Source organism: Gemmatimonadota bacterium (assembly GCA_009838845.1).
In the GTDB taxonomy this organism is placed as follows: domain Bacteria; phylum Latescibacterota; class UBA2968; order UBA2968; family UBA2968; genus VXRD01.
In genome coordinates this window covers 1-50,580 of the sequence record VXRD01000147.1, presented here as the reverse complement: position 1 = coordinate 50,580, position 50,580 = coordinate 1, and the positions used below count along the sequence as shown (strand labels likewise).

Here is a 50,580-nt window from a genome sequence, read left to right as displayed (position 1 = left end):
AATTAAAATTTTAATAAATAGTTAAATTTTTTACAGTTTTTACACTAAAAAGGACCGGGTTTTTCTACAAGCTATAAAATACGTCTCCATCTGGCCTGGGGCGATGAAGTGGGCACTCGGTAGGGCACGATCTGTCGCAGGGATACTGATCTTCCAATGCCTCCCAAACATGAGCTAATACGCGATCGAGAGTGGTGTAAAATCGATCTCTACCGATTTCTTCGAGTACTCCCGCACGGTTGAGCGCGTCCATGATCTGTTTCTTTGTGCGTGTGAAGAGTACCTCAATACCAGCCTCGTGGAGCCGCTGCACCACGCCGACCAGCATTTCTTTTCCAGTTGCATCAATCTCATTTACGCCTTCGGCATCGACAATCACATAGCGCAATTTGGGATCGCGAATCCGTTCCAATACAGTGTCTTCAAAAGCACCCGCGCTACCAAAATACAACGAGCCATCAAATCGGATGGTGGCTATTGCATCGCACAATTCCAGATCGTGTTCTACTGCGTCTCGAAACGCGCCGTCGGGATGGCGGGCGAGGAAGGCCACGCGCGGTTTCATCGTGCGATAGAGATAGAGGGCGATTGATAAGGACGCACCGATCAAGATGCCCTGGTCGAGGTGTGGCGCGAAGATGAGGGTGAGTGCAAATGACGATATGGCGACAATGCCGTCGTGTTTGTGTACTTTCCACGCGCTTACAATGGGTTTGACGTTAATCAGTGCGGTGACAGAGACGATGACGATTGCCGCCAGGGTGGATAGGGGCATGTGGTATAAGAGTTGGGTAAAGAAAAGGAGTAGCAGGATGACCACCAGCCCGGCAATGACAGATGCAAAGCCGGTTTGTCCGCCAGCGCGCAATGTGACGGTTGAACGGACAAAAGAGCCGGAGACGGGAAAGCTCTGAAAGAAACTGCCAGCGATATTGCTCAAGCCCTGTGCGAGTAATTCCTGGTTGGCGTCAATGCGTTGACGGGTTTGCGTGGCAATGGCTTTGGCGATTGAAATGGTTTCCAGATATCCGATGAGTGCGATGGTGATGGTGGCGCTGAGAATATGTGGTACGATGCCCCAGTCAATTATTGGCAGTGCAAATGCGGGGATGCCTTCGGGGATGTTGCCCACGACCTGTCCGCCGTAATTTTGCTCAAATCCGATGAGCCACGAAACACCTGTTGTTGTGATGGCGACAATTAGCACACCCGGAATTTGCGGGTTGATGCGGCGCAAAATAAATAATAATGCGATGGCAGAGAGGCCCATGATCAGGGTGGGGGTGTGAAAGCCCGCTGATATCACGTCCCACATGCGTATCATGCGTTCGTAATGAGCGCCGCCGCGTTCTACGGTGACGCCGAATAATTTGTCGATTTGCGATGTGCCGATAATGATGGCCGCGGCATTGGTAAAGCCGAGTACTACCGGATGTGAGAGAAAGTTCACCAATACGCCCAGGCGCAATACGCCCAGCCCGAATTGCAACAGGCCGACCATGAGAGCCAGCAGGATCGCATAGGCGATATACGCCTGTTCGTCAACTGCCAGTTGTCCCAATTCAGAAGCGACCATCAAGGCGACGAGTGCGACCGGTCCTGTGGAAAGTTGGCGAGAAGACCCGAAGAGGGCGCTGACGATGATGGGTACAAATGACGCATAGAAGCCGTAGTAGGGCGGCATCTCGGCCAGTTGGGCATTGGCCATGGCCTGTGGGATCAATACCAGCGACAGGGTGATGCCCGCAATAAGATCGGCGCGCAGGATGTGCCGATCTTTGAGTTCTCCAATCCAGTTGAGAAAAGGCAGATAGCGATGAAGTAGTGAATTTGACATGCGTATTCCATATCGTATGGTTGTTTTATCCGGATATTTAATCTGCTCAACGCGAGGGGAAAGTGCAAGGAGAAAGTCACGGAGGGTATAAAAGTGCTATACATCCCTCTAATTTGTTTGTATTATGTTTTTCGTTGGTCTCATGCCGTTTTCCATTGGAGAGTATAAATCAGATACAAAGGAGGGTCTATGTCTTTTAGACTTGGTCTATTCGCTTTAATTATGGGGCCGTTTGTGTCCAGTGCTGCGTTTGCACAGGATACATCTTACGGAGAGTCGCCCGGGGTGATTCAGATGTTTATCGGAATATTGAATGATTATGTGGGCGGTGCAGCTAATTTCCTGTTTTCAATTTTTTTCTTTGATTTTGGCCTGGACTTGCCATTGATCATTATTGTGTTGGTTGGGGGGGGAGTCTATTACTCTTTTTATTTTGGCTGGATTACTTTCCGCGGGTTCAAGCATTCGCTCAATGTGATTCGCGGTCGGTATGACCACCCCGATCATCCGGGGGAAATTTCGCATTTTAAGGCATTGACCAGTGCGCTGTCTGCAACAGTGGGGTTGGGGAATATTGCAGGTGTAGCCATTGCTGTGAGTGCCGGGGGACCCGGCGCTGTTTTATGGATGATTGTCTCGGCGTTTTTTGGTATGGCTTCAAAGCTGGCGTCCTGTACGCTGGCGGTTATGCACAGAGAAATTCATCCCGATGGTCGCGTGTCGGGTGGCCCGATGTATTATATGGAACACGGTCTTGGAGAAAAAGGTCTCAGGCTATTGGGGCGTCCATTTGCCATCCTTTTTGCCCTGTTGACGATTGGCGGTTCTCTGGGTGGCGGCAATATGTTTCAGGCAAATCAGACAGTTGAAATTCTCGGAACTGTGGCCGAGGGATTTAAGACATATAACTGGGTTATCGGGCTTTTTATGGCATTGATGGTCGCTGTTGTCATTATTGGTGGTATTAAGCGCATTGGCAATGTGACATCGCGCGTTGTGCCCTTTATGTGTGGACTATATGTTCTGACCTCGATTTTGATTATTCTGACGAATATCACAGAAGTTCCATCTCTTATTGCGAATATTATTTCACAGGCGTTTACGCCAGAAGCTATGTATGGTGGCTTCCTGGGGGTTCTGGTCCAGGGGGTGCGCAGGGCGGCTTTTTCCAATGAGGCGGGTCTGGGTTCTGCGGCATTTGCCCACGCTGCAGCGCAGACCGATGAACCCGCGCGTGAAGGTATGGTTGCGATGATCGGACCTTTTATCGATACCGTTATTATCTGTTCGATGACAGCATTGGTTTGTATGATTACGGGTGCGTATCAGTTGGAGTTTCAGCAGGGGGAATCTCTCGTGGGTGCTAAAATGACGGCTGCGGCATTTGATTCGTTTATTCCCGGGGCGCGTTATGTGCTCGCATTTGCGGTGATGCTTTTTGCCTATTCGACTATGATCTCGTGGTCTTATTACGGCGAGCGTGCCTGGGAATATCTTTTTGGTGTGAAATCCATTCTGGTTTATCGCATTATTTTTGTGTGTTTTGTATTTATCGGGTCTGTTACAGCATTACAGAGTGTGCTCGATTTTTCCGATGCGATGATTCTGGGTATGGCATTCCCGAATATTATTTGCGGTGTTATCTTAAGCCCGCAGATCAAGGCTGTGCTCAAAGAATACTGGGCTCGTTACAAGGCGGGTGAGTTGACGGTGTATAAATAATTGAGCTGTGCTGCAAGATAAAACGGGTTCGCCTTTGGGGGGAACCCGTTTTCTTTATAAGGGTGAAAGGGAAATGAACAATTTTTCAAATATCGCTGTGATTGGCGCGGGTATCGTAGGGGCATCAATCGCATTTCACCTGGCGAGACGCGGTGCAAAGGTCACGCTGATTGACGCGGGCGAACCCGGGAAAAGATCAGCAGTTCAACCGGCAACTGCTGTATCTTTTGCATGGATGAATGCACGTGACAAAAACCCCAGATATTATCATCTTTTCAACCGGCGTTCGCTGGATATGTGGGCGCGATTTGTCGAGCGACTGGGCATACCGCAAAGCGCGACATGGGGCGGTGAATTGCGGTGGGCATCTACGGATGATGGGGCGCGGGAAATTGTGAAGCGTGCGGGCGTTTTGCAGTCTTGGGGATATCCCATCCGTCTGTTGAATGGGGGGGAGGTTGCATCATTAGAGCCGCGTTTGACGCCGGGCGTTGTGACGGCAGCTTCTTATACGGATATAGAAGGACACGCAGATACAGGGGCTGTTGTTGGGGCATGTGTCGAACGGTTGGAGGAATGGGGCGCGGATATTTTTTTGGGGACACACGTCACAGGGCTGGCGCGTTCGGGGGCAGATATAGAGGCTGTGGTGACGGACAGGGGAGAGATTGCGTGTGATGCAGTTGTGCTTGCAGGGGGAGCAGATACGGCAAGTCTCGCGGCAATGGCAGATGTTGATGTGCCTGTGTATTACACGTTTGGATGTACGATTTTGACAGAGCCTGTGCCACCTGTTTTTGAAAACGCATCGGTGGTGCATTCGCCCCGAGATTGTCCTCCGCAGACCAATTTCAGGCAGTTGCCCAACGGTTCGGTGATGCTTCACGGCGGGGCGCACGGTCGCGTGTACGATGGTGGTTCGCTCGGGCAGGATGATCGAGAAGTGCAGCAGGTGGTCGATGCCGTGGCGCGTTTTTTGCCTGCAATTGAAGGCGTGCCCGTGCGCGAGGTCCGGCGCGGGCGACGGCCAATTCCAAAGGACGGACACCCGATTCTCGGATTTGCTCAACGGGTTCCAAATCTCTATTTGTCTGTGACACACAGCGGGGTTACGCTCGCACCTTTAATTGGCGAATGCGCGGCGATTGAGATTTTGGATGGTGCTCGAATAGATTTTTTGAGGCGATATCGCCTCGAGCGGTCGCCGTGATAACGCCATTGCGACATCGTATATGATGTCATATATTGAAGTATGCGTTACGTACTGGACACTGACGTTATCGTCGCCGGGCTGCGTAGCCCAACTGGTGCCTCAGCAGCACTGATTGATCGGGCCTTGTGCCGGGCGTTCACGTTGCTTCTTTCTGTGGCACTGACACTCGAATATGAGGCGGTGTGCTGTGATCAGACGCAACGAATCGCTTCGGGTCTTAGCGAAGCAGACGTGGGAACGGTCATCTCCGCGCTTTGCCAGGTTGCGGAGCCTGTTGTAATGTGGTTTCTGTGGCGTCCTCAGTTGCGCGATCCGGCCGATGAGATGGTACTCGAGGCCGCCATCAACGGCAACGCCGACGGATTGGTTACTTTCAACCGGCGGCATTTCGGCGATGCCCCCGAACGCTTTGGAATCGCGGTGTTGTCACCCCAAGAGGCATTGAGGAGGATATCTGAATGAGAAAACCGAGCACCTATCCATTGCGGCTGCCCGCTTCTCTAAAGGAGGCTGTCGCCGAACTCAGCAAGAAAGATGGCACGAGCATCAATCAGTTCGTGGTGACAGCAGTAGCGGAAAAGGTATCCGCTATGAGAACCGCTGAATTCTTCGCTGCACGCGCCGCCGAGGCCGATATTGAGACGGCACGGTGCATTATTCGGCGGGTCGGAGGCCAACCGCCGGAACCCAATGACCGCTTGCCGTGACCAGAGCATTGAAGAGACGAAGGGAACATCGGGGAATAATGGCTCGATCTCGATGAATTATTTGCCGACTATCGCGTTTTACAATGGCAAATTTTCGGGTTTATTGATTGGGGGTTCGGTGACTGTCTCACCTTTCGCGTTTCTATGACAAGCGATCTTTACATTGAACCCGTACCCGTTGAAGCGCGTGAGCAATTCCGCGCTATGGCCGAGGCTTATTGGCGAGATTTAATGCCCGATGCACAAGTGTGTAAGTCGCGGGAATCGCGCGATTCTTTTTTTGAAGAGACGTTTACCTGGGCTGGCGGCAATCGACATCCTCACTGGGCACTTATTGGGAGACAGCCGATTGGGTTTGTCTCTTTTGAAATTGAAAGTACGACCGCTTATGTACACGACTTTTATATCGCTGTGGAATACCGGCGCAAGGGGTATGGATCAAAAATGGTGGGCTGGATGTTTGAATACTTCGATAAGAAGGGCATTCGGCAATTGGATCTCAATGTGCGCCGAGATAATCCGATGGCCCTGTCTTTTTGGGAAGCTCAAGGATTTGGTATCGCGGGATATCGCCTGCGAATGTACCGCGATCCAGAAATTGGTACGCCTTATGAAGGTGTATTATCTTCCGATTTTGTGGAGGGGTGAATGAATGTCATCTAGACATGTGCATTCTATCCCCATTCATTACGCCTCAGGTCCCGAAATTCAATGACCGCGTCACCACTGGCTCGAAGCATTTCTTTGACATCTCGGAATTTAGTCTCTTGTTCCTTGGCCATCTGCCTTATCTCGATCAGTTCCGGACAGGCCTGTTGCTCGAATTCATCACGGGTGAAGGTCTCGAAAAATTCTTCCAGCCCTTGATCTATAGATTCTTTGAGTTCGGCGACTGCAGAGGCCAACTTGCGCTCTCGGATCATGTCGAACGCAGTAGGCAGTCCCTCCAAAAGAGGGGCCAGCCAGACGATTGCCTTAAGATTTTTGGCAAGTTTCATGGCTCCCCAAGGCTTGAATTTGATGGGAATATTCAGTATGTTCCGTATGCGCAGGATGCCGTCGGCGATCTGACGGGCGTTTCCGCCAAAGACCTTCTGGAGTACCTTGCCCAGTGCCGGTCCGCCACGCTTTAAGAGATCGCCAAGGAGGCTATCGTTCTCCTCCATGCTCGCGGTGACTCGTTCGAAGATAGGCTTGGCCTGGCCCCTCAGTGTCTGCCCCCAGCGCTCCACGATGATGTTTACCCTCCTCTTCAGATGTTTGCCGTCCTCTCCGATGTCGCGGTCAATCAAGTTCTTGAGGGCACGTTGATCTACGCAGGCGTCCAAGCCGTCCAGTAGATCACGGCGCATAGATTCGACGTCTTCTCGAATGCCCAGATGGGCTTGGCTCACCAGTTGCTCAAGTCTGTCGCGCTCCTGTGCGAGTTCCGTTGCTCGTTGCGCCAGCATGTCATGGGCATTCTGAAGGTCCTTATTGAGATCTTCGAGCCTTTCGAGGATCATATCAATGCCATCCCGCACGGATGCCATGCCTGCGTTGGCCTGGATCTGTTCTGCGGCCCTACTAAGGTGCTCCTCAATGGCACCGATTAGGCTTTGGAGCCTCGATAGATGCTCATACTCTTCAGGATTATCTAGCCATTCCTCAATTCCCATCTCGTAGGGATCGGCTGAGATAGTGACCACGGTGGGACTGAACGACTTACCACATATATCATTCAGTGTCTTTAACAGGGTCCGTTGCTTCACTTTCCCGTGGTGTTCAAAGTCGGTTTTGTCCTCCAGGTCGGCAACCTCGTCCATGCGGTTAATAGCGAAGATGACATGCGGTTCCTTACCAAGATCCATTAAGAGCCACCGCACCAGATCCTCCTGACTCTTTGGGAGGGGGTTAACGGCGTTCACTACGAATACCACCAAGTCCGCCTCGGAGATGTATGACTGGGTGACGTCGTCGTGCAGTAGCTTGTTCGAAAAGGTGCCAGGCGTGTCCACAAATATCCAGTCGCCGTAGCTATAGCGTTCTACCTTATCTGTTGTGGGTTCCACGGCTATGGGGATATCAAGAGATTTAGTCAACGCAGCGATTATGGTGGACTTTCCGTCGCTAAATGCTCCAAAAAACGCGACCTCGAATACCTCCTGTTCGAGCCGGATTCGCACACGAGCCATCTTCTCCTGCACGTCTCGGGTTTCGACGGGAAGAAACTCTGCATACTGCTGGCAAGTTTGTTGTAGTAGAGCCAAGCGTTCCCTCGCCTGATCTTTCGCGTTTGTGAAATCGTTTATTTTCACACTATCCATGGATTTTCCTCTTCCGTTCTGAGTTCCACATCCTTTTGACCACCATATAGACATGGTCTCGCTGACCTCGCTTCAAGTCCTGTGCTTGTCGAACGGCGTAGGCGTCGGGATAGCTGCGGAATTTGGGGAGCGATGAAAGTCGTGGCAACTTCCACGGTCCCTTGCCTACATGCACGAGCATATCAATGTGACCACCTCCGGACTTCTGAACCGGAATCAGCAAGTCGTGTTTCGGGGTGCTGTTATCGGCTTTTAGGAAACGGGTGGTGAGTTGCGTGGCGGTGGTGTCGAGAGTGATGGCCTTTTCTTTTAGACTGGTGGAGGCATCTTGGAAGGCTGAGACCAGTCGAGCCGCGGCATTGAGGCGTAGCGAGACTTGGGCCCCCAATTTGTCCCAACCTTCGTCGAGAGTGTCTTCCAACACTTTCCGAATTTTGGTCATCTCGCTGTCGATTTGGCGCCGGGCCTTAGTTCTCGCCGCACGCTTCCGCTTTCGCTTGCCGCCACCGAACCATTCCCAAAGTTTTCGCAGCACTGCCATGACCCCTGCGACAATCGCGGCAATGATGTTGGCCAAAGCTAGGAGTACTATGCCCAAAACGCTTAGAAGCACATCGATCACTTCCCGTCCGACGGACAGGGAGGCGTCACGGAGAATTTCATCCATGTCGGGGAGGTCGAAGTCGGTGACAAAGAGCCGTAAGTTCATTCGCTCGTGAAGCCGGTTCATCTCCACCTTCAGTTCCTCACGGAGCACGTTGAGTTCCTTGTCAACGATGTCCTGCAGGTCGGGTTTGACGTCATCAATGGCACAGCGGAACTCCTGCTTCAACTTACTTGATGAGAAACCTTTATCTAGTCCGTCTTTGAAGGTACCCTTCAACTCGTTGGACAGCCGGGACAGCCGAGACGAGATCATCTGTCCTACTCTGATTCGTGAGCGCTTGATGGTCGAGCTCGATTCAGCTTTAGCATCTCGAATAGCCTTGTTCCAGAGTTTGGCCGCTTTGTTCATTGATGAGGAGGCTTTTAAGAGGGTTGAACTCACATCTCCCAGTGCCGTGATGGCCTTGAAGCCGTTACTCCAGAGGATGCGAGGTCTCGCTTCGCGCACTAATTCATCGAGCTTAGCAACTATATTGACCAATACCCGAGAGAGTAGCCGCCTGGTCAAGAGAGCCGAAGATTTCATCAGTAAGTTTTCGATCTCTTCGGTGCTGCTTGTCCGGGAATCTGGACATTCCACCGGGAGAGGTGACAAAAGCAAGGTAGGCGTTGAGACTCAAGTGTTCAGTGTACCGATCTGCAAAAACTTGTAATAAGGCTTGCCGTATGCGTTCTTCAAGCTCAGAGGTACTCCGTGTGTGCAAGCGACGCCGGTATCTGTATGCACTGGGGCGCCCCCGCAAATTGAGGATAGACAAGACTTCCCCAGCACGCTGTGCGTCCTCACCAAGCTTGCTCAGCGCGCCCGCTTCGGGTTCTTTGCCCGTACCTGTGATGACAAGGACAACATGCGCTTTGCGAATGGCAGTTTGTGTGCGAAGACGCAATACTCCCTCGTTCCCCTCAATTCCCGGAGTGTCCACCAGCAGAAGTGGCCCGAATTCGATCTCTTGAGAGGTTTGTGTGTAGTCTTTTTCTCCTGTCCCGATGGTCTGTCCATCACCATAGGAGAGTGCTTCTATAATCGTACTCTTACCCGAGTTGGTGGGGCCATACATCACCACGCAGAGCTTATTCCACTCCAGTCCGTCCCGGTAGTGATCAAGCTCTTGTCTTAGTAGGGAAGTCTTATTTTGAACTGCGCTCGCCGCAGCGTTGAGAGCCATTTGCACCTCAGGAATTTCTCCCTTTAAAGCAGATATCTTTCCTCCGCTCGTCTGTGTGTCCTTGATGACCTGGGTAGCTTGCGCCATGTGCTCTAAAGCATGCTCAATGACCGATGCGACAAAAGCGTGGTCGCCATCACTCTGATCGGCGGGACCAGCGATCAAGTGATTTCTCGACATTTTCTTACCCTCCTGATCGGCCCCGGAGTACTCTGACATTTCTGTCTCCATATATATAAGTCTGTTGCAAACTATTCAGGCTTTGTCAGCCAATTCTAAAACTCTTCGTCGCCCGATCCTCGGAGGCGTGCAACTTTACTTCGACCAATTTCTCCAGTTCAGTCTGCTCGTCAATGGCCGTTTTGCCCAGAGCGTATGTTTTCCCAGCTATAGCGTGGTATGAAAGATCACCACGATCAGTTGGTATAGGCAAAATCGATATTTTTGTCATGATAACCTCTCAGGCTGGCAAAGAAGTAAAGCAGTGAGATGTATCTATTGCGATGAGTTGACGCGATCGGATATGGATCAATACTTTATCTCAAAATTCATTCGATGACAGTTTGATCCTCACATCAAATTGTTTATCTCCCCGACATCGAAGCCAAGAAAACTCCGTTTCGGCTAATACTTCCCATTTGCGAGAATTATCCCTGTAATCATCATTTTCATTGTCAGGATCATAAAGGTATGCTACAGAATCTTCCCATTCGCCTTCTTCATTTTTACAGCCCAAAGTACACTTATGTAGTTTTGCTCCACAATAAATATTTGATGATTTCCAGAGGAATTTATGAATTACAGCTTCCCATTCAAAAATTAAATCCTGTTCTAAACAAATGTTGATTGTTCCTCGTTGGACTGAAAAATTCTCATACAAATTCATCTCTTTGACTTTTTGCGCCAACTCAGTAGTTATGTCAAAACGATCACTTGCTCTGCCACGAGATAGCGTTTTGCCGTATATCCAATCCATGGTTCTTCGTTTCATCACATATCCGATATCTGAACCACTTCGCCCGTTTCTATTGATCGGTTTACGGCCATGACGACTTCCTGTGTTTTAACGGCATCGGCATACGTGGTTTTGAGTGCGGAGTCGTCGCCTTTTCGCACGGCATCTATAAAGTCATTGTCCATGTCTTGCCAGTAATCGTTTTGCACTTCGACCAGTTCCGAATTGCCATTTTGAATGATGGTGATGGATCTGCGCTCGCGATATTCGATGTTCATGTCTTTGGTGAAGATTTCAATGCCGCCTCTGCCTCGCCCTCCCGATAGAAAACACGCGGAGAAGATGGTGGCGGCCAGACCGTTTTCAAAAACGAGCGTGGCTGCGCTGCTGTCTTCGATGTTGTAGTCGGGCACGTCGGTCATTAAACCCGTGCGCCCGGCCGCATAGACGGATTTTACTTCGCCAAAGAGATACCGCGCCATATCGGTGACGTGAATGGTTTGCTCAACGGCCTGTCCGCCCGACATTTCTTTGCGCCGCCACCAGGGCACTTGCGGCATTCCTCCCATCCAGTATCCCATTGCCAGGCCAACGGGGCGATCTTTGAGCAGGTCTTTTGTCTGTGCGATAATGTCTAAATAGCGTCCTTGAAATCCAACGCATGATACGACGTTGTTTTTGCGAATGGCCGCATCGACTTCGCGGGCTTTTTCCATTGTGACAGACACGGGTTTTTCCACGAAGAGAGCTATGCCTTTTTCAGCGGCCATGATTTCCTGCTCTTGGTGTGCAAAGGGCGGGATGCACACGTATAGCGCGTCCATTTCTTCGTTTTCAAGCATTGTTTTGTAATCTGTATAGACAGTTGCATTCCATTCTTCGGCGGCTTCTGCGACGCGGTCTTCTTCCAGATCGCACATTGCGACCACTTCTACGTCATCCATATTTTTGAGATGTTTCCGGTGGGGGCGTGAAATGCCGCCAGTTCCGATAAATCCGACTTTTACAGCCATTTTTTTCCTTTCTGTAGAGTCCTAAAAAACACGGATAGACAGAATTATTCCGCCTATCCATGTTTGAATCGGGAAAAATGGACTGGAGAGGTTATTGCTCCAGTGTCTTTTTTAATTCGAGAATCGATTGTTCCAACTGCTTCATCGCTTCACCCGCGGTTGTCCAATCCCACTTTTGAAGCGATTCCCGCACGCGCTGGAATTGCATATCTGCTTCTGAGGCCAACGCTGCTGCGGTGCGTTCAGCGGGTTGTTCTGATGTTGTTGTGGATGTTTCTTCGGAACCTGGGGATTCCAGGGTTTTCCCCGCACCAGAGCCAAACAGTTCGTTGAGGGCATCTTCAAATGTATCGCGCATGATGACCTGTCCACCAAATGCGACGATCACTTGCTTGAGTTCTGGGATGGCCGTGCTCTGCTGGAGTTGACGCGGTGGTTGTCCCTGCTGCGGCTGTCCACCGCCTTCGCCCTCAAAGCCCTGTTGTTGGAATTGCTCGGATTCCTGGCGGGCTTGCAGGTAGATGGGTTCAACGTACAGGAAAGATGATTCGATGGGTACGGCCAAAAGGTTGCCGCGAATGACTTCGGAGCCGCCCTGTCCCCACAGGGTGAGTTGGCTCGATATATCTGGCTGCTGATCGATGCGGGCTTCGAGTTGCATGGGACCAAAGATGAGTTTTTCTTTTGGCAGGAGATAGACCAGCAAGTCGCCGTAGTTTTCTCCGTCGCATCGCGCGGCAAGCCAGCCGATCATGTTGTCCTTTTTGGCAGGTGTGAAGGGCACGAGCAGCAGAAATTCCTCGCGTTCTTCACCGGGAAATTTGACGATGATATAATACGGTTCCATCGGTTGTGTGCGATCGTTTTGGCCGTAGATCTCATTTGGAATTTCCCACAGGTCTTCTTGGTTGTAAAATACCTGCACTTCCTGCATGTGATATTCGCGATACATCGTCGCTTGAATGCGGAAGAGGTCAACGGGATAGCGCACATGGGTGCGCAAGTCAGCAGGCATGGTGTCAATTGATTTGAACAGGGTGGGGAATATCGCGGCATAAGCGGCAATCACGGGTTCATCCTCAGCCTGATAAAAGGTGACAGAACCGTGATAGGCATCCATGACGACCTTGACCGAATTGCGGATGTAGTTGATCTGCGACCGACCCATGCGTTTGGAATAGGGATACATGTTGGTGGTTGTGTAAGCATCCAGAATCCAGTACAGACGGCCTTCTGAGATAACGAGATAGGGGTCGGAGTCGAAGAAGAGGAAGGGCGCGATCTCCCGTGCGCGTTGGGCGATCTGCCGGTGGTACATGATTTTGCTCTCAGATAGGATGTAGGTACTCAAGAGCAAATTGGGATCCATCATGCGAATGGTAAATGCCAGGCGGTTGATGAAACTCCCCATGGGTACCCCGCCATTGCCTTCGTAGGTGGTAAACGCATTGCCATCGCGCTGGGGATAGTCAAATTCTTCGGCACTGGTTTTGACGACCACGTTGCCGTAGGTACGTTCGCCATAGTAGATTTCCGGACGGGAAATTTGTAGCTCTGCCCAGTCGGATACCGGAGGGATATCTTTGATCATAAACGCTGGCAAACCCTCGGGGGTGACGTGGGTAACCGGGCTCATGGCAACCCCATATCCGTGTGTATATTGCAGGGTTTCATTGACCCAGTTGCGCGCCTGAGCCGGTAGGCGATTGGTGTCGAGTTCGCGACCCGAGAGCATGACCTGTCGATATACGCCGTCAACAGTGTAGCGATCAACATCAACACTGGGAAAGACATAATAGGGACGAATTTCCTGAACCTGCTGATAGGTTTGCACCATTGGGCGCTCATCCCAGATGCGGATGTTGCGGATGGTCAAAGGATTGGCGGCAATATCCGCTGCGGTGAGATTCTCGGATGCTTCAAAAGGTTGTTCCACAATCCTGTCGAGGGCGTATGCTTTTCGCGTAAAGTCGATGTTATTCTTGATATAGGGGGTTTCGCGCTGGAGTTCGGTGGGATCTACGATGAGTTTTTGCACAATTGCACCCGGGATGCTGCCCAGTCCTATGGTTCCAACGAGAAAGACGCCAACACCGATGAGAAGTGGGCGCGCTTCACGTGCTTTGATATTTCGCAAGAGCATGATGCCGGTTGCGACAAAGGCAATGATGAGGAGCCAATATATCCAGCGCTGAACGTTGACATCGACAAACCCAGCACCGAAAAAGACGTCGCCCGGAGAATAGAGCAGGCCGTAGATTTTGAGGTAATAATTGATAGCCGAAAACAGCAAGAATAGCCCGGCAAGGGCAGACAGGTGTGCGACGGGGCGCGGCATGACCTGAATGCTTTCCTGCAAGCGAATACCGCCTGTGGCCATGTAAATAACCCCTGATGCCAGGGCTGATACGATTACTGTGCCGATGAGAAAACCGACTGTAAATTGGTAAAAGGGCAAATCAAAGACATAAAACCCAACGTCGCGTCCAAAGATGGGATCGGAAGTGCCAAATGATCCCCCATACCAGTAACGCAACAGGGTGGGCCACTGGGAGGATCCGACATTGCCCATAATGAGGACGAGGACAGCGGCGATTAACATATAGCCAGTATTTGAGCGCAACAGGCTTGCGCCAGGCATTTCACCTTCGTAAAGTGAGGCGTCTGCTTCCAGAGCGGAGCGGGTGAACCGTCCGACATAATGGAGGTTGATACCAATGACTACAGCGGCAATAAGACCGTAAAATATGCCGGACAGGAAACGCGCTTTCAGGGTGGTCCAGAAGACAGCTTGAAAATCGAGGCTCGAGAACCACAGCCAGTCGGTATAATAGGATGATAACCACGCGAACCCGATGACAATAACAAATATGGTTGGGATTAAAAACTTGCGTTGCATAAATATGCCCTCTGTAAAAATAGTTCGAAGAACTATTCAGTCAAATGCGACAACGGATAATTTGGGGGTGTTAAAGTAAAGTAAAAAAGAATCATTTGTCACTTAAAAACAAAAGTGATTAGCCGTCAGTGGTCCCTGTGTCTCCCCCGGTCCCAGTCTCTCGCTTCACAGACATTCAATATCTTCAGCGTCATCGGGCACCGAGACGCTATCGGGCAAGATGGGTTGAATGGTCTGTCCCCAGCGGGTAATCAGGCGTATATCGCGGTCGATATTCGCGCATTCTTTGAGTACATACTCGGGATCCCAGTGTTCAAAAATGCGGGATATGAGGCGGTCGCGGATGTGTTCATAATTGGGATCGGTACCCAGGTCGCACATTTCATTGGGATCGTCTTCAAGATTGTACAGAACAGGCGCGGTATCGTCGTGGTATGTGTAACATTTCCAGGGTCCCGTTCGAATCATACACGAGGGTGTGCGTTCTATCCCCAGGTGTTCACTGAATGTTTCGTTGGGGTGATCGCCTGAATCTCGCCCTGTAAGCAACGGCCAGAGCGAGTGCCCGTGAATGTCCGGCAAGGGATTTCCATCCGCCATGTCGAGCAGGGTGGGACCAATGTCCATCAGATTACATATCTGGTTGCTTTCTGTATTTGGGGCGATTACGCCTGGAAGGCTTGTGATGAGGGGAACGCCGACAGAGCCTTCGTAGTAACTGCTTTTCCACCAGCAGCCGTGTTCTCCGGCCATTTCGCCATGGTCCGAGCAATAAATGACCAGAGTGTTGCGGTCAAGGCCCGTCTCCCGCAGGGTCTGAAGGATGTGCCCGATTTGCAGGTCGAGGTATTCGCACATGCCAAAATAAGCGGCGCGGGCAACGCGGATGCGTTCTTCGTCAAGGGGGGGGTAGAGGCCGCGAAGTTGTTTGAATTTGCGAATGGCTGCGGGTTCATTTGGCGTGTGTTGGGGGATATCGACGCGGTTGTAATAATAATCAAAAAGCTCTTTGTGTGCGATGAAGGGACAGTGAGGCAACAGAAATCCCGCCACGGCAGCAAAGGGGCGGTCGCCGGGATTTTTCGCCTTGTCGCGCAAATACGCGCTGGTTTTTTCCGCGACCATTTCGTCAAAAACGTGATATGAGCCATATCCCCGTCCGGCAATTTCGACGGCCGTGCGATTTTGTCCGGTGGTCGCCGTTGAAATGCTTTTGAAGAGGGGCGCGCCCTGCCTGTTTGCACCCGGATGTGTGGCACCGTATTCGCCGAAGGGACGATTTTCAAAGCCGTGTCGCTGGTCGTGTCCGTTGAAGTGCATCCGCCCAATAAGCGATGTTTCATACCCGGCCAATCCCATGGCATGTGCCCAGGTGGGAATGCCCGAATGCAGCAGGTGATTGTTGTTCCACACGCGATTGGCCGAAGGCATGCGGCACGTCATAAATGACATGCGGCTGGGCACGCAAACGGGTGAGGCGCAATACGCACTGGTAAAGCGCATACCGTTTTCCGTCAGTTGGTCGAGATGGGGCGTGCGCACGAGGGGGTCTCCGTAAGCACCAATGTGATATTTGCTGTGCTGATCGGAGATCATCAGGAGAATATTGTATTTCATGTGGATCCTCGAATGTTAAGGTGTTTAACTATTTGCGCGTTGTGAGAAGCGTGATGATCCCGATTGCGCCAAAGATCGCATTTGCCCCCCAGGCTCCCCAGGCAGGAGATAGCACATCGTTCCAACCCATAGCGCGCCCGAGTTGAATGCACCCGTAAAATGCAAAGCAGATTAGCAGGCACATGCCAATTTGGATGGGGCGTCCCGTCCGCTGCATGCGAGAGGCCAGAGGCAGGCCAAAAAGGGCGATAACGAAGTTCGCAAATGGAAATGCCAAACGCATGTGAAGTGCCACAGATTCTCGAAGCGTCTGGCTGCCGTTGCGCGATTTGCGATGGATAAAATCCGTCAGTTCAGAATACGTCATCTGATCTTCGGGCACGACATCGCGTACGAGGTCTTCAGGCGTTAGTGTTATATCTTTTGCCGCCCACACGCGAAATGTGCGATAAAATTCTTTTTTATCTGAAAATACGCGCCGATCTCCATTTATAAAATGCCATTCTTCGGCGGTCCAAACCGCTTCTTCGGCGCGAACGCGCTCTGCGAGTGACCCGCCTTTATATTTGTCGAGCAACACCTGCCGTCCTTTCATGGCCTGGGCGTCGTATTCTCTCATTGACAAAACGCGCCTGCCCGTATCTCGCAACGCGATTTGCACGCGGATGGACTGAGGCCCGACTGCTGATCGGCGCGGTTGCTCGATTTTCGATCGTGCCCGATTTGCTCGCGGCACGACTTGATCTGCCATTATAGCGGCCAAAATACTGATTCCAAGGGCCAGTATTTGCAAGGGAATCACGACTTGATAAAGACTTATGCCGGCACTTTTCATTGCCAGCAATTCCCCGCGCTGTATCAGCCCGCCCATACAGAACAACCCCGCGAGCAAGACCGCCATTGGAAGCACGAGGACAACAATATAGGGCAAATAGCAGAAATAATAAGATAGAATTGTTCCCAAGCCAACTTCGCGGTCTATAAACGCGCTGAGGCGATCTACCAGATCAATTACGACAAAAACAGTGGTAAAAGCTAGCAAACTGAGGCCAAAAGGCATTGCAAATTGGACGACGACATAGCGGCTCATAATACGCACGGCTATCTCCTTTTTACGCCCCACTCGCAGATAATACGAGCAGATAGAACAACGCCTACGAGGGCGGTCAATACATTGGGTATCCACATCGCAAACCAGGGCATGAGCACCCCGCGGTCAGCCAGTTTTTCACCTCCGATGAGAAAAATCCACCACGCCAAAAAAAAGCCAATGCTGATCGCCGCGCCAATTGCCACACTGTTGCTGCGCGCCCACACGCCGATTGGCGCGCCCACCAGCACGAATGCCACACAGGCTGCGGGAATTGAAAATTTTTTGTGTACCTCCACGCGCAACCGGTCTGCTGCTCTCAACTTATGGCGTGCAATTCGCGTATCGGCTGCCACGCGCCCCAATACAGCGCGCAGCGACTGCACGGGTTTTGTATCTGTAGAATCTATTAACACTTCGCGCACAAACGCATTCAGGAGATTTGCTCTTTTGACTTTCGCCTGGTGTAATTCGCTTTCGTACTGTGCAATTTTGTGCTGCATGGTGGCGATATCCATTTCTCGATCATTGCGATATGCCGATGACGACCGCGACAACTGTTGGCCCGCATCTCCGAGCCGCAATCTGGCTTTGGCAAATGTTGTGAGCGCATAGACTGTGGGATCGTCTGGATCAATGCGGTGCATTTCCCCATTAAAGAGATAGAGCAGGGCCTCGTCTCGCGCTTCGTCAAATTCGACAACGCCCGAATCGGCAACCGCTGTTTCGGGAAACCCATCGCTATTAAAGCTATATACCAGTACGTCATGGAGTATATTTCCGCCTGCATCAGCGCGATCAAATAAAATCTGGTAATTTTTGAAATCGCCAATCATTACACCGGCTTTGTCTGCGAGTGCAACCGCGGGGCGTTTGCGGTGAATATCTGTCATCAAAACGCGGGCGCGGTGATTAAATTCGGGCAAAATGCGATCATTAAAAATCACCAGCCCAATTCCCAGCAGCGCGGCGACAAGCAGAACCGGCACAACAACCTGATGAATCCCAATGCCCAATGCGCGCATGGCCACAATTTCACCCGCGGCACTCAAGCGACCAAATGCCAGCAGGGTACTGACCAGCACAGCCATCGGAACGGCGAGGGCAATCATCCAGGCCGTGTTTAAAAAAAACAACTCAAAAACCACACCTATGGGTACGCCTTTTCCCAGAATGCGGTCGAGCATTTGCAAAATGAGATCGATGACGAGAAGGAAGATGATCACGGAAAAACCAAATAAAAACGGCATTATCAGTTCGGATATCACATACCGGCGCAAGCGCATGAGGAACCTTTTTTAAAAAAATGAGTTTAACGATCAACGGAATATACGGCTTTTTACCTCTGAAAAAAAGACGCGCTTACCGATGTTTATCTCCCGCCAATTTCTGCGGATTTTACCTTGACTTTCATGTGGCTTGTGCTATTATGTACTTTGTCTAACGACCTATTACCCGCACTCTCATACAACTTTCCGCCTGTTTCCCAAAGTCCTTATGAAGTTTATTCACATTTACCTGTGGTCGCGCGGCCTCAGTGTTCTGTTTTCTCTCGCGTTGCTCTGCCCGAGTATTGCCCTTGCCACGCCGGGTTTGCGCCCGCAAATAGGTGTGGCAACGCTTGAAGCCTTTTTGCGCGATACACCCGGATCCACTCCTTATTTTCCCAGAAGACGCCCATATGCGACTCCTGCGGCGCAACTGATAGAAACAGAAGCCGAATATACACTGATGGTGTTCCGCGATCTGGGCGGTACACCTTACGGCCTTCCGGTGATTATCAGTCTGGGCGACTTTATGCGCTACAAGTTCTACCATGATACCCATCGCCTTGCACTGGAGCGATTGGGAGGTCGCCTGGATGAGGATGGAGAAGGTGAGGGTATAATCGATGTCAAAATTCCGATTCGCGTCCCCCAGCGTTTGAGTGCTATTACCGGGGAAGGGGCTGCCAATCTCACCATACGGGGGTACCGCCGCATCGAATTGTCGGGCCTCTCGCAATACACTTTGGGACAGGCGCAAGCAGCTCTCACGCGCACATCGCGTTTTCCCACCATCAATTTTGAGCAAGAAGCTCGACTCACTGTTGAAGGCTCCATTGGCGATCGGATCCTGGTTTCGCTGGAGCAAGATAGCGAACGACAAAGCTTTGATCTGACCGAGGGCCTGCGCCTGCAATACAAAGGCGATGAAGACGGCATTATTGAAACCATAGAAGCGGGCAATACGACACTGGCTTTGCCCGGCACGCGACTGATTGGATTTAGCGGCGGCAGTAGAGGCGGGCTGTTTGGCATTAAAACGCGGGGGCGGGTTGGTGCCATCAATTTTACGGTTGTTACATCTCAGGACAAATCGTCGAGTGGTCGCCAAACCTTTACGGGGCAAGAGCAGACGGGGCAAGGGCAAGGAAGGGCTGATGCAATTCCCGATTACAGCTACATCGAAAACACCTACTTTTTTCTCGACAATATCTATCGAGAAAATTTCCGCAACGGCTTGTTACCCGCGCCGGGCGATCGCGTCACTGAGCAAAGCGTGCGCGTATTCATAAACGACTACAACGCGCAAAACGACCTCGAAGACTCGGCCATTCCCGGTATCGCATACCTCGTGTGGAACAATGGATCGCCCGATGAAGGTGCGTCGCGTCGTTCTGACAAGGGCGTTGAAGAAGGCACGTTTCACGAGCTTGACCCCTCCGAATTTACGCCTCTACCCGAAGGCTTTCTTATCCATGAACGCGGTCGGATTTCGCGGGGCTACACGCTTGCGGTGGCTTATCAAACCGCGTCTGGTGAAAATTTTGGCGACATACAATTTATTCCCGATCCGGGAAATCCAGATAAAAAAATCCAGCTCAAGCTCATCAAAGCCAGGCAACAACGCCCCACAGACCCGACATGGGGGCTTGCGTGGCGCAATGTTTATCGCCTGGGCGGGCGCAACGTCAGTCCCGAGGGCCTGTTCGTCGGCATTTTTCGCAATGTGCCCGGTGAAAGTCCGCAGGACAATCAGGAGGGCAGATCATACCTGGAAATTTTTGGCCTCGACCGGCATACCAACGGGTCTTCTGAATCTTCTCCACCAGATCGACTCATCGATATTGGTACGGGCAATGAGATCCCCGGGCTGAGTCTCGCCAGAGGGCATCTCGTCTTTCCCTTTCTCGAGCCTTTTGGCGAGGAGGGGTTGGGAGCACCCGACCTCGAGGTGCGCGTGCCGGGCATTTACAACGAGACCAACACGTCCAACCGCCAGGAAGCGGGGCGGTATGAGTTGCGGGTGAGTTCGACGAGCAAATCGACCGAATACAACCTCGGATTTGGCGGACTGCTTCAAGACAGCGAAGTCGTTCGTCTGAACAACCGAACCTTAACACGCGATACAGACTACACGATAAATTATGTGACAGGCCGTTTGAGATTTATTGGCGATGCCGAAAACGAGGTTTCGGATCCTTCCTCTGATCTGGACATATCGTATCAGACCAAAGACCAATTTGGTTTTGGTCAGTCCAAAAGCCTTTTGGGCGTGCGTCTCGAGCGGCCCTTTGACGATCAGTATTCGCTTATTGGCATGACCTTGCTCTACGGCAGTCAAAGTACTGCTTCGCCGCGCGTGCGGGTTGGGCAGGAACCCACGCGCACTATTTTGTGGGATGCCAATGCGCGCTTCCGGATGCAACCCAAACTGTTGAGCGATCTCGTCAATTCCATTCCACTCGTGAACACGCAGGCACCGTCGTCTATCGATATGGACTTTGAAATCGCGCAGAGTTTGCCAAATCCCAATACCAAAAATGTGGCCTATATCGATGATTTTGAAGGCGCTCTGAACAGCACGGCGTTTGCGATTGGCAAAATAGGGTGGAATCGCGCAAGTGTTCCCCTTCGCAACAGCAGAATGCTCACATTGCCACAGGGGCGATTGACGTGGTATAATCCCATTGACCGCGACAGGGCATCTCTTTCTCGAATTCAGCCCACCCGCGATGACATAAGCGCGGAACAAGACATTGTCGATATTCTCAAACTGAGATTTGATCCAGCGCGCAGTAATGGATTTCCCATCCGTTCTCAGAACAACGAAAATGGCATTCCCCAACAATCATGGGCGGGGATTATGCGCTATGTCAATGGTCTCGATTTGTCGCGGTCTAAATTTCTCGAACTCTGGATTCGGGGAGACGATGGGCATCTGCACATCGATTTGGGCGATGTTTCTGAGCGCGTCCGCCTGCCCCTTGATCACCCCATGTACAACGATCCCAGTGACCGAGAGCGATTTCCAAGTGGTTTTCGCACAGAAGACAAACCCATCGGCGGCTTGCCCACAGGAGACGATATCGTCATTGACGAAGAAGACATTGGTCTGGATGGATTGACCGACGCCGAAGAAGTCGAGATCTTTCGAAAAATATTTCCAGGTGTAACTGTGCCCAACGATCCTTCGGGAGATAATTTTGAAGATGTGGATCAAAACACGACGGATATCTTGCGTCGCTATCCCTCTGGTCTCAATGGGACAGAGGGCAACAGGGCAGAGCGCCAATCACGACCCGATACCGAAGACCTCAACGGCAATGGTTTTCTCGACCAGCGCGACAGTTTTATCCGATACAGCGTCGATTTGTCCAGCAATAGGGGCCTGTCTCCCGCATCGGGCGCCTTTACTGGCCCATCTATGCTTGTGCCCGGCACGGAATCCGATCTCTTTCCCGAATTGGGCGGCATTACAGATCCCCCGTGGCGTTTATTGCGCATTCCCCTCAAAGGGCAAGACGCGCCCCGTACCTTTGAGGGTAGTCCCGACACCACATTTGCCAGCGAGATTGACTTTGTGCGCGTCTGGTTCGAACACAACGACACCACCTCTGTCGAAATCTATACATTTAGTGCGACCGGCAGTGAATGGCAGGAAGACCCGGTCGCTTTCGGGCAGTTATCGGGCGATTTTCAGGTTTCGACTATCGGCACAAACAACTCCTTTTACGAATCTCCTCCGGGTCTCGAGCGAGAAATTGACCCCACCACGGGTATTCGTTTGTCTGAAAATTCTCTGGTGCTCGAATTTGTCGATCTCTACCCGGGCGAATCCATCTCTGCATCCCGCAGTTTTGCCAATGGCGAGGACTATACCGAATACGGTGTTATGACGCTGTTTTTGCATGGCGGCAACCCGGCCGATCCGACGTATAGCACCAATTTTTCAGACGCCGCAGATTCCTTGAGTACGGGCCCCAGTCCCATCGAATTTTTTATGCGTTTTGCCCCTATCAATGACGATTCTCTCAACTATTACGAATACCGCTCGCGGGTTTATCGCGGTTGGGCAGAAGAGACCAATACCGTCCGTTTAGACCTCGAGGTCATGTCGCAACTCAAAGGCCAATTGCTGGGTCTTCAAGCCACCGAGCAAGTGTCTGATACCGTTAGTGTGTCGCTTCGCCGTGGCGATTTTCTCGCTCGCTACGACAAAGAGGGCAATCGCATAGAGATCGATGTGGATGGTCGCACCTATATCGTGCGCGGCAATCCCGCGTTGGCTTCGATCAGAGCCTTTACCGTGGGGATTCGCAACCGCGGCGATGAGATTTTCATTGGCGAAAACGAAGTTTGGATGGATGAATTGCGCGTTGATGATATCCGCAAAAAATCCGCCTTATCTGCCCTGGCCGATACGCGCATAACCCTGGCCGATTTGGGCAATTTGACGGTCAATTTGGAACGCCGAAGCGGTGATTTCCAAGATCTGCAAGGCAGGGCTTCGGGCAACACCACCACGCGCTTCAACTTTGACAGCCAGTTCAATATCGACAAATTCTTTCCCAAAGAGTGGAATACCTCCCTGCCCGTCCGATTCAGCTATAATCGCTATACATCAAGCCCCCGCATACGCCCGGGATCGGATATTGTGCTCACTCCCGAACAAAAAATCAACGAAAGCGATGTGCGCTCTCAGACGCGCTTTACCCTTTCGCTGAGAAAGCGGCCAGCACGCGAAGACCCGAGCCTGCTGTCTCGCATTTTGTTTGACAAAGCCTCCACGTCACTCAACTATAGTTCTGACGCATCGACAACGGGTGCGATTACACAGCGCAGGCGAAGCCTGAACGAGAACCTAAACGGCAATATGACCTATAATCAGGTGTGGTCTCAGCGCGAAGCTCTCGCCATTTTCAAGTGGGTGCCCTTTTACAAACCGCTCAAAGAGGCGCAGTTTTTTTACCTGCCCTCCAGCATCAATTACAATCTGCGCTTTAATCGCGGAGTATCGGATCAGACCTCATTTCGCGCCATCGCAGGCGACACTTCAAATGTGATTGATACAGTGCGAGAGACTTTCAACCTGACCGAAAGTTATGCCATTAAACTCTCGCCATTTCGCAGTCTGAATGCCGATTATTCGCTCACTCTCAACCGCGATTTGCGAAATGGATACGCCCTGACCCAACTCCAATTTGGACGCGAAATATCGCGCAATCAATCGCTCAATTTCAGATTTACGCCGCGTATTTCCAACTGGATCACCGTGAATCCGTCGTATTCGGCTACGTACACGGATCGCTTCGAAATCGGTGGGGAGCGCGTGCAGTACGGTAGCGTTAGGCGCGGACTCACGGTCAATAACCAGCAAACGGCGAATGCGCGCATCAATCTCAACTTGCCCAGCTTGTTTCAACGCTGGACGCGCAAGTCCGGTAAAGACGATGGTTTTTCCATTTTGCAGTGGATTGGAAAAGTGGGTGGCCGCCTTCAGAATGTGACGAGCAGTGTTTCTCAGAACAAATCAAATAATTTGTTTGGTCTCACGGCCCGTCCCTCATTGGCCTATCAATTTGGTTTTCAAGATACGATCCAGGTCCCCATTGTGGTCGCGAGCACGGGAACGAGAACCAATGCCAGCAATGTGCGAAGACAGGCGCAGGTATCCAGTGGTATTCGGCTGCCCCTGGGGCTGAATTTTAACACCTCTGCCAATTATTCCGAAAACGAACGTACGGGCAATACACTCGGCAAAGATGATCAGGTCATCTTTCCCAAATTTGACGCGAGTTGGCGCGGTCTTGAGCGCGTGCCTTTGATCGGCTGGTTTTGGGTCAGTTCCAATGCCACTTTTGGGTACCAGGAATCGCGCACCCGACGGGGTGATGGCAGTCTCAGTCTCTCGTCGCGTTATCTGACAAGTGATGCAAGAGAAATATCATACAATCCGCTTTTTCAGTGGAGCGCGCGCTGGAAGGGCGATGTGAATACGACATTTAGCCGCCGCCAGAGCCGCAACGATGAAATTCGCTATCAGCGCAATGTGACTGCCGATACAGCTTCTGTTCAACCGACCCTTGCCGATCGCCTGATCGGAACCACTTTGACGGAAAACGGCACATTGCAAGCAGATGTGCGCTATTCACTGCGCGGAAGATTTCAGCGCACTCTCGACCTTACGCTTTCCTTTTCACGCAATTTGAATACACAAACCGAAATGCCCCGAAGTGCCGAACCCGATGTGCCAGCCGAACCCATTATCCGTCAAAACTCGACATCCTGGTCTGTTAGCCTGGGTACGCAATATGCCTTTAGCTCGCGATTTACAGGCGGGACTACGTTTCGCCATGAACGGCGCAAAGACCACCTGCGCGACCTCACCAATGTGACCTGGGATTTTCGATTCTGGGGTGAAATCGGATTTCAATAATTGGACTTTTCCATGTTCACTTTTAACCGCAACGAACAAATTATTCTGTTGATGCTTTGCGGCGTTCTTATTGTGGGGATTGTTATCCGTTATCTCGACAGTAAAGATCCGGATCGCATTCCCGATTTTGAGGTGCGAAAAAATGCTGTGGAAGTTCCACCGCGAGAAGAAGTAGAAGTTCACCAATACCTGTCGCCAGCCAAAGCCGACGGAAAAGAGGACGCCTCTGAAAAAAAAGAAAAAGTAGAAATTTCTCCGGCGGGGGAATTAATCGATATCAACTCGGCAACGGCAAAAGAGTTTGAGCGTCTGCCCCGTATTGGGCCTCAACTTGCGGGACGCATTGTGGCTTATCGCGAAGAGAATGGGGCATTTAAGCGCATTGACGATATTACAAAGGTCAAGGGTATTGGTTCCAAAACCCTAGATCGCTTGCGGCCACACCTTACGATGAGTACGCCATGAGTACAGCGACGGGCATTCATATTTCGGGCAACACCTTGCGCGTGGTCCATCTTGAAAAATTGGATAATGCATATTATCTCAGGGGTCTTATTAACCAGCGCGTATCGGAGGCTTTTGATTTTGATCCCGAAAAAGAAGTGTCCAAATCCTTTGTTGAGGAATTGGGACAAGCACTTGAAAGCCTGCCAAAACCGATTGGCACGCTTTCTTTTTGTCTTTCGGGTGGCCTGTATCACATCCAAAAAATTCCTCTCGAAGTCGCGGGAGAAAAAGACCGCCGAGAGCAGATTTTTTGGGAAGCATCTCAGGCACTTATTTCTCCTGTTGACAATAGTGTGATCGACTTTATTGCGGTGGGCCGCGTGGCTTTTTGGACCGCAGTGCGCAACGGGGTGATTGACGCACACGAAACCCTGTGTTCTGCACTGGGCGAAACCCACCTGCATCTCTCCGTCGCTCCGCTGGCTCTATTTTGTGCTGGCCTACCCGCTCGCGTATGGGAGGCAGGTAGGAAAATGGCTATTCACAGCGATCCCGATGGGTCTTGTTACGTTGCCGTTGAAAATGGTATTTTAATCGGTGTTGAAACAACTGTTCCCAATTCTTCAAGTCTGCAACGCTGGTTCTCTCTCGCCAGTTCTTCACACCGCCCCTGCAAACGGGTTTATCTGTCGGGGGACATACCGGCCATTGATCCACCAGCCAGTCTCAGCCTTGAGGAATATCCCATATTTCTCGGTATAGATACTGCGCAGTTGCCAAAACGAGATCGCGAAGAACTCGGACAGGCGAGCAGATTTGCCCTTGCCCTTGGCGCAGGGTTACACAAACTAATATCGGAGACTCCATAACAAATGGCAGACTTTAAAGATCAGATTGTGGAAATACAAGAGGCAATAGCGCGCATTGAGCAAAAATTAGATCAGATTAACATAGCACAGGCTTCGATTCGAGACCTTCGAGAGATTAAGAATAGGGTCTATAAAGAAGCTATTAGCGGTGCTCGAGAGCGTCGGGAAATTTTTGCTACTCTCGATGCCATTCAGAAAAGTATCGCCGCTCTACAGGCCAATGCCAGAGCCCGGTTAGATCGGCGCACAGACATTCCCGCGCCGGAATTGCGGGTTGGGATATTTGTCGATGTACAGAATATCTTTTATGCCGCAAAACCGTTTAATGCGCGTCTCGATTTTGAAAAACTGCTGGAACTCAGTGTGGGTAAACGCCGCTTGATCCGCGCTATTGCCTATGTCGTGCAATCGCCAGATGTTGACCAGAGCAACTTTATCTCAATGCTTCAACAAAAGAGCTATGAAGTAAAAAGAAAAGATTTGCGGCAGCGCAGCGATGGATCGGCTAAAGGCGATTGGGACATGGGCATGGCCATTGATATCATGAGATTTGTCGATAAACTCGATGTCGTGGTTCTCGTGAGTGGTGACGGTGATTTTGTACCTCTGGTCGATCTCGTTAAAACTCTGGGACCGCGCGTTGAGGTCATTTCCTTTACCTACAATACGGCGAGGGACCTCATCAACAGCGCAGATGAGCACATCCCCATTGAAGAGGCTCTGCTTTTGAGAAATAGCGCACAGGCAGAGTCCGCAACATAGCGAATTTTCCCATGTTCGTTGATCTAACCAGAATTTATGCCCGTTCGGGCAACGGCGGCAATGGATGCAAAAGTTTTCGCCGAGAAAAGCATGTGCCGCGAGGGGGGCCAGATGGCGGCGATGGTGGCAAGGGGGGAGATGTCGTTTTTATTGCAGACCCGCGCCTTTCCACGCTGCTCGATTATCGGTATCAACAACACCTGAGCGCAGGGCATGGAGAACATGGGTCGGGGCAAAAGAAAGCGGGCAGGCGGGGCGATGATGCTGAAATTCCCGTACCGGTTGGCACGCTTATCAAGGATACAGAAACGGGTGAAATTCTCGCGGATTTGACTGAATCAGATCAGCGCGTTGTTTTGCTTGAGGGCGGTCGCGGGGGCCGTGGCAATGCGCGTTTTGCCACGCCGACAAACAGAGCGCCAGAGTATGTCCAGCCCGGAGAATCGGGACGAGAACGCCATCTGGAGCTCGAGCTCAAACTCATCGCCGATGTCGGTCTGGTCGGCCATCCAAATGCGGGTAAATCGACTCTTCTATCAAGAGTATCTGCGGCGCGACCCAAAATCGCAGATTACCCCTTTACGACCCTGCAACCCAATCTGGGCATTGTCAAATGCGGCGATTACGATAGCTTTGTTATGGCAGACATTCCCGGCCTGATTGAAGGGGCGCATCGCGGCAAAGGGCTTGGGTTTCAGTTTTTGCGCCATATTGAACGCACACGCGTTCTCCTTTTTATGGTCGATGTCACCAGCCTCAATCCCGAATACGACCTGTCAGTTTTGAGAGAAGAACTCGATCGTTTCAGTCCCAAATTGCGCGAGAAACCCGCGATGCTCATTGCCACTAAGCTGGATTTGTTGCCACCCGAACACCGCAGGGCGCCATTTTTTCAGGGACAAACAAATATGGGAATTTCCTCTGTCACAGGTCAGGGTCTGGACGCGCTGATTCAGGAGTTACGGGATCTGATAAGACAAATAGACGCATAAGCGAAGTGAGACGCAAAAAATGGGGCGAGAGTTACAAACGACTCTCGCCCTATTGGTTGTGGTGCGACATACAGGATTCGAACCTGTGACCTCTGGTTCCGGAGACCAGTGCTCTATCCAACTGAGCTAATGCCGCAGAGGGCAGACTATGGATAGGCCCCTGCCTTTATGGTCTATACCAGCGTGTATCACAGCCGTTTGTGGCTGAAAACGTCGGCATATCCAGGTCCAGAGGGGCTAAATCCATAACATCAGTATAGTAGGTCGCCTTTAGATTCTCTTTTTATGTCGGTCTCTTCGGCGCCTTTTTTTTCGCTTATGCGTTGCGATTTTTGCGCGTTTGCGCTTTTTTCCGCTGGGCAAGAGCTACCTCCTGTGGGTGCATTAGCCGGATGGAAGAACAGAAGCCTCAGAAATAGAATTACGCAGTTCGCGTGAGGGCTTGAACACGGGCATTGCGCGCGAGGGAATTTTGACAACCTCGCCCGTTTTGGGATTGCGACCTGTGCGCGGTGCGCGATGAACAACCTTAAACGTGCCAAAACCGCGAATTTCGATGTGTTCACCCTGCTGCATTGCCGCGATGAGCGAGGTGAGAAAGCCCTCTACAACGACAGAAGTATCTGTTTTGGTCAATCCCGTAGCTCCGGCAATCTGATTGACAATATCAGCTTTGGTCACTGCATCCCCTTTCTCATTATTTACAGACGTATTTCTCCCCTAAGCGCGTGAATGATAAAAAAACCGGGTACCCTTGTCAATACACAAATTTGCATGCTCTTGCTGGTGATATTGTATTCAGGCCTTAAAAATCTGCCTCCCACCTGTAAATTTCGAGATCGACGCGGCCATTGACAAATACAATGCCTTCTCGTTCAAGGCGGGCTTCCTGGTTGTGATGTGCCATGTGATTCCCGCTGCGAATGGACACCATTCCCCGCGCGTTGATGACCCGATGCCAGGGACAGGATGTGTGAGGAGGCAATTCCGATAGCGCCCTGCCCACTTCGCGCGGTCCACACCCAACCCGTTCGGCAATCTGTCCATAAGTTGCCACAGTACCTTCGGGGATTTTGGCAACTTCTCTGTATATCCGCTCGTATTTTTTATCGATCTGATTTCTCATGGATACCTTTTAAGGAGATATTGGACGAGTATTTTTCGCCGTGCGGGCGCGATTTCAAGTCTGGGCATTGGCGTTGGGTATTTTTTTTGATACGCCAGCAATCGAGCATTATCTTTTGCGTACGCAGGGGGATCACTCAGAAATTCTTCCAGTGATTCGGGTGTCCATTTGCTCTGTAAGCCCTCTAATTGTGGTCCTTGAGAACCGCCAGAGCCGTTGATTTCATGGCATCTTGTACAGCCCGATTCGATAAATACGGTTTTGCCATCGGGGGGTGCAGAACAGGCCATCAGGAGGATTAATGCACATAAAATACTACACAGGGCAATGGCGATTAGATGTTTCACTTCTTACCTCTTATTTCTTGCATTATTTTCAGGTCTGGACGTATCTTGATAGTAAAATGGAGGTATGACCATGAAACACATTTATATTACCGGGAGCAAGCGCACAGCTATTGGTGGATTTATGGGCGGCTTTGCCGAGGTGTCTGCTCCTGAATTGGGCAGTGTGGTCGCGGCAGCTTCGATAGCGCAGACGGGCATAATCGGCGATGATGTCGATGAAGTGATTTTTGGCAATGTGCTCAGTGCGGGGCTGGGTCAAAATGTCGCGCGTCAGGTTGCTATTGGCGCGGGTCTCGATACGTCGGTGGGGGCGACAACGATTAACAAAGTTTGTGGTTCGGGCCTCAAATCCATCATGCTCGCTGCGCAGGCCATCCAGTGTGGCGATGCCGACCTGATTCTCGCAGGAGGCACGGAAAACATGAGCCGCGCGCCCTATCTTCTCGAAAAAGCGCGAACGGGGTACAGACTGGGGACTGGCGAACTCGTTGACTCAATGATCCGCGATGGCTTATGGGATGTGTACAATGATCTGCACATGGGGACCTGTGGTGACCGATGTGCTGAACGCTACGATTTTTCGCGCGAAGATCAGGATGATTTTGCCATCAGTAGCTATAACAGAGCACTTAGCGCCGATAGTGAAGGTCGATTCCGCAGCGAGATTGTACCCGTAAAAGCACCTTCTGGCAAGACAATTACAACGATAGACAGGGATGAAGAACCCCTGAGATTTGACGAGGACAAACTCCGCCAACTGCGCCCTGCGTTTTCAAAAGACGGCACTGTGACGCCTGGCAATGCGTCGAGTATCAACGATGGCGCGGCGTCTGTTATTGTCCTTTCTGACGAAAAAGCAGAAGATTGCGGTATTGCTCCCGAAGTTGAGATTTTGGGTTATGCCACACATGCACAGGAGCCGGAGTGGTTCACACTCGCGCCTATCGGTGCCATATCCAAACTTTTGTCCAAACTCTCCCTTGCGGTCTCGGATGTCGATCTGTTTGAAATCAACGAAGCCTTTTCCGGCGTTCCAATGGCGGCGGCCCAAGATCTGGGCATTCCGGGGGAAAAACTCAATGTCAATGGCGGTGCTGTCGCGCTGGGGCATCCCATTGGGGCGAGCGGCACGCGCATTCTCGTAACTCTTATTCATGCCCTGAAACGCGCCGACAAGCGCATTGGCATTGCCTCACTCTGCATTGGCGGAGGCGAAGCCGTCGCGCTGGCTGTTAGACGGATAGACGAGAAAAGCGCGAATAGACGAATAGACGAATCCCGCCCAACCACCCCAAATCACTACGAGCTTCGATTCGCAGATTCGTAGATTCGCAGATTCGTCACAGACCCAGGAGATAGGAGAGCTTGAGGAGCACTGAGCGGTTTCGTCGGGTTAAAGTCGGATCGGTGCCATAAGCGCTGTCGAAGACGAGAAAGATGTCGCTGCCGGGGCGATATCGGTAGTTGAGGAGAAAGTTCGCGCTGGCGAACTCTTTGTCGTTGTTCCACTGGACAAAGAGTTTGACAAAAAAGTCTGTGGAAAAGGAGTACTGCAGGCGATTGCTGAGTGTGTGGATGTTAAAATTACCCTGGGGAAGTCGGACCCAGTCGCCCTGATATTCCACTTCATAAGACAGTTGGCCAGAGGGGCGGAAAGAACTTTCCGAGCGTATGGTATAGCGTCTTCCAGTGTAGTATGTGCCGGCTTCAAAGTTGATGCCGGGGCGCAGTTTTCGGGATCGGCTGGGACGCGGTCCCGTGGTAAATGATGTGAAGGTATAGGTTCCGGCGGGAATGATCACATCTTTGTTTCGCGCAGAGGGAGAGAATTCTTCATCGACCACGTCGCGCGTGCGTTTTAATTCGTTCCGCCAGTAGTCACCGGTATTAAAAATGGTAAATGCCGAGAGTTCGAGTGTCCAGTATTTCACATTGTTGTTGTGGTCTGTAAAGATTTGTGCTTCGGGACCGATTGACATGTAGCGAATATTGCCGAATTTCGGTCTGGGTCTGTAGCGCGCATACAGGTCATAGCGCCTGAAACCTTCCAATCCACTTCTGCGATTGATGAATCCCACGGCGGGCTCAAATTGGTCCTCGACATCGAGAAATTTGAGACGCGCCCAATACCTGGTGCCGCGATAATTCATAGATACAAATCGCGCATCGTCTGCATCTCCAATTTGTGAATCCCATGTTCGCGCTGCAAAAGCCTGGAAATTCAAGGTTGACGTTGGAGAATAGTTGAAATCAATGCCCCCCGCACGGTTGTAATGGTTCCATCCTTCGTGAGGATCATCGATTTGTTTGTTGACCATGATGAAACCAAAGTTTGACCGCGCAAAGATGTCGCGTCTTATGCTGAGGACCGAGTAGTTGGTGCGGTGTACCTGGATTGTGTCATCCTCGTCTTCAAACAATGCCGCGTCGGTCAGTACATTGAGGCCGCCAATACTGGTTCGCCCTTCTTTTCCGGCAATTTTTGAACCGACGATAATCGGGATTTTTTTCCCTTTTTCAAGGCCGATGCGTCTGGTGTAAAAAAGGAGGGTAGGCGGTCTGGTACCGCTGCCGGTTACGCGCGCCAGTTCGCCAAATTGGAAGAGGTTGGCGCCCTCGAGGAAGAACTCGCGTTTTTCGGGGAAGAAGAGGCGGAACTGCGTCAGGTTGGTTTGTTCCTGGTCGCCTTCGACCTGTGCGAAATCCGTGTTGTAGGATAAGTCGAGCGAGATGTTTGACGTGATGCCATAGCGCAGATCGAGACCCGTTTCAAATGTGCGGCTTTCAGAGGGATTGATTGCCTGATCGTCCATGGTTGTGCCCGGCAAAGCGTAGGGTTTGATATATATCGGACGTCTGGCGCGAATGTGTTGGAGGCCGTGAAGTTCGCCGATGTCCGCCGTGCGGTAACGCTCTGTGGATGAAGAATTCTGCTGGCCGACGACGAGCTGGGTCGCCAGATTTTTTCGGGCAATATAGCGCGCGAGATTGATGCCCCATGTGGCGTCGGCAGCTTGCTTAAACCGCAGTTGGCTGAACGGGATTTCGATTTCGACTGTCCATCGGTCGGGATAGTGTTTGGTACGGGCGACCCAATTGCAATCCCAATCGCGGTTATAGGTTCGCCCCTCGTTGGAGAGCATCAGATCGCTTTGCGCCCCAAGGGGATTGACAGAGAAAAAGAAGCCATTTTGCCGATCATTGTACGTGTCGAGCAGGATTTGAATATTGTCATCGCCGCGGATTTCAGAATCTCGTCGCATGTTGTTTGCGATAAATTGAGAGGAGTCCGGGACGAGGCATTCAAAGCCAAAGTAGATGCTTTTGTCCGTGTAGATAATCCGCACGATCGTTTGTTCGGGGCTCGGCATCCAGTAGTTTGGATCGCGCTGTACAAAACCCTTGATCGGCGTTGCCCGCGACCATACGGGGTCGTCCAGTACGCCATCTACATTTGGATTTTTGTCAACGCGGGTGGCGTAAACAGTCCGTCTGGCTTTTCGCGCCGATACGTCTGGTTGTGCGGTACTCAGCACCACTGCATCGCCGGTATTCACTGCTGTTCCGTTGGCCTCTACGACTCTTGCTATGACCAGTTCTGGCAATTCTTTGATGACTTCGAGTTTTGCGCCTGTGTCCTGTCCGTTCTGCACTGTGAGATTTGACCAGAGCGGAGCCAAACCGTTCATGCCCGTGACGTAAACGAGGTCTCCCGAAACTTGCTGCACTGTTCCCTCACTCGCCAGCAGGTTCGTGGTGGTCAACAGGATGGATAGACATATCGCTATGGTTTGAATTTTTTGCATGGGTAAAGTGGTGGATCACCCATTAAAGGGAATGATCAACACCGAGTTTAATCCCGGTTTCGGGATGTTCATTCATTTGCATATAGGCTTCGGCAACGCGGTTAAATGGCACGATGGGATCGATTAGGCCCTCGGCGTTTAGACGGCCTTCAACGAGCAGGTCGAAGGCTTCTTTATTTCCGCGCTTTTTGTCCCATCCGTAATCCAGCCAGGGTTCGCTGTCGGATCTCACGGATATAATGCGAATCCGGTTGCGGTGCCATTCGCCGGTCAAATGCAGGTTTTGCATGGGGGCATTGTAATAGGCTGTGGATACAACGGTGCCCTGATAGCGCGTTGAACGCAGCGCGTCGGTCATTGCGGCGGACGATCCACTGGTTTCCATGGATACATCGACGCCGAGTTTTGCGGTGGCTTGTTTAATGACCATGCCCACATCAGCTTCGCGCGGGTCCAGGACGATATCTGCACCGTAGGCTTCGGAAATCAGACATCGCTTTTCAATGGGATCAATTGCCGCAACCCAGCGCGCGCCAGCGATGCGGGCGAGTTGTACGGTCATCAATCCAATCGCTCCCAGACCAAAGACCGCGACGCGATCCCCAATGCGAATATTGGCATCTCTGACGCCGCCGAGGGCAACGCCCGCGGGGTCTGTAGCCATTAGAGCCTGCCACGAGATACCTTCAGGGGCTTTTTCTACGCGATCCGCCGAAAGTGTATGCGTCTCTCGAACGGGACCATGACCAAAAACTCGATCTCCTGCCCGAATATTTGAGACGTCTTGTCCCACGTCCGTCACTTCGGCGACATACATATTGCCCAACCGTTTGGGGAACGCGTCTTTCTGTTTTTGTCCGCGCAGGTGCATGCGCCATTCCCAGCTAAAAATATCGGACGCATCGAGTGTATTGGCCTGAAAACCCCGGAACTCCGTGCCGTGTTTTACTGCTGAAAACAAGCTTTTTGCGCGCACTTGATCGGGTTTTAAGGGTTCTTCGTCGTATTCCTGCAAGGTCGTATGCCCCGGTCGGTCTGCAATGAGTTCGCGTGGCATAAATTCTCCGGTTAGAATTGAGAAGTATGAAAGCTATCTCCCTATTGAAAATAGGATAAGACAAGAAAAGACGGGGGGCAAGTACAATAGGAGCACAGAAGCAGTCTATTTTGTGCTTGTGTCTGTGTGAGAAGTTCATTTGTTGAATAAGAGGTTCAAATTTACGCGCGAAGGAGGTCATAAATGTCAAAAAAAAATTATACCATTGCAAAGTCAAAGGCTCTTCTGAATCGCTATGGCGATGTTCTGGTTCGCGGGTACATTCCGCATAAGAATATTTTTGGCCAGGTCGATATGGACTATCCCGCATTTGTACAGCGCGCAGCGGGCGCGCGATTTTGGGATGTGGATGGCAATGAGTTTTTGGATTATGTAATGGGTTTCGGGCCGATTGTTCTGGGGTATGATGACCCTGCTGTGTGCCGTGCAATACACGAGCAGGTGGCGAATGGGACGGTGTACAGTCTGGCATATCCCAGGGAGTTGACGGTTGCGGAATTGCTCATTGAAGTGATTCCATGTGCTGAGATGGTGGGGTTTTTTATTGGAGGCAGTGCGGCGACTTCCAGCGCGGTGCGCCTGTCGCGGGTATATACGGGGCGCGATAGAGTGATTACGTGCGGGTATCACGGCTGGCACGATTGGGCTCGTCCCGGCGATGAGGGTGTTCCGAAAATCGTCAGTGAGCTGACCTGTGCGGTTCCCTACGGCGATTTAGACGCTCTGGAAGCGTGTTTGAAGAAGTATGACAATCAGGTGGCGTGTGTGGTGATGGAGACGGTTCAAGGAAACGGGCCACCGGATGGGTTTTTGCAAGGGTGTGTAGATCTGGCGCATGCACACGGCGCGGTCTGCGTGTTTGACGAGACAAAGGTGGGTTTTCGCGTGGCGATGGGCGGTGGGGGGGAATATTATGGGGTTGTACCCGATATTGCGACGTTTGGCAAAGCGTGTTGCAATGGGTATGCGGGAAGTTTTATTGCCGGGAAGCGCGAGATTCTGGGGGCAAAAGCGTGTCAGTCGGTGTGGATGACAGGTACCGCGCACGGGGATCCGCTCAGTTTGACGGCTATGGAGGTCGTGATAGGGGAACTGCAGAGGCGGAATGGCATTGCCTATCAATGGAAAATTGGAAGCCGATTGATCGAAGGTATCAACGCCGTTTGCGAAGCAGGAGGACTGAGTTATCATCTCATTGGCGTCGGGCCAATGCCGCGTCCAGTGATAGACGATTCTGACCGCGATCGCTGCATGGCGGTGTTGCGGGGATGTCTTGCGCGTGGGTATTATTTACATCCCTCGCATCCGATGTTTCTCTCCCTGGCACATACAGAGGCGGATATTGAAGATACAATAGAAGCTGTGCGCGAGGCGATTGGACGAATAGACGAATAGACGAACCCCGCCCTACCACCCAACTGCTATCGTTGATTCGTCTATTCGTTGATTCGTTTCCCCGCAACAGATTCCACAATTTCGAGGTCTTCTTGCTTTTCGTCGGGTGATTTTAAGAGTGGATAGGCTTCGAAGGGTGTGGATTTGGGTTTGTCTATCGGTGGAATTTTAGAGAGTGCTTTTTCGATGGCAGGGCCGAGGCGTTCTGCTTTTTGTGCGGCGTATATTTCGTGTCGCGCTTTGAAGTCTGGCAATACATTTTGTGCGAAACATTCGAGTGATTCGCATATATGATCGTGTCTGTTGTTGCCGGCTTGCTGCAGGAAGACGACCTGATCGACGCCGATTTCTTCCATTGCTTCGAGATGGGCGCGAATCTCGTCCGGGGTGCCAATGCAACCTGATCCCGAACCTTTTTTCCGTTCGGGTTTGTTTTGCTGGAAGTCTGCCCAGATGTCAAATTTGCCGGGGATGTGAGTCCCGTGTCGGTAGTAATGGGAGAGTGCATAGCCGAAAAATTGGAATCCTTCGAGGCCCTGTGCGCGCGCTTTTTCCCCGTTTTCGTGACACATAAATCCAGCGACCATGGCGATGGTGGGGTTGACGGCTTGTCCGAGAGGTTCGCATTCGTTTTCAAATGCGGTGTAGTATTCGTCAACCCAGTATTTGGCGTCTTCAGGTTCGATAAAGGCAAAGGTGAGCGCGCCAATGCCGTGTTTTCCCGCCCAGCGAATGCTTTCGCGGTTGGAACAGGCGACCCACAGCGGCGGGTGGGGTTTTTGCAGGGGTTTGGGCAAGACGTTGCGTTCGGGCATTGAGAAAAATTCGCCGTCATATCCGGGATACGGGTCTGATGCGAGCATTTTGGCGGTTTCCCGTACGGTTTCCGCCCACATTGCTTTTTTTTCTCCGGGTGGGACGTTGAATCCCTCGAGTTCTGCGCGAGAGGCCGATTCACCCGTGCCCCATTCGACGCGTCCGTCGCTGATCAGGTCGAGGGTTGCGATGCGTTCGGCAACGCGGGCCGGATGGTTGTAATTGGGGGGCATGAGTACAATGCCGTGTCCCAGGCGGATATTTTTTGATCGTTGGCTACAGGCCGCGAGGAAGACTTCGGGGGCTGAGGAGTGGGAGTATTCTTCCAAAAAGTGATGTTCAACTTCCCAAACATATTCAATGTCAATCCGATCGGCGACTTCGACTTGTTCGAGCGCGTCTTTGAAAAGCTGGTGTTCTTCGCCTTCTGCCCAGGGGCGGGGAATCTGGTGTTCGTAAAAGATGCCAAATTGCATGAATAGATCTCCGGTGATCAAAATGACGGTGTTTTGTTGTTCCACCTACATTATACAAACAAAATAAATATGTCAAAAGTGATTAAATCCAACTTGTTGATTGTTCATCCCGATTGTGCACCCGTTCCGCAGGGGATGGTTGTGGTGAATAAGGGGCGCGTGGTCGGTGTTGGGACGGAAGTAGATGTGCCTCCAAACGCCGAGGTGGTGGATTGTTCAGCATATACTGTGATGCCAGCGTTGATTGATTCTCATGTACATATTACGATTAACAATCGGTTCCAGTTGCCTTTGAGTGCGCATTTCGATCTGGATGCGACAACGGCTGTGTTGCGCGGTGCGATGAATTTGCGAAGTGATCTGAGTACAGGCGTTACGACCATGCGCACTCTGGGAGATCGGCCGGGTGTTGAGAAGGCTTTTCAGGGTGCGATTGATCGCGGCGAAGCCGTGGGGCCGAGGTTGAAGGTGTGTGTGCGGGCATTGAGACCAGGTCACGGGACTGCGCCTTTTTTGTGTTTTTCCGCGGATGGGGTAGAAGATCTGACGCTTAAGATCAGAGAGAATTTTTCTCAGGGTGCGGATTGGACCAAGTTGTTTATTACCAATGTGCGGCAGGGCGATTCTTATGAGGACTATATTCGAGGCGACCTGACAGATGTGGCTGCGTATTCGAGGCGGGAAATTGATGCAGCGATTGCTGTATCACACGATCTGGGACTTCCCGTGGCCGCACACGCGATTGGCGGACCGGCAATGCGCTGGGCGATGGAAGCTGGGATCGATAGTATTGAACACGCCAATTTGTTGACCGAAGAGGATGTGGCTTTGTTTGTGAAATCGGGCGCGTATTTGAGCGATCCAAATTTGCAACTGTTTTTCGACGATGAAGTGGGTTTTGCGTCTTTTGATACGTGGACGTGGGATTGGTGGCGCGAGCGGGTTGAACGCGCGCGCGAATCGACGGCAAAATATATTCCCGAAGCCGTGCGGGCGGGTGTGAAAGTGTGTTTGGGTACCGATAGTACGCATGCAACGCTCTGGCGCGAGGCAAAAGAACTCGTTGGGTTGGGGGTGTCAGAGGTGGATGCGTTAAAGGCGGTAACGACGAATACGGCTGAGATGTTGGGTATGGCGGATTGCGTTGGATATCTTGGCGTTGGGATGTTCGCAGATGTGATTGCACTGTCGGGCAATCCGCTTGAAGATATTGCATGCTTGCGACAGGTGAAGATGGTGATGAAAGAGGGGGAGGTTATAGCAGATGTTTTAGGCGGGGCGAGTGATATTTTTATTGATTAAACGAGGAGGGATTGTGGGCACAGTACTGATTACCGGAGCGAGTGGTTTTATCGGTCGGGCACTGTCGGTCTCGATGGCGGAAGATCACAGGGTGATTTGTATGAGTCGAAATAATCCAGAATTGGATTTGCGCTATGTGAACGGCGAGTTTGGCTCTTTTGAAGATTTGCAACAGCTCAATGATGAGTCGATTGATGTTGTGATTCACCTCGCGGCTGTGACCGGCGGTTGTTCGGAGCGCGACGCGCTGATTGTCAATGTGGAGGGCACGCGGTGTTTGATGCGCTATTTGATGGATCGCGGATGCCGCAAATTTGTGATGGCGAGTTCGATCGCAGCAGTCGGGATGCAGAATGAGGCTTTTCGTCCACAGACATTGCCGATTCCCGATGAACACCCATGTCTGGATCGCAATGGGTATGGTTTGTCGAAATTTTTGATGGAGGAGATCACAAAGTTCTATGCGCGGCAAAATGGCGATATCGATGTGATTAATTTGCGCCTGTCTTCGGTGCCGCACGCTGGATTGCCGCCTTTGCGCAATATTTCTCCGACGCGACAGTGGGGCTTGGGCTCCATGACCATTATGGATTTGCCAGATGCAGTTCGGGCATTCGCGCTGTCTGCGCTATCGCTGCACAAACCCGGGGTTCGCATTATGAATGCCGCGGGTCCAAAGGCGTGGGTTGCCGTACCCGTGGCGGAGATTTTTCGCGCTTGGTGGGGCGAAGAGGTGGATCTGTCGCATTTTGAACGGCCCGGGCATGAATACGATAGTGTTTACGATGTGAGTCGAATTAAAGAAGAATTGGGTTTTGTGGCAGAGCGGTTGCCGGAACATTGATTCTAATTTTCCAATCCTTCCAAAATACCCTTGAGGTATCCGATGCTGCGTGCGGCAATGGTTTGTGCATCGGGTGTGAAGTCAAAGACTTCTACGGATACATAACCATCGTAGTGGCGGTCTTTGAGGGCGCGGAGGATGGATGCAAATTTCAAGTCGCCAAATCCCGGACCGCGCAAATTGGGGTCGTTCACATGGACATGGCGCATGGCTTTGCCGGCTTCGGCGATTACATCCACATGGGATTTGTTTTCAGCGGCTGCGGCTTTGGTATCGACCATGGTCTGGAAGTTTGGGTGACCGACATCGGCAACCATTTTGAGGGCTTCAGAGATGGAGTTCAGGATATTGGTTTCTTTGCCCGTGAGGGCTTCGATGCAATAGGTGACGTTGTTTTGCACCATTTCTGCGGTGCAGTTCGAAAAGACATCGACGGCGTATTTCCAGCATTCTTCGCGGTCCCAGCCTTTTTGGATGTTGCGCTGTGCCGGTGAGCCGTGGATCATAACCTGTCCGCCCAAATCGCCACAGAAGTTGATCAATGCTTTGATATAATCCTCAGTTTTGGCGCGGATGGCTTTGTCCGGATGCGTGAGATAAAGCCCCGGTGGACTGGCGAGTAGCCAATGCAGGCCAACGATTTCGACGCCGGCTTTTTCTGCGGCTTTGCGAATGTCGCTGCGCTGTTTGGCAGAAATTCTTGTGACGCTTTCCGCGAGTGTAAAAGGCGCGATTTCTACGCCGTCACAGCCAATTTCCGCTGCGTAGTTAAAGACGTCCTCGATTTTCCAATCTTCAAAAAATTCATTGCATACTGCGAGTTTCATGATGCGATCCTTTCGTATTGGTTCTGGTGATGCGACAGGTCTATAGCACAATGCGGTTTTAGAATATAGTAGAAGATACTTGTAGAATCACGTAGAATTTTATTGCGATTAAAATGGCTTGACATGCCCATGGGTTTTCGCTACCATACGTGAGTTCAATGGTGAACTTTATTGTTTCAGAGGAGAACACAATGGCTCAGGAATCGGCTGCTGAACAACAGGTTGATGCTGAAGATTATATTATCAAAGTTCAAGGGGTCTGGAAGACCTATCGGATGGGCGACCAGGAAGTGCATGCCCTGCAAGGCGTGAACCTCGATGTGATTCGCGGTGAGTATTTGTCCATTATGGGTCCTTCTGGCTCGGGAAAAACCACGATGTTTAACATGGTCGGGGCATTGGATACACCCACGAAGGGAACTGTATTGGTCAACGGTGCCAATATGGGCGATATGAGCCAGGGGCAAATTGCCTATTTGCGCTGCCACAGTGTGGGGTATATTTTTCAGTCGTTTAACCTGATTCCCGTGATGACGGCGCTTGAAAATGTGGCTTTGCCCATGGTGTTTTCGGGTATGTCGCGCAAAGATTACGAGGAAAAGGCCGCGCACAAATTGTCGCTGGTGGGCCTTTCTGATCGCTTGCATCACAAACCCTACGAATTGTCGGGCGGACAGCAGCAGCGCGTGGCAATTGCCAGGGCTATGGCCAATGACCCCGATTTGATTTTGGCTGATGAGCCGACGGGAAATCTCGATTTGAAGACCGGGCAGGAAATTATCGAGTTGTTGCTCAAGATGCAGGGCGAAAGCGGTGTGACCATTGTGACCAATACCCACGACCACAAGATGCTCGGGGTATCTGATCGCGTGGTCGATTTGCGCGATGGACAGGTTGAGCGGGTGAGACGCCGCGATGAGATCGAGATTCAGGAAGGGCGTATTGAAGGTTTTGATCCCACGGCTGAGTAAACAGCGTTAAGGCGTTTCTGGATTCACCTGAAGCAAAATAATTCCAATAACAGGGCAGGCCACACAAGGTCTGCCCTATTTAATTTGGTAATGTTACGTAGTTATAGACATAATCCTGCAATTGTCAGTCTCAATAGGGACACTATCCCACAATTGTCTATCTCAATAGGGACACCTCCATAGTTCTGTCAGGTTCGCCTCCAACAACGCCTGCATTATACGCCAAAATGCCATTGCAAGCCCCTGTTTTTTCGAGTAAATTGCAGATATTTGCAAATATAGAAACAAGCTGTCAGCGGCCAGGAGAACACACAATGCGATCAATTATCACCTGCACAATTCTATTTCTGTGGGCCTGTCCTTGCTCTGCCAGCGATCCGGTGCAAACGCTGACCTATTGCGACAATCTCTCCGGTTGGTCCAACAATGTCCAGTTATCCAGAGATGCCCAGGAGGGTCGGTTTGCCATCGTTGCTTCCCCACCAGCCGGTCAAACGGGATTCTTTACCTACAATTTTTTTAGCACGGGGCAGGATATCTCCCAAAGACACAGCTTGAGCTTCTGGTGGAAAGTAGAGGGCAATGGCCTGAGGGATCTCAAAATCAAGGTCCGCAACCACCCTCTGGGCGGCGGTAGGGAAGCCATATATACGATCTGGGAGGGACAAACACCGCCTCAGGGCTGGCAACTTGCCGTTGTCGAACTGGCAAAACCCCACGAGATCTGGGGCAGAGACCCCGATTACAACAGGCGATACATCACGTATAGAACAGAAACCAGTCAAAATTCAAACGCGCGCCTGTTCATCGATCATATTGCAACCGTCGATCAGACCTTTTCATGGCAAGTTGACGCGCCAGTACAGGAAATAAATTCCATTGACCATCTCGATTTCGATGACAATGGAGCCGTTGGTTTTAGTGATTTTATCCTCTTTGTTCAGAAATTTGGTGCAACGCAGACCGATGCGGGATATGATCCCATCTACGATCTCGATTCTGACGGACAAATCGGTTTTGGGGATTTCCTCACCTTCGCTGCTGGATTCGGATCTGGCGGCACGGAGTGGTACATACCCATCACACTTGAAAACGCCACCACACAACCATTAAACATTGTGGTGGGAACCGAAACGCAGATTTTATTGACACAGACGATTGAGGCGGGAATAACCCGGATCCGCGTGCCAATTCCTCGGGATATTATCGCCTCACGCGACCCCTCCATATATCCTATCCCAATTTGGGCGCAAGTTGCAGATTTTATCCAAACGCGGAGCAGTTCGGTATCTTATGTACCTCAGAACAGTAAACTGGTATATTCGGGACCTGACGGGCGACTGGCCTATGTACCAGATGAGAAGGGCAATATCATTCCAGACTTTTCACATTGTGGCTATATGGGTGGTGGTGTGGCTCTGCCAGATGTGCCAGTGGCGATGACGGTACAGCCACAGGCCGGGGGAGACGACACAGCGCGATTGCAAGCGGCAATTGACGACGTATCTGCGCGCGCACTGGACGCCAATGGATTTCGCGGGACCTTGTTACTCAAGCGCGGAAAATATCGGATTGGTGGGACCCTGTACATTCGGGCAAGTGGCGTCGTACTGCGCGGTGAAGGCGAAGGTGAAAACGGCACGGTATTGATTGCAACGGGAACAGAACAGCGCACATTGATCGAGTTTGAAGGCAGATCATTCTGGCAAGAGGTAGGGGGAACGCGACAGGCCATTGTAGATGATTATGTCCCCGTAGGCGCAAAAATATTTTCCATAGAAGATGCTTCGGGTTTTGCAGTTGGCGATAACATCCTCGTGCATCGCCCCAGTAAGGCTCAGTGGATTGCCGCAATAGGGATGGATCGCATTGAGATGTCACATCCCGACGTTCGGCAGTGGGAACCGGGCACTTATGACTTTCGCTTTGACCGCACCATAACTGCCATAGAAGGCAACCGGATAACAATCGACGCACCAATGGGCAATGCATTTGAACGCGAATACGGCGGCGGGTGGGTTCTCAAATACGAATATCCCGGGCGCATTGAACAGGTCGGCATCGAGAACTTGCGCGGCGTATCGGAGTTTGATGACAGCGAAAAAGATGAAAGTAGGGAGGATGAGTTTATCGATGAAGATCACGCCTGGAATTTTGTCGTATTTTCACGCGTGCAGAATGCGTGGGCGCGCAATATCACCTCGGTTCACTTTGGATATGCGTGTGTAACCATTGGCAACCTGGCAAAATGGATGACCGTGCAGGATAGCCAGTGTCTGGATCCCGTATCACAGATCACCGGGGGACGGCGATATTCATTTCCCATCCACGGGCAATTGTCTCTCGTGCAACGGTGTTATACCCGGCGAGGGCGTCACGATTATGTGCTACACGCCCGCGTACCGGGGCCAAATGTGTTTTTGGATTGCACGGCAGATATCGCGCATAATGATTCAGGCCCCCATCACCGGTGGTCTGTTTGCACCCTATTTGACAACGTAATCGTGAACGGCAATGCCATCAATGTTCAGGATCGGCAAGGTTCGGGCACTGGCCACGGTTGGGCGGGCGCACAAAAAGTATTGTGGAATTGCGAAGCAGAGAGCTTTATCGTGCAAAAACCCCCAACATCACAAAATTATGCCATTGGTTGCATCGGCGAGAAACGAGACGGCTGGTACAGGCGTGAAGATGGATATTGGGAATCACACGGGCGGAAGGTCTCTCCGCGCAGTTTGTACTTGAAACAACTCGAAGACCGCCTGGGTATAGAAGCTGTAAAAGCCGTGGCGACCAGAACACAGATCGGGAGGGAAAATTGAATGGCAAAACGCAAACAATGTCCGCAGGACCGATGATGACAGCCCGTTGTATGGTATGCTCCAAAAACCTTCCAAAATGCCCTGTGTTCTTCAGGGCATTTTTTGTGTAATCTTCCTTCGTAATCCCCCTATTTCATTCTAATCCCAACTGTTTCATTTGGAACACTTACTGTTTCATTTGAAACACCTAAGGTGTCATATGACACAGTTTTCCGCACATCCTTTTTTCGGCATTTTTTAACAACACGCTCTCCTGCAATCAGTTACGGGTTTTTTGTGAATTTTGGCACAGTTTTTGCCCTATATGAAGGGCACGAAGTTTCAATTCCAACCCCATACAGGAGGGTATTCCCATGGTTCACCAGTCACTTGCAACTATGATATACAACGCGATGTTTCTATGCGGTCTGTTCCTCATGCTCGTTGCCGCAAGGGTCAATGCAGAAGAACTGATATTGAGGGCACCTTTAGTACCTGTGCAATCGGCGACGGTCTATGCCGGGATGAACGCGCGGATGCAGCAGGTCAACTTTGAGGTGGGAGACCGGGTGGTAAAAGGGGATACCCTCATGGTATTATCCCGTCGGGATTTGCGCGTAAAGGAAGCCGCGGCTCGAATTGCACTGAAGAAGGCGCAGACCCTGAAAGCGCGATTGGAAGTGTTGCACGATAAGAATCTGGTCAGTGATCAGCAGCTCGAAAATGTCCGCTTCGATGCCGAGGTCGCACACTATAACTGGGTTGCCGCGCGTATGGAACTGGACAGAACCGCAATCATCGCGCCCCAGGACGGGATGGTGGTTGAGGTCAATGTAAAGGCAGGCGACTGGATACTGGCTTACACCGCGGTCGCGCGGGTCATTGACCCCGAGGATCTTCAGGTGCATCTGTTTGTGTCCGAGAAAAGGCTGAACGCGATCCGAATGAATATGCCGCTGTCTGCCGTGCCGACCGCTGGCGGAAAGCGCGCGCTGCCCGGGCGCGTTATCGGGATCAGTCCTGTTATTGATCCGGAAAATGGGACGTGCAAAGTAACAGGTCTTTTTTTGAATGCGGGAAAGCATGTCAGACCCGGTGCCCTGGTCAATGTGACTATAGGAAGGTGAAAAATATGTTTCTCATCCCTAAGAAGTTGTCTTATTTTCTATGTGATGCGCATTTAAATAATAATGACAGGAGAGATATCATGCGGGGAATCATCAGTAGCTTTTCCGTTCTATTTTTGTTGGGATTTTTCACGGTTGTATCCGCTCGGGTTTCACAGGAGGAAGGGGCTTCTTTTAAGTCGCCAGAGATGGTGGTGATTCCCGCGGGAAGTTTTAAGATGGGGTGCGTTTCAGGGAGAAGTTGCACCAATGCCGAGAGGCCGGTGCATGAGGTGACGATTGCGTCGTTTGCACTGTCGAAGTACGAGGTGACGTTTGAGGAATACGATGTCTTCACAGATGCGACGGGGCGCGAGCGAGCAGATGACAGGGGTTTTGGGCGAGGACGTCGTCCCGTGATCAATGTCACATGGGATGATGCGGTGGCGTACACAGCCTGGTTATCGGAACAGACGGGGAAGAACTATCGTTTGCCAAGTGAGGCAGAGTGGGAGTATGCGGCTCGCGCGGGAACAGCGACGAGGTATAGCTGGGGGAATAATCTCGGCCACAACCGCGCCAATTGCAATGGGTGCGGCAGTCAGTGGGATAATGAGATGTCAGCACCTGTGGGATCGTTCGAGGCCAACAGTTGGGGGCTTCACGACATGCACGGCAATGTTTGGGAATGGACTCTGGATCGGTATAATAATAGATATGTGGGGGCACCTAATGACGGGTCTGCGTGGGAGGTCGGCGATTCTACTGCGCGCGTAGTGCGCGGCGGTGCATGGTACCTGGAAGGCTATTTCCTTCGCTCGGCTGCTCGTGACCGGCACAGGACCTTTGCCGGGAGCCTTTATGTGGGGTTTCGGGTTGCTCAGAGTTTATAGCTTCAATTTTTTTACCAAAAACAAAAAGGGTGTGAACACTGTAAGTTCACACCCTTTTTTAATTGGAACTTGTACGAGAAAATCTACGTCTGTGTATGGTCAACTAAAAAATGGTGGCTCCCGGCGGAATCGAACCACCGACACAAGGATTTTCAGTCCTCTGCTCTACCAACTGAGCTAGGGAGCCATCATCTTTCCCGATAAGATTGGAAAATTTAACAAAACGGCTGATTGGTGTCAAGGTTCTTGCGTACGTTTTTTCGCAAACAGAAGCGATGTTGCGCTATATGCAGGTTTACAATTATAAACAGATAAACCATTTGACAAATGCAAGGGGCGGGGGTTAATTATTCCCGCACATTTTCTAAGGAATTTTACTTCATATCACAAAAATCGCGCCAATGGCTCTTGATACACAAAATATTCAGACGGAAGCAGATGATGCGAGTTCACAACCCGCGGTAACATTGCGCGCTGTGGGATTGGGGCTATTTCTGGTCGTCGCCCTCGATCTGCTGGCTATTTGTGTGCGCTACATCTTGCACGCTCCGTTGATGACGTATAGCCATATCCCAATGGCCATGCTGATCGTGCTGATGATCCTGATGATCGGACTCGCCATTGTTGCCAAAATGACCGGCTGGGCGCTCTCACCAGGCGAATGGCATGCGATTCTGGCGATGGGCCTCGTGGGCGCGGCACTGCCGTGTTTTGGTCTGACGGGATATTTGATCGGCTATATCACGGCGCCTTATTATTTTGCTACGGAAGAAAATGAGTGGGCTGAGCATTTGCATCCGCTTTTGCCCAACTGGCTCTTGCCAAGTCCCGAGGGCAATGCCGTTGCGTGGTTTTACGAAGGCTTGCCGAGCGGTGCTGCTATCCCCTGGGACGTTTGGGTATTGCCCCTGTTCTGGTGGACGACGGTTGTGGCGGCGGCTTTTTTGATGCTGGCGTGTGTCGCCACTATTTTGAGAAAACAATGGGTGCAAAACGAACGCCTGGTTTTTCCCGCGATGGCGCCGTTGATCGATATAGTTTCTAAACCGGGCGATGGCGAGGGATGGTTGCCCGAGTTTACGCGCAACCGCTTGTTCTGGATCGGATTTGCCATTGCGTTTGGCGTGCTGGCCTGGAATTGTATCAATTACTTTGTACCGGGCTTTCCGCGTTTTCCCATTTACCGATCGCGGTGGTACTGGATTGATTGGCAATGGCCGCCTATCAGGGGATATTTTGGCATTTTTACCATACTTTTTTCTTATTTTGCCAGCCTGGATGTTCTGTTTTCAATCTGGTTTTTTGATTTGTTGTTTATCTTTGAGGGTGGTCAGCTCAATAAGTGGGGCTATAGAGCCATCACCCCTTATTATCGCACGGGGGTGTATTACTGGCAGATTGCAGGGGCATTTATTGTTTTTGTGTGTTCGACGTTCTGGGTTGCGAGAAGACATTTGCGAGATGTGTTGATGAAGGCACTCGGGAGGGATCCCACGGTGGATGACTCCAATGAATTGATGTCTTATCGCGCCGCTTGTATCGGCCTGCTATGCAGCCTGGTATATCTGTTTGTCTGGCTGACGCAGATGAATTTCGATCCGCTGCAAGGATTTTTACTCCTTCTCGCCGTGATTTTTGTCTATACGGGTATGGCGAAGATCCTGGCCGATACTGGCATGCCATTTACCAATACACCCATAGGTGCCTGGAGTATGGTTGCACCGTTTTTTGGACGGCGCAATATCCCGCTTGCTACCCATGTCGCTTACCGCTATTCGGGTTTGATTACCGGGCATTTTAAGGGGTTGTTTTTGCCCGCGCTGGCCCATGCAGGGCGCGTCTCCGAGGGCGTTCCCGGCAATCAGCGGCGGCTGCTGATGGGGGCTATTGGGCTGGTGTTTATGGTCAGTTTGCTGTTTAATATGTTGTTCACCGTGTGGTTGGGTTACGATCAAGGGGCTTATAATTTCAACAGTTGGGAGATTACGCGGGCAGCCGAACGCCATTTCCAAGGTACAGTTAATGTAATTAAAAAACCCGACGAGCCACCGTTTTACGAGGAACATCCCGAACAAGCGGTATTTTTTGGCATTGGCGGTCTGCTGATGGCCGGGTTGATCTATATGCGCTATCGCTTTGCGTGGTGGCCGCTGCATCCCGTGGGGCTGGCGATTTCGGGTTCTTATCTGGTCCGGCGCACCAGTTTTACAACTTTTCTGGCGTGGTTGATTAAGTTTGTGATCATAAAAGTGGGGGGGCCAACGGTTTATCGCAAATCAAGGCCCCTGTTCATCGGTTTGCTCGTCGGATATATTCTCGGCGTGACTTTGTCAGTGGGTATTGACATCATCTGGTTCCCAGAACGCGGACATTGGGTACATCGCTATGGATAAATATTACAAGCTCATCGCATTGAGCCTCATTGGTTTGGGGATTTTTATCACCGCGCTCCTGATTGCCGGTCCCTATCGCGTAAATCCCCATATAGCTGCTTTGTTGGGATTGGAAATGCCCAGCGAGGTTCCTCCTGTACCCGTTCCGCGAGCAGAGGAAGTAGGGACACGGGTTTTAGATGCTGTGCGCGAAGATGGGATTCGCACGTTGATGGACCAGTTTACGCAACACGAATCGCGCGTGGTGGGTTATGAAGGGCATGAAAAAACCGCGGATTTTATCATTTCTGAGTTTCGGCGTTTTGGCATGGAAGACGTCGAAGCCGAGACCTATGACGTGGCCGTGCCTATAGACTATGGTGGAACCCTGACGGTAGAAGACACGGGAGAGGTTTTTTCCATTCACGGTTTATGGCCCAATCTGGTCAAGACGACCACTTTGCCCACGGGGGGCGTGCGAGGGCATCTCTTGTGGGGTGGCGATGGTGATGTATCGGAATTTAATGGGCGCAATGTAGAGGGTGCGGTGGTGTTGATGGAATTTAATTCGTGGAACAACTGGCTCAATGCTGCCATGCTCGGCGCGCAGCAGATAATATTTGTTGAACCCGATTCCACATTTACCGCGCAGTCAGAGACCAAATTTTTGCAGGTGCCCAATAGTGTAGAGCGTTTCTGGATCGACAAAAAGAGCGGCGAAAAACTAAAAGAATTGGTCGCGCAAAAGGATAAGGTTAATGTTACTTTGAAGGCGCGAATGGATTGGGAAAAGAAAGAGACGCGGAATATTTTGGGCTGGATTCGCGGAACCGATCCCGTATTGAGCGAAAAAATTGTGGTGATCAATACGTATTACGATGCGATGTCTGTGGTGCCCGCGCGTGCGCCGGGCGCAGAGATGGCGTGTGGGATTGTGGGCATGATGAAGTTGGTCGAATATTTTAGCAAGTACCCGCCCAAACACACGCTTTTGTTTCTCGCTTCTTCCGCACACCATCTCGGATTCAGAGGTATTTGCGATTTTTTGAGCAGGCATTCGCGGAAGGAAAAGCATTTTGCCGCATTGATGACCGAACCCCTCGAATTGCCGCTGTTGATTTCTCTGGATTTGACGAGCCAGACAGATGAAATCGGGGTTTGGAACAGTACGCGCAATTATTATTACAAGCGTTTCTTTACGCCATTTGGCAAGTCGTTTATACATTATTCAGAGGCGATAGCCGAGCGCTTTGACCTGGACCCGGCCGATGCCCTCATCGATGGGATCAATCCCAAAGGCGGCATGAACTGGGATATGTATATTCCGGGGAAAATCCTGAAAACAGATGGCGAGGTCGTTTTGGAAGCGGGTACACCGGCACTGTCGCTCATTACGGTCAACGATGCGCGTTTCAGAGTAGATACCCCACTGGATAAATCCGAACATGTAAATTTCAAAAATCTCACCGGGCAGATACGCCTGCTTGCCGGTGTGCTCGATCTCGGGTTAAATTCCGAGGATTTTTTGCCCGATTACAAGCTGGATCCCGACGATCGCATGCGCGGTTTACAGGGTTTTGTGCGCACATTTCCCCGACGAAGCATTATCCCTGATCGCCCCCGTCCCGGTGCCGTGGCTTCGCTGCGAATGGGCGTTGACAAATCGATCAAAGGCGTGCGCCGCATCTACTACGATATTGCCGACGAAAATGGCGAATTTTACATGCCGGGCATTGCCGAGCGCCGCGTGGATGTGAAGGCTTTTTATATGGATCCAGAAAGCGGCGAAATTACGTACGCGCCCAATCACGGTCGTCAGGCGCGCATATACCGGGGCGAGTTTAATATGGATTGGTGGATATCCAAGCGCACGCGGATTTTGTTCCCGTGTATTGCAACGGATTTTTACGATACAGTCGATCCCCGTTATTTATCCAAATTGTCGAGCATCAGCGTGCTCGGTCCCGGCAATACTGCGCCGCAGGAATACGGCTATGCCATTGGCTTTGGTCCAGAAGAACCAGTGGGAACCATTTTTACAACGCCGGGTGAACGGGTCAAAATTGTGATGCGGTTGGGGGGCAGGTCACTGGATATAGGCGTGCGCTATATGTTGCTGAATTCAAAAAGCGCGGAAAGCGTGGAAGTCGCGCGCGGCGATGGGTTTCAGACTTTGCAACACGGGTCGTTTATTCACTCTTCGTTCCAGGCCGCAAAAGATATGTGGACGCTGAATGAGGCGCGAATACGCGAATTGGCGAAATATTCGATTGAAAACCAGCGGATGACCAATTTGCACGAGCAGGCCAAAAAGCATCTGGATCTGGCCGAAGAGTCGATGCAAGACAAGAAATGGGATTTGTTTGTCAAACACACGCGTGCGGGCATGGGCCTCGAATCGCGCGCCTATCCAGACGTGAAAGCAACGCAAAACGATGTGATTCGAGGCGTGATTTTCTTTATGATACTGGTCATTCCG

General features: G+C 51.3%; 38 protein-coding genes and 2 tRNA genes. 20 read left to right on the top strand and 20 right to left on the bottom strand.

Annotated features, from left to right (window positions below; translation table 11 throughout):
* Positions 1 to 64 precede the first annotated feature (64 nt).
* The gene (sulP, locus tag F4Y39_20785) at positions 65 to 1,837 is read right to left on the bottom strand and encodes a sulfate permease (GenBank protein ID MYC16168.1); all 1,773 of its coding nucleotides are present in this window, start codon (positions 1,835 to 1,837) and stop codon (positions 65 to 67) included.
* Positions 1,838 to 2,026: 189 nt separating this feature from the next.
* On the opposite strand from sulP, the gene F4Y39_20780 reads away from it, so the two are divergent.
* The 5 genes from F4Y39_20780 to F4Y39_20760 all read left to right on the top strand — a co-directional run bounded on the left by F4Y39_20780 (position 2,027) and on the right by F4Y39_20760 (position 6,127).
* Positions 2,027 to 3,559 (top strand): alanine:cation symporter family protein, encoded by a 1,533-nt coding sequence (locus tag F4Y39_20780; GenBank protein ID MYC16167.1) that lies wholly within the window; start codon positions 2,027 to 2,029, stop codon positions 3,557 to 3,559.
* Positions 3,560 to 3,632: 73 nt separating this feature from the next.
* The gene (locus tag F4Y39_20775) at positions 3,633 to 4,769 is read left to right on the top strand and encodes an FAD-binding oxidoreductase (protein MYC16166.1); all 1,137 of its coding nucleotides are present in this window, start codon (positions 3,633 to 3,635) and stop codon (positions 4,767 to 4,769) included.
* 42 nt (positions 4,770 to 4,811) lie between these two features.
* A complete protein-coding gene (locus F4Y39_20770; protein MYC16165.1) occupies positions 4,812 to 5,234 on the top strand; it encodes a putative toxin-antitoxin system toxin component, PIN family in 423 nt (140 codons plus the stop codon).
* The gene (locus F4Y39_20765; protein MYC16164.1) at positions 5,231 to 5,479 is read left to right on the top strand and encodes a toxin-antitoxin system HicB family antitoxin; all 249 of its coding nucleotides are present in this window, start codon (positions 5,231 to 5,233) and stop codon (positions 5,477 to 5,479) included. Before F4Y39_20770 ends, F4Y39_20765 begins: the two co-directional genes overlap by 4 nt.
* A 144-nt stretch (positions 5,480 to 5,623) precedes the next feature.
* Positions 5,624 to 6,127, top strand: a complete 504-nt coding sequence (locus F4Y39_20760) for a GNAT family N-acetyltransferase (GenBank protein MYC16163.1) — start codon at positions 5,624 to 5,626, stop codon at positions 6,125 to 6,127.
* A 26-nt stretch (positions 6,128 to 6,153) separates the two neighbouring features.
* On the opposite strand, the gene F4Y39_20755 is transcribed toward F4Y39_20760, so the two are convergent.
* The 10 genes from F4Y39_20755 to F4Y39_20710 form a co-directional block, all read right to left on the bottom strand.
* Complete coding sequence (locus tag F4Y39_20755) at positions 6,154 to 7,839, bottom strand: hypothetical protein (protein ID MYC16162.1); 1,686 nt, start codon at positions 7,837 to 7,839, stop codon at positions 6,154 to 6,156.
* Entirely contained in the window at positions 7,778 to 8,977 is a 1,200-nt protein-coding gene (locus F4Y39_20750) for a hypothetical protein (GenBank protein ID MYC16161.1), read from the bottom strand. The genes F4Y39_20755 and F4Y39_20750 overlap by 62 nt, the downstream gene beginning before the upstream one ends.
* Positions 8,913 to 9,848, bottom strand: coding sequence for a hypothetical protein (locus F4Y39_20745; GenBank protein MYC16160.1), 936 nt, complete (start codon positions 9,846 to 9,848; stop codon positions 8,913 to 8,915). The genes F4Y39_20750 and F4Y39_20745 overlap by 65 nt, the downstream gene beginning before the upstream one ends.
* A 34-nt stretch (positions 9,849 to 9,882) precedes the next feature.
* Positions 9,883 to 10,068, bottom strand: coding sequence for a hypothetical protein (locus tag F4Y39_20740; protein ID MYC16159.1), 186 nt, complete (start codon positions 10,066 to 10,068; stop codon positions 9,883 to 9,885).
* A gap of 90 nt (positions 10,069 to 10,158) precedes the next feature.
* The gene (locus tag F4Y39_20735; GenBank protein MYC16158.1) at positions 10,159 to 10,608 is read right to left on the bottom strand and encodes a hypothetical protein; all 450 of its coding nucleotides are present in this window, start codon (positions 10,606 to 10,608) and stop codon (positions 10,159 to 10,161) included.
* Positions 10,608 to 11,585: a Gfo/Idh/MocA family oxidoreductase gene (locus F4Y39_20730; GenBank protein ID MYC16157.1), complete on the bottom strand. Its 978-nt coding sequence runs from the start codon at positions 11,583 to 11,585 to the stop codon at positions 10,608 to 10,610. Before F4Y39_20730 ends, F4Y39_20735 begins: the two co-directional genes overlap by 1 nt.
* Before the next feature lie 91 nt (positions 11,586 to 11,676).
* Positions 11,677 to 14,484, bottom strand: coding sequence for a UPF0182 family protein (locus F4Y39_20725; GenBank protein ID MYC16156.1), 2,808 nt, complete (start codon positions 14,482 to 14,484; stop codon positions 11,677 to 11,679).
* 165 nt (positions 14,485 to 14,649) lie between these two features.
* Positions 14,650 to 16,101, bottom strand: coding sequence for a sulfatase-like hydrolase/transferase (locus tag F4Y39_20720; GenBank protein MYC16155.1), 1,452 nt, complete (start codon positions 16,099 to 16,101; stop codon positions 14,650 to 14,652).
* Positions 16,102 to 16,129: 28 nt separating this feature from the next.
* A complete protein-coding gene (locus F4Y39_20715; GenBank protein MYC16154.1) occupies positions 16,130 to 17,200 on the bottom strand; it encodes a YjgP/YjgQ family permease in 1,071 nt (356 codons plus the stop codon).
* Between the two features lie 2 nt (positions 17,201 to 17,202).
* Positions 17,203 to 18,477: a YjgP/YjgQ family permease gene (locus tag F4Y39_20710; GenBank protein MYC16153.1), complete on the bottom strand. Its 1,275-nt coding sequence runs from the start codon at positions 18,475 to 18,477 to the stop codon at positions 17,203 to 17,205.
* Between the two features lie 211 nt (positions 18,478 to 18,688).
* Here F4Y39_20710 and sprA point away from each other — a divergent pair, with 211 nt between their 5' ends.
* Genes sprA through obgE form a run of 5 tightly spaced genes read left to right on the top strand, consistent with a single transcriptional unit; the run spans position 18,689 to position 27,962 of the window.
* Positions 18,689 to 24,892 carry a cell surface protein SprA gene (gene sprA / locus F4Y39_20705; GenBank protein MYC16152.1) on the top strand — a complete coding sequence of 2,068 codons (6,204 nt, stop codon included), beginning with the start codon at positions 18,689 to 18,691 and terminating at the stop codon, positions 24,890 to 24,892.
* A 12-nt stretch (positions 24,893 to 24,904) separates the two neighbouring features.
* Positions 24,905 to 25,357, top strand: coding sequence for a helix-hairpin-helix domain-containing protein (locus tag F4Y39_20700; protein MYC16151.1), 453 nt, complete (start codon positions 24,905 to 24,907; stop codon positions 25,355 to 25,357).
* Complete coding sequence (locus F4Y39_20695) at positions 25,354 to 26,208, top strand: hypothetical protein (protein ID MYC16150.1); 855 nt, start codon at positions 25,354 to 25,356, stop codon at positions 26,206 to 26,208. Before F4Y39_20700 ends, F4Y39_20695 begins: the two co-directional genes overlap by 4 nt.
* 3 nt (positions 26,209 to 26,211) lie before the next feature.
* A complete protein-coding gene (locus F4Y39_20690; protein MYC16149.1) occupies positions 26,212 to 26,970 on the top strand; it encodes an NYN domain-containing protein in 759 nt (252 codons plus the stop codon).
* An 11-nt stretch (positions 26,971 to 26,981) separates the two neighbouring features.
* Positions 26,982 to 27,962, top strand: a complete 981-nt coding sequence (gene obgE / locus F4Y39_20685; GenBank protein MYC16148.1) for a GTPase ObgE — start codon at positions 26,982 to 26,984, stop codon at positions 27,960 to 27,962.
* A gap of 59 nt (positions 27,963 to 28,021) precedes the next feature.
* On the opposite strand, the gene F4Y39_20680 is transcribed toward obgE, so the two are convergent.
* The 4 genes from F4Y39_20680 to F4Y39_20665 all read right to left on the bottom strand — a co-directional run bounded on the left by F4Y39_20680 (position 28,022) and on the right by F4Y39_20665 (position 29,435).
* Positions 28,022 to 28,098, bottom strand: a tRNA-Arg gene (locus F4Y39_20680).
* A 248-nt stretch (positions 28,099 to 28,346) separates the two neighbouring features.
* A complete protein-coding gene (locus F4Y39_20675) occupies positions 28,347 to 28,643 on the bottom strand; it encodes an integration host factor subunit beta (protein ID MYC16147.1) in 297 nt (98 codons plus the stop codon).
* Between the two features lie 124 nt (positions 28,644 to 28,767).
* Positions 28,768 to 29,088, bottom strand: coding sequence for a cysteine methyltransferase (locus F4Y39_20670; GenBank protein ID MYC16146.1), 321 nt, complete (start codon positions 29,086 to 29,088; stop codon positions 28,768 to 28,770).
* Positions 29,085 to 29,435: a cytochrome c gene (locus tag F4Y39_20665; protein ID MYC16145.1), complete on the bottom strand. Its 351-nt coding sequence runs from the start codon at positions 29,433 to 29,435 to the stop codon at positions 29,085 to 29,087. The genes F4Y39_20670 and F4Y39_20665 overlap by 4 nt, the downstream gene beginning before the upstream one ends.
* Positions 29,436 to 29,505: 70 nt before the next feature.
* Between F4Y39_20665 and F4Y39_20660 the strand changes: the two genes are divergently transcribed.
* Positions 29,506 to 30,762 (top strand): thiolase family protein, encoded by a 1,257-nt coding sequence (locus F4Y39_20660; protein MYC16144.1) that lies wholly within the window; start codon positions 29,506 to 29,508, stop codon positions 30,760 to 30,762.
* A gap of 13 nt (positions 30,763 to 30,775) precedes the next feature.
* Here F4Y39_20660 and F4Y39_20655 read toward each other — a convergent pair whose 3' ends face one another.
* Both F4Y39_20655 and F4Y39_20650 read right to left on the bottom strand, forming a co-directional pair.
* Entirely contained in the window at positions 30,776 to 33,241 is a 2,466-nt protein-coding gene (locus F4Y39_20655; GenBank protein MYC16143.1) for a carbohydrate binding family 9 domain-containing protein, read from the bottom strand.
* A 22-nt stretch (positions 33,242 to 33,263) separates the two neighbouring features.
* On the bottom strand, positions 33,264 to 34,298 hold the full coding sequence (locus F4Y39_20650) for a zinc-binding alcohol dehydrogenase (protein ID MYC16142.1): 1,035 nt from the start codon (positions 34,296 to 34,298) through the stop codon (positions 33,264 to 33,266).
* A 183-nt stretch (positions 34,299 to 34,481) separates the two neighbouring features.
* Between F4Y39_20650 and F4Y39_20645 the strand changes: the two genes are divergently transcribed.
* A complete protein-coding gene (locus tag F4Y39_20645) occupies positions 34,482 to 35,693 on the top strand; it encodes an aminotransferase class III-fold pyridoxal phosphate-dependent enzyme (protein MYC16141.1) in 1,212 nt (403 codons plus the stop codon).
* A 41-nt stretch (positions 35,694 to 35,734) separates the two neighbouring features.
* Here F4Y39_20645 and F4Y39_20640 read toward each other — a convergent pair whose 3' ends face one another.
* Positions 35,735 to 36,985, bottom strand: a complete 1,251-nt coding sequence (locus F4Y39_20640; GenBank protein MYC16140.1) for an LLM class flavin-dependent oxidoreductase — start codon at positions 36,983 to 36,985, stop codon at positions 35,735 to 35,737.
* A gap of 69 nt (positions 36,986 to 37,054) precedes the next feature.
* Between F4Y39_20640 and F4Y39_20635 the strand changes: the two genes are divergently transcribed.
* Both F4Y39_20635 and F4Y39_20630 read left to right on the top strand, forming a co-directional pair.
* On the top strand, positions 37,055 to 38,287 hold the full coding sequence (locus tag F4Y39_20635; protein ID MYC16139.1) for an amidohydrolase family protein: 1,233 nt from the start codon (positions 37,055 to 37,057) through the stop codon (positions 38,285 to 38,287).
* Positions 38,268 to 39,131 (top strand): NAD(P)-dependent oxidoreductase, encoded by an 864-nt coding sequence (locus F4Y39_20630; protein MYC16138.1) that lies wholly within the window; start codon positions 38,268 to 38,270, stop codon positions 39,129 to 39,131. The genes F4Y39_20635 and F4Y39_20630 overlap by 20 nt, the downstream gene beginning before the upstream one ends.
* 2 nt (positions 39,132 to 39,133) lie before the next feature.
* Here F4Y39_20630 and F4Y39_20625 read toward each other — a convergent pair whose 3' ends face one another.
* The gene (locus F4Y39_20625; protein ID MYC16137.1) at positions 39,134 to 39,958 is read right to left on the bottom strand and encodes a sugar phosphate isomerase/epimerase; all 825 of its coding nucleotides are present in this window, start codon (positions 39,956 to 39,958) and stop codon (positions 39,134 to 39,136) included.
* Between the two features lie 191 nt (positions 39,959 to 40,149).
* Here F4Y39_20625 and F4Y39_20620 point away from each other — a divergent pair, with 191 nt between their 5' ends.
* The 4 genes from F4Y39_20620 to F4Y39_20605 all read left to right on the top strand — a co-directional run bounded on the left by F4Y39_20620 (position 40,150) and on the right by F4Y39_20605 (position 45,729).
* On the top strand, positions 40,150 to 40,929 hold the full coding sequence (locus tag F4Y39_20620) for an ABC transporter ATP-binding protein (protein MYC16136.1): 780 nt from the start codon (positions 40,150 to 40,152) through the stop codon (positions 40,927 to 40,929).
* A 314-nt stretch (positions 40,930 to 41,243) separates the two neighbouring features.
* Positions 41,244 to 43,751: a hypothetical protein gene (locus F4Y39_20615; GenBank protein MYC16135.1), complete on the top strand. Its 2,508-nt coding sequence runs from the start codon at positions 41,244 to 41,246 to the stop codon at positions 43,749 to 43,751.
* A 353-nt stretch (positions 43,752 to 44,104) separates the two neighbouring features.
* Positions 44,105 to 44,857: an efflux RND transporter periplasmic adaptor subunit gene (locus F4Y39_20610; protein MYC16134.1), complete on the top strand. Its 753-nt coding sequence runs from the start codon at positions 44,105 to 44,107 to the stop codon at positions 44,855 to 44,857.
* 5 nt (positions 44,858 to 44,862) lie between these two features.
* The gene (locus tag F4Y39_20605; protein ID MYC16133.1) at positions 44,863 to 45,729 is read left to right on the top strand and encodes a formylglycine-generating enzyme family protein; all 867 of its coding nucleotides are present in this window, start codon (positions 44,863 to 44,865) and stop codon (positions 45,727 to 45,729) included.
* 111 nt (positions 45,730 to 45,840) lie between these two features.
* On the opposite strand, the gene F4Y39_20600 is transcribed toward F4Y39_20605, so the two are convergent.
* Positions 45,841 to 45,916: transfer RNA gene (locus F4Y39_20600), tRNA-Phe, on the bottom strand.
* Between the two features lie 214 nt (positions 45,917 to 46,130).
* Here F4Y39_20600 and F4Y39_20595 point away from each other — a divergent pair.
* Both F4Y39_20595 and F4Y39_20590 read left to right on the top strand, forming a co-directional pair.
* Positions 46,131 to 48,122, top strand: coding sequence for a hypothetical protein (locus F4Y39_20595; protein ID MYC16132.1), 1,992 nt, complete (start codon positions 46,131 to 46,133; stop codon positions 48,120 to 48,122).
* Positions 48,115 to 50,580: hypothetical protein (locus F4Y39_20590; protein ID MYC16131.1), on the top strand; the 2,466-nt coding region annotated here is incomplete at its 3' end. The genes F4Y39_20595 and F4Y39_20590, both read left to right, overlap by 8 nt.

What these genes read in the sequence shown, in the direction of transcription:
- sulP (MYC16168.1), bottom strand. Translation starts at nt 1,837, where the DNA reads ATGTCAAATTCACTACTTCATCGCTATCTGCCTTTTCTCAACTGGATT.
- F4Y39_20780 (MYC16167.1), top strand. Translation starts at nt 2,027, where the DNA reads ATGTCTTTTAGACTTGGTCTATTCGCTTTAATTATGGGGCCGTTTGTG.
- F4Y39_20775 (MYC16166.1), top strand. Translation starts at nt 3,633, where the DNA reads ATGAACAATTTTTCAAATATCGCTGTGATTGGCGCGGGTATCGTAGGG.
- F4Y39_20770 (MYC16165.1), top strand. Translation starts at nt 4,812, where the DNA reads ATGCGTTACGTACTGGACACTGACGTTATCGTCGCCGGGCTGCGTAGC.
- F4Y39_20765 (MYC16164.1), top strand. Translation starts at nt 5,231, where the DNA reads ATGAGAAAACCGAGCACCTATCCATTGCGGCTGCCCGCTTCTCTAAAG.
- F4Y39_20760 (MYC16163.1), top strand. Translation starts at nt 5,624, where the DNA reads ATGACAAGCGATCTTTACATTGAACCCGTACCCGTTGAAGCGCGTGAG.
- F4Y39_20755 (MYC16162.1), bottom strand. Translation starts at nt 7,839, where the DNA reads ATGTCTATATGGTGGTCAAAAGGATGTGGAACTCAGAACGGAAGAGGA.
- F4Y39_20750 (MYC16161.1), bottom strand. Translation starts at nt 8,977, where the DNA reads ATGAAATCTTCGGCTCTCTTGACCAGGCGGCTACTCTCTCGGGTATTG.
- F4Y39_20745 (MYC16160.1), bottom strand. Translation starts at nt 9,848, where the DNA reads ATGGAGACAGAAATGTCAGAGTACTCCGGGGCCGATCAGGAGGGTAAG.
- F4Y39_20740 (MYC16159.1), bottom strand. Translation starts at nt 10,068, where the DNA reads ATGACAAAAATATCGATTTTGCCTATACCAACTGATCGTGGTGATCTT.
- F4Y39_20735 (MYC16158.1), bottom strand. Translation starts at nt 10,608, where the DNA reads ATGAAACGAAGAACCATGGATTGGATATACGGCAAAACGCTATCTCGT.
- F4Y39_20730 (MYC16157.1), bottom strand. Translation starts at nt 11,585, where the DNA reads ATGGCTGTAAAAGTCGGATTTATCGGAACTGGCGGCATTTCACGCCCC.
- F4Y39_20725 (MYC16156.1), bottom strand. Translation starts at nt 14,484, where the DNA reads ATGCAACGCAAGTTTTTAATCCCAACCATATTTGTTATTGTCATCGGG.
- F4Y39_20720 (MYC16155.1), bottom strand. Translation starts at nt 16,101, where the DNA reads ATGAAATACAATATTCTCCTGATGATCTCCGATCAGCACAGCAAATAT.
- F4Y39_20710 (MYC16153.1), bottom strand. Translation starts at nt 18,477, where the DNA reads ATGCGCTTGCGCCGGTATGTGATATCCGAACTGATAATGCCGTTTTTA.
- sprA (MYC16152.1), top strand. Translation starts at nt 18,689, where the DNA reads ATGAAGTTTATTCACATTTACCTGTGGTCGCGCGGCCTCAGTGTTCTG.
- F4Y39_20700 (MYC16151.1), top strand. Translation starts at nt 24,905, where the DNA reads ATGTTCACTTTTAACCGCAACGAACAAATTATTCTGTTGATGCTTTGC.
- F4Y39_20695 (MYC16150.1), top strand. Translation starts at nt 25,354, where the DNA reads ATGAGTACAGCGACGGGCATTCATATTTCGGGCAACACCTTGCGCGTG.
- F4Y39_20690 (MYC16149.1), top strand. Translation starts at nt 26,212, where the DNA reads ATGGCAGACTTTAAAGATCAGATTGTGGAAATACAAGAGGCAATAGCG.
- obgE (MYC16148.1), top strand. Translation starts at nt 26,982, where the DNA reads ATGTTCGTTGATCTAACCAGAATTTATGCCCGTTCGGGCAACGGCGGC.
- F4Y39_20670 (MYC16146.1), bottom strand. Translation starts at nt 29,088, where the DNA reads ATGAGAAATCAGATCGATAAAAAATACGAGCGGATATACAGAGAAGTT.
- F4Y39_20660 (MYC16144.1), top strand. Translation starts at nt 29,506, where the DNA reads ATGAAACACATTTATATTACCGGGAGCAAGCGCACAGCTATTGGTGGA.
- F4Y39_20655 (MYC16143.1), bottom strand. Translation starts at nt 33,241, where the DNA reads ATGCAAAAAATTCAAACCATAGCGATATGTCTATCCATCCTGTTGACC.
- F4Y39_20650 (MYC16142.1), bottom strand. Translation starts at nt 34,298, where the DNA reads ATGCCACGCGAACTCATTGCAGACCGACCGGGGCATACGACCTTGCAG.
- F4Y39_20645 (MYC16141.1), top strand. Translation starts at nt 34,482, where the DNA reads ATGTCAAAAAAAAATTATACCATTGCAAAGTCAAAGGCTCTTCTGAAT.
- F4Y39_20640 (MYC16140.1), bottom strand. Translation starts at nt 36,985, where the DNA reads ATGCAATTTGGCATCTTTTACGAACACCAGATTCCCCGCCCCTGGGCA.
- F4Y39_20635 (MYC16139.1), top strand. Translation starts at nt 37,055, where the DNA reads ATGTCAAAAGTGATTAAATCCAACTTGTTGATTGTTCATCCCGATTGT.
- F4Y39_20625 (MYC16137.1), bottom strand. Translation starts at nt 39,958, where the DNA reads ATGAAACTCGCAGTATGCAATGAATTTTTTGAAGATTGGAAAATCGAG.
- F4Y39_20620 (MYC16136.1), top strand. Translation starts at nt 40,150, where the DNA reads ATGGCTCAGGAATCGGCTGCTGAACAACAGGTTGATGCTGAAGATTAT.
- F4Y39_20615 (MYC16135.1), top strand. Translation starts at nt 41,244, where the DNA reads ATGCGATCAATTATCACCTGCACAATTCTATTTCTGTGGGCCTGTCCT.
- F4Y39_20610 (MYC16134.1), top strand. Translation starts at nt 44,105, where the DNA reads ATGGTTCACCAGTCACTTGCAACTATGATATACAACGCGATGTTTCTA.
- F4Y39_20605 (MYC16133.1), top strand. Translation starts at nt 44,863, where the DNA reads ATGTTTCTCATCCCTAAGAAGTTGTCTTATTTTCTATGTGATGCGCAT.
- F4Y39_20595 (MYC16132.1), top strand. Translation starts at nt 46,131, where the DNA reads ATGGCTCTTGATACACAAAATATTCAGACGGAAGCAGATGATGCGAGT.